The 56,447-nt window shown below is 75.3% G+C and carries 59 protein-coding genes (1 of these 59 only partly in view); 18 read left to right on the top strand and 41 right to left on the bottom strand.

Annotation, left to right across the window (positions count from 1 at the left end):
- From OF117_RS09085 to OF117_RS09075, 3 genes are all read left to right on the top strand, one after another.
- A protein-coding gene (locus OF117_RS09085; protein ID WP_263552509.1) for a thioredoxin domain-containing protein crosses the window boundary here: on the top strand, positions 1–233 show its 3' portion. 1,771 nt of this gene lie to the left of the window's left edge; the window shows 233 of its 2,004 coding nt (coding positions 1,772–2,004); its start codon lies off the left edge, out of view; the stop codon is at positions 231–233.
- Between the two features lie 49 nt (positions 234–282).
- On the top strand, positions 283–915 hold the full coding sequence (locus tag OF117_RS09080) for a hypothetical protein (protein WP_263552508.1): 633 nt from the start codon (positions 283–285) through the stop codon (positions 913–915).
- A gap of 111 nt (positions 916–1,026) precedes the next feature.
- Complete coding sequence (locus OF117_RS09075) at positions 1,027–2,277, top strand: geranylgeranyl reductase family protein (protein WP_263552507.1); 1,251 nt, start codon at positions 1,027–1,029, stop codon at positions 2,275–2,277.
- Positions 2,278–2,439: 162 nt separating this feature from the next.
- Here the strand turns inward: OF117_RS09075 and trhA are convergent, their stop codons facing one another.
- The gene (gene trhA / locus OF117_RS09070) at positions 2,440–3,252 is read right to left on the bottom strand and encodes a PAQR family membrane homeostasis protein TrhA (protein ID WP_263552506.1); all 813 of its coding nucleotides are present in this window, start codon (positions 3,250–3,252) and stop codon (positions 2,440–2,442) included.
- Positions 3,253–3,369: 117 nt separating this feature from the next.
- Here trhA and OF117_RS09065 point away from each other — a divergent pair, with 117 nt between their 5' ends.
- The 4 genes from OF117_RS09065 (at position 3,370) to OF117_RS09050 (ending at position 7,196) form a co-directional block, all read left to right on the top strand.
- The gene (locus OF117_RS09065; RefSeq protein WP_263552505.1) at positions 3,370–4,149 is read left to right on the top strand and encodes an isoprenyl transferase; all 780 of its coding nucleotides are present in this window, start codon (positions 3,370–3,372) and stop codon (positions 4,147–4,149) included.
- A 12-nt stretch (positions 4,150–4,161) separates the two neighbouring features.
- Positions 4,162–5,379, top strand: a complete 1,218-nt coding sequence (locus OF117_RS09060) for a DUF885 domain-containing protein (RefSeq protein ID WP_263552504.1) — start codon at positions 4,162–4,164, stop codon at positions 5,377–5,379.
- A gap of 3 nt (positions 5,380–5,382) precedes the next feature.
- A complete protein-coding gene (locus OF117_RS09055) occupies positions 5,383–5,553 on the top strand; it encodes a hypothetical protein (RefSeq protein WP_263552503.1) in 171 nt (56 codons plus the stop codon).
- Positions 5,554–5,900: 347 nt separating this feature from the next.
- The gene (locus OF117_RS09050; RefSeq protein WP_263552502.1) at positions 5,901–7,196 is read left to right on the top strand and encodes a PhoH family protein; all 1,296 of its coding nucleotides are present in this window, start codon (positions 5,901–5,903) and stop codon (positions 7,194–7,196) included.
- Positions 7,197–7,313: 117 nt separating this feature from the next.
- On the opposite strand, the gene OF117_RS09045 is transcribed toward OF117_RS09050, so the two are convergent.
- The 32 genes from OF117_RS09045 to OF117_RS08885 form a co-directional block, all read right to left on the bottom strand.
- On the bottom strand, positions 7,314–8,243 hold the full coding sequence (locus OF117_RS09045) for a hypothetical protein (RefSeq protein ID WP_263552501.1): 930 nt from the start codon (positions 8,241–8,243) through the stop codon (positions 7,314–7,316).
- 172 nt (positions 8,244–8,415) lie between these two features.
- Complete coding sequence (locus tag OF117_RS09040; protein WP_263552500.1) at positions 8,416–8,658, bottom strand: hypothetical protein; 243 nt, start codon at positions 8,656–8,658, stop codon at positions 8,416–8,418.
- Complete coding sequence (locus tag OF117_RS09035; protein ID WP_263552499.1) at positions 8,655–12,467, bottom strand: hypothetical protein; 3,813 nt, start codon at positions 12,465–12,467, stop codon at positions 8,655–8,657. The genes OF117_RS09040 and OF117_RS09035 overlap by 4 nt, the downstream gene beginning before the upstream one ends.
- Positions 12,448–14,493, bottom strand: a complete 2,046-nt coding sequence (gene flhA, locus OF117_RS09030) for a flagellar biosynthesis protein FlhA (protein ID WP_263552498.1) — start codon at positions 14,491–14,493, stop codon at positions 12,448–12,450. Before flhA ends, OF117_RS09035 begins: the two co-directional genes overlap by 20 nt.
- Positions 14,494–14,667: 174 nt before the next feature.
- Positions 14,668–15,813, bottom strand: a complete 1,146-nt coding sequence (locus OF117_RS09025; RefSeq protein WP_263552497.1) for a flagellar biosynthesis protein FlhB — start codon at positions 15,811–15,813, stop codon at positions 14,668–14,670.
- Positions 15,814–15,927: 114 nt separating this feature from the next.
- Complete coding sequence (gene fliR / locus OF117_RS09020; protein WP_263552496.1) at positions 15,928–16,692, bottom strand: flagellar biosynthetic protein FliR; 765 nt, start codon at positions 16,690–16,692, stop codon at positions 15,928–15,930.
- Positions 16,693–16,696: 4 nt separating this feature from the next.
- Positions 16,697–16,972 (bottom strand): flagellar biosynthesis protein FliQ, encoded by a 276-nt coding sequence (gene fliQ / locus OF117_RS09015; protein WP_263552495.1) that lies wholly within the window; start codon positions 16,970–16,972, stop codon positions 16,697–16,699.
- Positions 16,973–17,054: 82 nt separating this feature from the next.
- Positions 17,055–17,927 carry a flagellar type III secretion system pore protein FliP gene (fliP, locus tag OF117_RS09010; RefSeq protein ID WP_263552494.1) on the bottom strand — a complete coding sequence of 291 codons (873 nt, stop codon included), beginning with the start codon at positions 17,925–17,927 and terminating at the stop codon, positions 17,055–17,057.
- Positions 17,924–18,358: a FliO/MopB family protein gene (locus tag OF117_RS09005; protein ID WP_263552493.1), complete on the bottom strand. Its 435-nt coding sequence runs from the start codon at positions 18,356–18,358 to the stop codon at positions 17,924–17,926. The genes fliP and OF117_RS09005 overlap by 4 nt, the downstream gene beginning before the upstream one ends.
- Positions 18,355–19,110 (bottom strand): flagellar motor switch protein FliN, encoded by a 756-nt coding sequence (fliN, locus tag OF117_RS09000; protein WP_263552492.1) that lies wholly within the window; start codon positions 19,108–19,110, stop codon positions 18,355–18,357. Before fliN ends, OF117_RS09005 begins: the two co-directional genes overlap by 4 nt.
- On the bottom strand, positions 19,107–20,084 hold the full coding sequence (locus OF117_RS08995; RefSeq protein WP_263552491.1) for a flagellar motor switch protein FliM: 978 nt from the start codon (positions 20,082–20,084) through the stop codon (positions 19,107–19,109). The genes fliN and OF117_RS08995 overlap by 4 nt, the downstream gene beginning before the upstream one ends.
- 319 nt (positions 20,085–20,403) lie before the next feature.
- On the bottom strand, positions 20,404–20,862 hold the full coding sequence (locus OF117_RS08990; RefSeq protein WP_263552490.1) for a flagellar basal body-associated FliL family protein: 459 nt from the start codon (positions 20,860–20,862) through the stop codon (positions 20,404–20,406).
- On the bottom strand, positions 20,859–21,764 hold the full coding sequence (locus OF117_RS08985; protein WP_263552489.1) for a flagellar motor protein MotB: 906 nt from the start codon (positions 21,762–21,764) through the stop codon (positions 20,859–20,861). The genes OF117_RS08990 and OF117_RS08985 overlap by 4 nt, the downstream gene beginning before the upstream one ends.
- A complete protein-coding gene (locus OF117_RS08980; RefSeq protein ID WP_263552488.1) occupies positions 21,761–22,531 on the bottom strand; it encodes a motility protein A in 771 nt (256 codons plus the stop codon). Before OF117_RS08980 ends, OF117_RS08985 begins: the two co-directional genes overlap by 4 nt.
- A gap of 3 nt (positions 22,532–22,534) precedes the next feature.
- A complete protein-coding gene (locus OF117_RS08975; protein ID WP_263552487.1) occupies positions 22,535–22,819 on the bottom strand; it encodes a flagellar FlbD family protein in 285 nt (94 codons plus the stop codon).
- A gap of 321 nt (positions 22,820–23,140) precedes the next feature.
- Positions 23,141–24,424, bottom strand: coding sequence for a flagellar hook protein FlgE (locus tag OF117_RS08970; RefSeq protein ID WP_263552486.1), 1,284 nt, complete (start codon positions 24,422–24,424; stop codon positions 23,141–23,143).
- A gap of 44 nt (positions 24,425–24,468) precedes the next feature.
- Complete coding sequence (locus OF117_RS08965) at positions 24,469–24,900, bottom strand: flagellar hook assembly protein FlgD (protein WP_263552485.1); 432 nt, start codon at positions 24,898–24,900, stop codon at positions 24,469–24,471.
- 22 nt (positions 24,901–24,922) lie between these two features.
- Positions 24,923–26,395 carry a flagellar hook-length control protein FliK gene (locus tag OF117_RS08960; RefSeq protein ID WP_263552484.1) on the bottom strand — a complete coding sequence of 491 codons (1,473 nt, stop codon included), beginning with the start codon at positions 26,393–26,395 and terminating at the stop codon, positions 24,923–24,925.
- Positions 26,392–27,357 carry a transglycosylase SLT domain-containing protein gene (locus tag OF117_RS08955; RefSeq protein ID WP_263552483.1) on the bottom strand — a complete coding sequence of 322 codons (966 nt, stop codon included), beginning with the start codon at positions 27,355–27,357 and terminating at the stop codon, positions 26,392–26,394. The genes OF117_RS08960 and OF117_RS08955 overlap by 4 nt, the downstream gene beginning before the upstream one ends.
- Positions 27,345–27,803, bottom strand: coding sequence for a flagellar export protein FliJ (locus tag OF117_RS08950; protein ID WP_263552482.1), 459 nt, complete (start codon positions 27,801–27,803; stop codon positions 27,345–27,347). The genes OF117_RS08955 and OF117_RS08950 overlap by 13 nt, the downstream gene beginning before the upstream one ends.
- Positions 27,800–29,149: a FliI/YscN family ATPase gene (locus tag OF117_RS08945; protein WP_263552481.1), complete on the bottom strand. Its 1,350-nt coding sequence runs from the start codon at positions 29,147–29,149 to the stop codon at positions 27,800–27,802. The genes OF117_RS08950 and OF117_RS08945 overlap by 4 nt, the downstream gene beginning before the upstream one ends.
- The gene (locus OF117_RS08940) at positions 29,146–29,907 is read right to left on the bottom strand and encodes a FliH/SctL family protein (protein WP_263552480.1); all 762 of its coding nucleotides are present in this window, start codon (positions 29,905–29,907) and stop codon (positions 29,146–29,148) included. The genes OF117_RS08945 and OF117_RS08940 overlap by 4 nt, the downstream gene beginning before the upstream one ends.
- A 292-nt stretch (positions 29,908–30,199) precedes the next feature.
- On the bottom strand, positions 30,200–31,288 hold the full coding sequence (gene fliG / locus OF117_RS08935; RefSeq protein WP_263552479.1) for a flagellar motor switch protein FliG: 1,089 nt from the start codon (positions 31,286–31,288) through the stop codon (positions 30,200–30,202).
- Between the two features lie 22 nt (positions 31,289–31,310).
- On the bottom strand, positions 31,311–32,909 hold the full coding sequence (fliF, locus tag OF117_RS08930; protein WP_263552478.1) for a flagellar basal-body MS-ring/collar protein FliF: 1,599 nt from the start codon (positions 32,907–32,909) through the stop codon (positions 31,311–31,313).
- The gene (gene fliE / locus OF117_RS08925; RefSeq protein WP_263552477.1) at positions 32,909–33,232 is read right to left on the bottom strand and encodes a flagellar hook-basal body complex protein FliE; all 324 of its coding nucleotides are present in this window, start codon (positions 33,230–33,232) and stop codon (positions 32,909–32,911) included. Before fliE ends, fliF begins: the two co-directional genes overlap by 1 nt.
- Positions 33,232–33,639 carry a flagellar basal body rod protein FlgC gene (locus OF117_RS08920; protein ID WP_263552476.1) on the bottom strand — a complete coding sequence of 136 codons (408 nt, stop codon included), beginning with the start codon at positions 33,637–33,639 and terminating at the stop codon, positions 33,232–33,234. The genes fliE and OF117_RS08920 overlap by 1 nt, the downstream gene beginning before the upstream one ends.
- Positions 33,639–33,986 carry a flagellar basal body rod protein FlgB gene (locus tag OF117_RS08915; protein ID WP_263552475.1) on the bottom strand — a complete coding sequence of 116 codons (348 nt, stop codon included), beginning with the start codon at positions 33,984–33,986 and terminating at the stop codon, positions 33,639–33,641. Before OF117_RS08915 ends, OF117_RS08920 begins: the two co-directional genes overlap by 1 nt.
- Before the next feature lie 454 nt (positions 33,987–34,440).
- Positions 34,441–34,797, bottom strand: a complete 357-nt coding sequence (locus OF117_RS08910; protein ID WP_263552474.1) for a hypothetical protein — start codon at positions 34,795–34,797, stop codon at positions 34,441–34,443.
- Positions 34,794–35,180, bottom strand: coding sequence for a flagellar export chaperone FliS (gene fliS, locus OF117_RS08905; RefSeq protein WP_263552473.1), 387 nt, complete (start codon positions 35,178–35,180; stop codon positions 34,794–34,796). The genes OF117_RS08910 and fliS overlap by 4 nt, the downstream gene beginning before the upstream one ends.
- Before the next feature lie 56 nt (positions 35,181–35,236).
- Positions 35,237–36,625, bottom strand: coding sequence for a flagellar filament capping protein FliD (fliD, locus tag OF117_RS08900; RefSeq protein WP_263552707.1), 1,389 nt, complete (start codon positions 36,623–36,625; stop codon positions 35,237–35,239).
- A gap of 126 nt (positions 36,626–36,751) precedes the next feature.
- Positions 36,752–37,930, bottom strand: a complete 1,179-nt coding sequence (locus OF117_RS22125; RefSeq protein ID WP_318014231.1) for a flagellin — start codon at positions 37,928–37,930, stop codon at positions 36,752–36,754.
- 149 nt (positions 37,931–38,079) lie between these two features.
- Positions 38,080–39,087, bottom strand: a complete 1,008-nt coding sequence (locus OF117_RS08885) for a sigma-70 family RNA polymerase sigma factor (protein ID WP_263552472.1) — start codon at positions 39,085–39,087, stop codon at positions 38,080–38,082.
- Positions 39,088–39,269: 182 nt separating this feature from the next.
- Here OF117_RS08885 and OF117_RS08880 point away from each other — a divergent pair, with 182 nt between their 5' ends.
- The 9 genes from OF117_RS08880 (at position 39,270) to OF117_RS08840 (ending at position 46,371) form a co-directional block, all read left to right on the top strand.
- Positions 39,270–39,764 (top strand): flagellar protein FlgN, encoded by a 495-nt coding sequence (locus OF117_RS08880; RefSeq protein WP_263552471.1) that lies wholly within the window; start codon positions 39,270–39,272, stop codon positions 39,762–39,764.
- Positions 39,765–39,766: 2 nt separating this feature from the next.
- A complete protein-coding gene (flgK, locus tag OF117_RS08875; RefSeq protein ID WP_263552470.1) occupies positions 39,767–41,179 on the top strand; it encodes a flagellar hook-associated protein FlgK in 1,413 nt (470 codons plus the stop codon).
- A 5-nt stretch (positions 41,180–41,184) separates the two neighbouring features.
- Complete coding sequence (flgL, locus tag OF117_RS08870; protein WP_263552469.1) at positions 41,185–42,066, top strand: flagellar hook-associated protein FlgL; 882 nt, start codon at positions 41,185–41,187, stop codon at positions 42,064–42,066.
- A gap of 64 nt (positions 42,067–42,130) precedes the next feature.
- Positions 42,131–42,571, top strand: a complete 441-nt coding sequence (gene fliW / locus OF117_RS08865) for a flagellar assembly protein FliW (RefSeq protein WP_263552468.1) — start codon at positions 42,131–42,133, stop codon at positions 42,569–42,571.
- A gap of 95 nt (positions 42,572–42,666) precedes the next feature.
- Positions 42,667–43,026, top strand: a complete 360-nt coding sequence (csrA, locus tag OF117_RS08860; protein WP_263552467.1) for a carbon storage regulator CsrA — start codon at positions 42,667–42,669, stop codon at positions 43,024–43,026.
- A 200-nt stretch (positions 43,027–43,226) separates the two neighbouring features.
- Positions 43,227–43,781 carry a hypothetical protein gene (locus OF117_RS08855; protein WP_263552466.1) on the top strand — a complete coding sequence of 185 codons (555 nt, stop codon included), beginning with the start codon at positions 43,227–43,229 and terminating at the stop codon, positions 43,779–43,781.
- 250 nt (positions 43,782–44,031) lie between these two features.
- Positions 44,032–45,117, top strand: a complete 1,086-nt coding sequence (locus OF117_RS08850; RefSeq protein ID WP_263552465.1) for a flagellar biosynthesis protein FliA — start codon at positions 44,032–44,034, stop codon at positions 45,115–45,117.
- A 145-nt stretch (positions 45,118–45,262) separates the two neighbouring features.
- Positions 45,263–45,616, top strand: a complete 354-nt coding sequence (locus tag OF117_RS08845; protein ID WP_263552464.1) for a hypothetical protein — start codon at positions 45,263–45,265, stop codon at positions 45,614–45,616.
- A complete protein-coding gene (locus tag OF117_RS08840) occupies positions 45,613–46,371 on the top strand; it encodes a hypothetical protein (protein WP_263552463.1) in 759 nt (252 codons plus the stop codon). Before OF117_RS08845 ends, OF117_RS08840 begins: the two co-directional genes overlap by 4 nt.
- Before the next feature lie 22 nt (positions 46,372–46,393).
- On the opposite strand, the gene OF117_RS08835 is transcribed toward OF117_RS08840, so the two are convergent.
- The 4 genes from OF117_RS08835 to OF117_RS08820 form a co-directional block, all read right to left on the bottom strand.
- Positions 46,394–48,289: an NlpC/P60 family protein gene (locus tag OF117_RS08835; protein ID WP_263552462.1), complete on the bottom strand. Its 1,896-nt coding sequence runs from the start codon at positions 48,287–48,289 to the stop codon at positions 46,394–46,396.
- 241 nt (positions 48,290–48,530) lie between these two features.
- Complete coding sequence (locus OF117_RS08830) at positions 48,531–48,719, bottom strand: hypothetical protein (protein ID WP_263552461.1); 189 nt, start codon at positions 48,717–48,719, stop codon at positions 48,531–48,533.
- 125 nt (positions 48,720–48,844) lie between these two features.
- Positions 48,845–50,134: a citrate synthase gene (locus tag OF117_RS08825; protein WP_263552460.1), complete on the bottom strand. Its 1,290-nt coding sequence runs from the start codon at positions 50,132–50,134 to the stop codon at positions 48,845–48,847.
- Between the two features lie 103 nt (positions 50,135–50,237).
- Positions 50,238–51,653, bottom strand: a complete 1,416-nt coding sequence (locus OF117_RS08820; protein WP_263552459.1) for a class II fumarate hydratase — start codon at positions 51,651–51,653, stop codon at positions 50,238–50,240.
- A gap of 197 nt (positions 51,654–51,850) precedes the next feature.
- On the opposite strand from OF117_RS08820, the gene OF117_RS08815 reads away from it, so the two are divergent.
- Positions 51,851–52,546, top strand: coding sequence for a DUF1707 domain-containing protein (locus OF117_RS08815; protein WP_263552458.1), 696 nt, complete (start codon positions 51,851–51,853; stop codon positions 52,544–52,546).
- Between the two features lie 28 nt (positions 52,547–52,574).
- Here OF117_RS08815 and glpX read toward each other — a convergent pair whose 3' ends face one another.
- A complete protein-coding gene (glpX, locus tag OF117_RS08810; RefSeq protein WP_411969439.1) occupies positions 52,575–53,552 on the bottom strand; it encodes a class II fructose-bisphosphatase in 978 nt (325 codons plus the stop codon).
- A gap of 227 nt (positions 53,553–53,779) precedes the next feature.
- Between glpX and OF117_RS08805 the strand changes: the two genes are divergently transcribed.
- Positions 53,780–54,409 carry a DUF4245 domain-containing protein gene (locus tag OF117_RS08805; protein ID WP_263552456.1) on the top strand — a complete coding sequence of 210 codons (630 nt, stop codon included), beginning with the start codon at positions 53,780–53,782 and terminating at the stop codon, positions 54,407–54,409.
- Positions 54,410–54,420: 11 nt separating this feature from the next.
- Here the strand turns inward: OF117_RS08805 and OF117_RS08800 are convergent, their stop codons facing one another.
- From OF117_RS08800 to OF117_RS08790, 3 genes are all read right to left on the bottom strand, one after another.
- The gene (locus tag OF117_RS08800; RefSeq protein ID WP_263552455.1) at positions 54,421–54,663 is read right to left on the bottom strand and encodes an exodeoxyribonuclease VII small subunit; all 243 of its coding nucleotides are present in this window, start codon (positions 54,661–54,663) and stop codon (positions 54,421–54,423) included.
- A complete protein-coding gene (gene xseA / locus OF117_RS08795; protein WP_263552454.1) occupies positions 54,660–55,913 on the bottom strand; it encodes an exodeoxyribonuclease VII large subunit in 1,254 nt (417 codons plus the stop codon). The genes OF117_RS08800 and xseA overlap by 4 nt, the downstream gene beginning before the upstream one ends.
- A 163-nt stretch (positions 55,914–56,076) precedes the next feature.
- The coding region (locus tag OF117_RS08790) for a hypothetical protein (RefSeq protein ID WP_263552453.1) at positions 56,077–56,447 on the bottom strand (371 nt) is incomplete at its 5' end.

The following is a 56,447-nucleotide window of genomic DNA, read 5'->3' as shown; positions in this document are numbered from 1 at the left end:
GCGGGCCGGCCGGACCGGAGCGCGACGCCCTGGCGTTGGCGGCCCGTCGCTCGACGAGCCCCGGCGCCGTGGTGGTGGTCGGCGAGCCCGATGCCGCCGGCGTCCCGCTGCTGGCCTCCCGGCCGTCGGTCGACGGCCGCCCGGCGGCCTACGTGTGCCGGGGTTTCGTGTGCTCCGCGCCGGTGACCGACGTGTCCGCTCTCAGCGCAGCGATGGAGCCTTCCGCTCGGTGATGCGCGGGCTTACGGTGCAAGCGTGTAATCACGAGCACCGGAGGTCTCCGTGCACCGACACCGCTTCACCGAGCACCCCTTCGCCCGCGGCCGGGGCCGCGGCTTCGGTCCCGGCTTCGGCCGGGGCTTCGGCGGCCGTGGCCGCGCGTCCGACTCGCCCCCGGTCGACCGCAGCGAGGTGGCGGGCTGGTTCGCCGGCCGGCTGCCCGACGGCTGGTTCACCGGGCCCGTCGACCTGACCATCGACCGCGACGAGATCACCGTCGTCGGCACGCTGCCCGAGCCGGCCGCCGGCGAGGGCGATGCGGCCGCCGCCCGGGCCGGGCGGATCAGCCGCTTCCGCGAGGAGACCCGCGAGCAGCGGATGGCGATCGCCGACGCCGCGCAGGAGCGCTACGGCCGCTCCGTCGCCTGGGGAGCGGCCTGCGGCGACACCCGGGAGGTCTTCACCAACCTCTCGGTGCCGGTGATGACCCGGCTGCGCCAGCCCGAGCGGCTGGTGCTCGACACGCTCGTCGACGCCGGCGTCGCCCGGTCCCGCTCCGAGGCGCTGGTCTGGGCGGTCCGCCTGGTCGGCGAGCACGCGGACGACTGGCTGCGCGACCTGCGCGAAGCGATGGCCGCCGTGGAGGAGGTCCGCGCCCGCGGCCCCCGTGGGCGCGAGGACGACCAGGAGACCTGATCACCGGTCGTCCTCCCCGGCACGGCGGGTGCGGGTGGACGGGCGACGCCGGCGCCCGGCGTTTCCCGCTCCTCGGCTGACCAGGGGTGACGACCTGGGACACTGGGCGTCGTGCCTGCGCCCGACGTCCCCGCCGCCACCGACGTCCTCGTGGTCGGCGCCGGCCCGGCCGGGTCGGCGGCCGCCGCCTGGGCGGCCCGCGCCGGGCACGACGTGGTCCTCGCCGACGCAGCGGTCTTCCCCCGTGACAAGGCGTGCGGTGACGGCCTGACGCCCCGGGCGATCGCGGAGCTCGACCTGCTCGGCCTCGGCGACTGGGTGCGTGGGCGGGGACGCAACCGCGGCCTGCGTGCCGCCGGCTTCGGCCAGGAGCTGCTGCTGCCGTGGCCCGGCGGCTCGCTGCCCGACCACGGCGGCGCCGTCCCGCGCACCGAGCTCGACGCGCGGATCCGCGAGGTGGCCCTGGCGGCCGGGGCGCGTCCGGTGGAGGGCGCCCGGGCCGTGGACGTCGTCCGGGACGGCGACCGCGTGACCGGTGTGGTGTTCGCCGTGGCCGGGGAGCCGGTGACCGTGGGCTGCCGGCGGCTGGTCGTGGCCGACGGCGCGCGCTCGCCGCTGGGCCGCGTGCTGGGCCGGGTGTGGCACCGGGAGACCGCCTACGGGGTCGCCGCGCGCGGCTACCTGCGGTCGGGCCGCAGCGACGACGAGTGGATCTCCTCGCACCTGGAGCTGCGCGGTGTCGACGGGGAGCTGCTGTCGGGCTACGGGTGGGTCTTCCCGCTCGGCGCCGCCGCCGGGGAGATCAACATCGGCGTCGGGACGCTCGCGACCGCCCGCCGTCCGGCCGGGGTGCAGCTGCGCGCGCTGCTCGACGTGTACGCCGACGCCCGGCGCGAGGAGTGGCAGCTCGACGGTCCGGTGCGGGCCCCCGCGTCGGCCCTGCTGCCCATGGGCGGTGCCGTGTCCGGGGTGGCCGGGCGGAACTGGGCGCTGGTCGGCGATGCGGCCGGCTGCGTGAACCCGCTGAACGGCGAGGGCATCGACTACGGCCTGGAGACCGGGCGCGAGGTGGTCGGCCTGCTCGGGGAACCCGACTGGTCGGACGCGTGGCCGGCGCTGCTGCGGCACCACTACGGCGAGGCGTTCTCCATCGCCCGCCGGCTCGCCGGCCTGCTCACCGTGCCGGGGCTGCTGCCGGCCGCCGGGCCGGTGGGCATGCGGTCGCGCGTGCTCATGACCGTCGCGCTGCGGGTGATGGGCAACCTGGTCACCGAGGCCGACCGGGACGCCGTCGCCCGCGCCTGGCGCCTGGCCGGGCGGTGCTCCGTCCGTCTCGACGACCGCCCGCCCTTCGCGGCATAGGAAGCTATGCCCCTGCCTCGAACCCCCGGCGACGCGGGCATAGGAAGCTTTGCCCCGGCCGGACCGCCGGCGACGCGGGCATAGGAAGCTTTGCCCTCGCGCAGATCGGCCGGCGACCCGGGCATAGGAAGCTATGCCCCGGCCGGTCGATGGACGACCGCGTCAGAGGTACGGCGACCGGTAGACGGCGAAGTAGACAGCGATGTAGTGGCAGATCGCGGCCACGATCGTCATCGCGTGGAAGACCTCGTGGTAGCCGAAGACGCCCGGCCAGGGGTTGGGCCGCTTGAGCGCGTACGCCACGCCGCCGAACGTGTAGAGCAGGCCACCGGCGGCGAGCAGCACCAGCGCGGTGACGCCGCTGTTGCGCAGGATGTCGGTCAGCACGAAGACCGCGACCCAACCCAGCGCGATGTAGATCGGCACGCCGACCCAGCGCGGCGCGGTGGGCCACACGAGCTTCAGCGCCACCCCGGCCAGCGCGCCGGCCCACACCCCGGCGAGGACCCAGTAGCCCTTCGGCTCGTCGACGGCGAGCAGGGCGAACGGCGTGTACGTGCCCGCGATGAACAGGAAGATCATCGAGTGGTCGAGCCGCTTCATCAGCTTCCACGCCCGCGGTGACCACCGGCGGCGGTGGTACAGCGCGCTGGTGCCGAACAGCCCGCAGATGGTCAGGCAGTAGAGCGCGACCGGCCAGCCGGCCCGGGCGCCCTGGACGGCGGCCAGCGGGACCAGCGTCGCGCCCGCGGCGATCGAGGTGAAGAACGCGAACAGGTGGAGCCAGCCGCGCAGCCGGGGCCGGGTGTCGGGGTGCTCCCAGTCGCGGTCGGCGAAGTCGGCCGCGGTCCACGTGCGCTCGACGCGCTCGCCCTCGGCGGCCACGGCGGCGACGGCCGCACCGCGCGTGGCCTCCAGGACGGCGCCGTCGGCCTCGACCCGGACCGCCTCGCTGTCGTCGGACGCGCTGCTCATGCCGCGAGGCTACGGTCCCGTAGCTACGCGCGGCTGCCGTGCCGACCATGACGTCGGCGACCCTCCGCCGTCCCACCCGCGGGGCTGGACGACCGCACCCGGCCTAGGGTGACCCCCGTGGGGGCGCGCAAGAGGGTCCGCGAAGCGATCCTCCAGGTGTACGAACGACGGCTGGCCCGGGCGCTGGAGGGGGCCGACACACCTACCCACGTCGGCATCATCATCGACGGCAACCGCCGCTGGGCCCGGGCGATCGGCTTCGACGACCCGAATGCTGGGCACCGCCGGGGCGCCGACCGGATCGCCGACTTCCTCGGCTGGTGCGACGAGGCCGGCGTGTCGGTCGTCACGCTGTTCCTGCTCTCCACCGACAACCTGTCGCGGCCGGAGCCAGAGCTCACCCCGCTGCTGCGGATCATCGAGGGGGTCGCCGAGGACCTCGCCGGGCCCGACCGCCGCTGGCAGCTGCGCGCGGTCGGCGCCCTCGAGCTGCTGCCCGCCGAGACCGTCGCCGTCCTCAAACAGGCCGAGGAGGACACCCGGGACCGTCCGGGCGCGTCGGTGAACCTGGCCGTCGGCTACGGCGGACGGCGGGAGATCGCCGACGCCGTCCGCTCGCTGCTGGCCGAGCACGCCGCCCGGGGGACGACGCTCGACGAGCTGGTCGACGTCCTCGACGTCGACCACATCGCCGAGCACCTGTACACCCGCGGCCAGCCCGATCCCGACCTGGTCATCCGAACCAGCGGCGAGCAGCGGCTGTCGGGCTTCCTGCTCTGGCAGACCGCGCACGCGGAGTTCTACTTCACCGACGTCTACTGGCCCGACTTCCGCCGGGTCGACTTCCTGCGTGCGCTGCGTGACTACGCCGCGCGGCACCGGCGCTTCGGCAGCTGACAGACTGCGGTCGTGCCATCGCGCCCCGTCGACGTCCCGCTCGAGTACGTCCGCCTCGGCCTGCGCTTCGACCGGCTCGAGCCGGGCTTCGTCGACGCCTACACCGGTGACCCGCGGATCCGCGCGGAGGTGGCCGGCGAGCCGGCGCCGAGCCCGCACGAGCTCGGTCGGCAGGCGCGGGGCCTGCTGCGCGAGCTGGACGCCGCCGACCTGCCGGACGACCGCACCGGCTACCTGCGGGCGCAGCTCACCGCCCTGGAGTGCTCGGCACGGAAGATGGCCGGCGAGCCGGTCGGCTTCCTGGACGAGGTGCGCTGCTACTTCCAGGTCGACGCCGAGCTCGGCGACCCCGCCGACTACGCGGCTGCGCACGCCGAGCTCGACGCGCTGCTGCCCGGCACCGGCACACTCACCGAGCGCTACGCCGTCCACCGCCGGGACGAGGAGTGCCCGCCGGACCGGCTCGAGGAGGCGGTGCTCGCGCTGTCGAGCGCGCTGCGCGACCGGGTGCGCGACCGGTACGGCCTGCCCGAGGTGGAGACCGTGCGGTACGAGATCGTCACCGACAGGCCCTGGTCGGGGTTCAACTACTACGAGGGCGAGTACCGCTCCCGCGTGGCGATCAACGCCGACCTGCCGCACCGGCTGGGCCGTCTGCCGCACCTGGTGGCGCACGAGGCCTACCCCGGCCACCACACCGAGCACTGCCGCAAGGAGCGCGGCCTGGTGCGGCGCGCCGCGCAGCTGGAGCACACCGTCTTCCTGGTGAACACGCCCGAGTGCCTGATGGCCGAGGGGCTCGCCGACCTCGGCGTGGAGGCGTCCGTGGGTGCCGGGTGGGGGCCCTGGGCGGCGGAGATCCTCGGCGACCTGGGCCTGCGCCTGGACGGCGAGCTGACCGAGCGGGTGGCCGCCGCCGCGGCGCCGCTCAACCGGGTGCGGCAGGACGCGGCGATCCTGCTGCACGACCGGGGCGCCTCCGCCGACGAGGTGAGCGCCCACCTGCAGCGCTGGTCGCTGGTCGGCGCCGATCGGGCCGCCCAGCAGCTGCGGTTCCTCACCCACCCGCTCTGGCGCGCCTACATCACCACCTACGTGGCCGGCTACGAGCTGCTCTCCACGTGGCTGGCCGCCCGGCCGGAGGGCATCACCGCGGCCGACCGCTTCCTGCGGCTGCTCGACGAGCCGCTCACCCCGGCGGCCGCGGCGGCCGAGCTCCCGGGCACCTGACCGGTGGCCCGGCGCACTCCCGCGGAGGCGCGCGTCCTGGGCCTGTGGACGGCGGCCTGGCTCGCCGCGCTCCTGGTGGCGGGGCTGGTGCGGCTGGGCGACCCGGCGGTGCAGTGGCCGGTGCTGCTGGTGCCCCTGGTCTGGGCGCTGGCGGCGCTGGCCCGCGGCCGCTGAGCCGGAGCCGGAGCCGGTCCGTCGTCCGGCGGGCGGCTGCTGGTGGCGCCCTCGTCGTCCGCCGGTGTCGAAGGCGAGGTGCCGCCGCGGACGGGTCCCCTGGTTCGGCTGTGGCGGATGCTCCGTCCGAGTGACACGCCGGCTCCCTTTTGGGGTGGTGGACACGCTTCTGTCATCTGTCGGCCCTACCGTCCGCGGTGGAGGGCGAGCTCACCTCGCCGTCCGCGGGAGGCCCGGTTGGTGCGAACGAGTTCGTCGAACCAGGGGGGCCGGCGCCCGGCCCCTGTGCCGGGGCCCGGCCACCTTCGAGCCGGGGTGCAGCACGCGCACCCCAGGGGAGTCGGATCGTGAGCACTCGCCGTACGTACGTCCTCGACACCTCCGTCCTGCTGTCCGACCCCGGGGCGCTGCTGCGCTTCGGGGACGCCGACGTGGTGCTCCCGCTGGTCGTCATCGGTGAGCTGGAGGACAAGCGGCACCACCCGGAACTGGGCTGGTTCGCCCGGCAGTCGCTGCGGATGCTCGACGACCTGCGGGTGCGGCACGGGCGGCTCGACGCGCCGGTGCCGATCGGTGAGGACGGCGGCACGCTGCACGTGGAGCTCAACCACAGCGACCCGGGAGTGCTGCCGGCCGGCTTCCGCAACGACAGCAACGACAGCCGGATCATGGTGGTCGCGCTCAACCTGCGGTCCGAGGGCCGCGACGTCTGCCTGATCACCAAGGACGTGCCGTTGCGGGTCAAGGCCGCGGCGGTCGGGCTGGAGGCCGACGAGTACCGGGCGCACGACGCCGTCGACGCCGGGTGGACCGGCATGGCCGAGGTGCGGCTCGACGACGCGGAGCTGTCCGCGCTGTACGACACCGGCGAGGTCTTCGCCCCCGCGGCGGCGGAGCTGCCGACCCACACCGGGCTGGTGCTGCTCTCCTCGCGCGGCTCGGCGCTGGGCCGGGTCACGCCCGACAAGCAGGTCCGCCTGGTGCGCGGCGACCGGGAGGCCTTCGGGCTGCACGGCCGGTCGGCGGAGCAGCGGATCGCCCTCGACCTGCTGCTCGACCCGGAGATCGGCATCGTCTCGCTCGGCGGGCGGGCCGGCACCGGCAAGTCGGCGCTGGCGCTGTGCGCGGGGTTGGAGTCGGTGCTGGAGCGGCGGGCGCACAAGAAGGTCGTGATCTTCCGGCCGCTGTACGCCGTCGGCGGGCAGGAGCTGGGCTACCTGCCGGGCAGCGAGGGCGAGAAGATGTCGCCGTGGGCCCAGGCGGTCTACGACACCCTCGGCGCGCTGGTGTCGTCGGAGGTGCTCGACGAGATCGCCGCCCGCGACCTGATCGAGGTGCTGCCGCTGACCCACATCCGCGGCCGGTCGCTGCACGACTCGTTCGTGATCGTCGACGAGGCGCAGTCGCTCGAGCGCGGGGTGCTGCTCACGGTGCTGTCGCGGCTCGGCTCGGGCTCCCGCGTGGTGCTCACGCACGACGTCGCCCAGCGCGACAACCTGCGGGTCGGCCGGCACGACGGGATCACCGCGGTCGTCGACACGCTGAAGGGCCACCCGCTGTTCGCCCACGTGACCCTGACCCGCTCCGAGCGCTCGCCGATCGCGGCCCTGGTCACCGAGATGCTGGAGGACCTGCCGCTCTGACCCGCGGCGTGTCGGGCGGGCCCGGCTCCGCCAGCTCTTGCGGTGCTGCTCGAGCCGTTGCGGTCATGCAGGCCCGCAAGGCCGGCGGCACCACCGCGGGAGCGGGCCGCGGGGCGGTCAGTCATGTCGGCCGCGGCCGAAGGCCCGGCGCAACCGCTGCGCGACGAGGTCGGGAGCCGACAGGTCGGCCCAGGTCCAGCGGGCCACCTGCCAGCCGAGGTCGCGCACCTCGTCCTCGCGGCGCTTCTCCTCGAAGACGACGTCGCCGGGCTCCTGACCGGGGCGGAGGAGGCGGCCGTACTTCACCCGCCCGTCGAACTCGGCCACCGTCCGGCAGCTGCGCCAGCCGAAGTCGCAACGCGCGGCGACGGACCGGTCGGGCCGCAGCAGCCGGACCTGCAGGTCGGGAGCGGGCAGGCCCGATCGGTGCACCAGCACGCGGCTGCGGCTCTCACCCACGCTCTCGCTGAGGCCGTCGGCGAAGGCGAGCACACGGGCAGCGCGACGACATCCCGGCACCGCGCCCATGCCCGCGAGGCACGCGGTGAGCGCCGCGCGGGAGGTCCGGCGTGAGAACAGCGCCGCGTCGGCGACCACGACCGCCGGCTCGAACGGGACCGTCCGCGCGACGTCGACGACGGTCCGTGCCACGTCGGTGACCGGGATGCCATCGACCACGTCGAGGTGCTCGTCGTCCAGCCGCGCGATCCGCAGGTGCACCCGGGCACTGCCGCTGCCACTGGCCGGGGGACGTCGGAGGACGTGCACGCGATCGAGCGCTGCATCCCGGAGCGGGAGGCCGTGGAGGACGGCGGCCGACGTGTGGCTCACCACGGCCGGCAGGCGCAGCTCGGCAACCGTGGCCGCGACCACGAGCCGGTGACGGACGGCGGCGTCCGAAGGAACCGAGCGGGCATAGCTGCCGCGGCGGACCCGGGCCAGCTCGCGCCGACGCACCATGCGGGCGAGCTCGGCGTCCGACCAGCCGAGCCGCAGTGCCTCGTCGCGCCGCAGCAGCTCCGCGTCCGGTTCCGGGGGATCGAGCACCTGCCGAGCATCGTGGCGCGTCGGCGCCGGTGGGGGGCACGACGGCGATCTGTGGACGGACGACTCGCTCTTGCGGCGCCCGTGACACTCCTGCGGTGGTGCAGCACCGCTGGAGTGCGAACGGCACCGCAAGAGTCGGCCAGCACCGCTGCGGGATCAGGACCCGGCGGGATCAGGACGCGGGGGCGTCGTCCGCTCCGGGCGCCCCGGCCCGGGACGGCGGACGGCGGCGTGGCGCCGGCGGCGGCGTCCCGGCCCAGCGCAGCAGCGCGACCGCCGCCCACCCAGCGAGCAGGCACCACGGCAGCCGGCTGGTGACCTCCTCGAGGGTGAAGTCACCGCGCGCACCGAGCGCGAGCACCGGCAGGGCCAGCACGAACCCGACGGCGAGCACGTCCCAGCGCAGCGGACTCATGCCTGCGGCGTCTCCAGCCGCTCGCACAGCAGCGAGGCCCAGCGGTGCGGGGTCGCCCGGACGCCGTCCAGGAGGGCCACGGGCGTCGCCACCCGGCGCAGCACCGCGGCCGGGTCGGCCGACAGGTCGGTGTCCTGCACGACCAGGGCGTCGACCCGCGCCAGGCCGTCGAGCCAGGCCTCGAGGTCCTCGGGCTTGCGGGTGGCCTCGACGACGGCCCACACCGCGGCCGGCGTCCAGACGGCGGTCATCTGCGCCATCCAGTAGGCGTCGGTGCGCAGCGGGGCGTCGACCGCGACGATGGTCATGGTGCCCGCCGCGGCCGCCTCCTGACGGCGGTCGATCGCCGCGTCGATGGTCGTCATCCGGCTGCCCTCCGGCGCCAGGCCGGCCAGGTCGCCCCGGGTCGCCCACTGCACGCGGTCGGGGTCCAGCCGCAGCGATGCGGCCAGCGACCGCGCGGCCCGCAGCGTCTCGACGCCCGGGCCGACCACGAACAGCACCTCGCCGGGCCCGCTCGGCAGTTCCGGGGCCACCGGCAGCCGGCCGGCCAGCGCGCGGGTCAGTGCCGCGTAGGTGCCCGAGACCTCGGCGTCGGCCGCGAACGACCCGCCGAGCACCCGCTCCGGCAGGCCGAGGGCCACCAGCCGCTGCACCACGTCGGCGGCCGGGGTCGCGCCGGCGGGCGCCACGGCCGCACCGGTCGCGTGCCGGTTCTCGGTGGCCCGGGGACGGCGGACAGCGGGTGCGGCGGCTGCGACCACGGCGGGCGCTGCCACGGTGGGCGCCGCAGGAGCCGGGGCGGCCTCGGCGGGCTGCGCCGGGGTCGCGGCGACGGTCGGCTCCGTGGGGCGCGCCCCACCGGAGCGGGCCGGCTCGACCGGCGACGCAGCCGGTGCGGTGGCCCACCGCTCGGCGGGGGACGCCGTCGCGGCGGGCTCCGGGTCGGTGGTCGTCACCCGCGCGGCGTCGCCCGCCTGGGGTCGGGTCCGGGCGTCGGTGGCGTCCACCCGAGCGGCGGCCGCGACGCCGGCGTCGACGTCGGCCGGTCCGGGGCGGCCCTCCTCGGTCTCCTCAGCGGGGGCATCCGCCGGGAGGAGGGCGACGGGCAGGCGGGTCACGGTCGCCAGCGCCTCGAAGCGGCGCGTCGCGTCGGGTGCCGTGCCGTGGTCGTCACCCGGTGCGGGCGTCGACGGCGCAGGCGGAGCCACCGGGACGGCGGGTCGCGAGCCCGACGGTCGCGCCGGCGGCACCGGCGGCCGGCCACGGTGCGGGCGGCCGGGCAGCGGCGGCAGCAGGGACAGCGGCGGCATGACCGTGGTCGCGTCGAGCGACAGCGGTGCGGGGTCGCTCGCGGTCCGGGCCAGCAGCGGCGCCAGCACTCCGGCGCCCTCGTCGGATGCGGTGGCCGACTCGGCGGCCGGCGCGGCGGCCTGCTCGACCGTGCCGGCGGCGGCTTCCTCGGCCACAGGGACGACGGCCTCGGCCACAGGGACGACGGCCTCGGCCACAGCGACGACGGCCTCGTCGGCCGCTGCGCTGCCGGCCTCGGGGGCCGTGGTGCCCGGGGTGCTGAGCTCGGACCGGTCCGAGCAGCCAGCGTCGGCCGCGGTGTCGGTCACGGTGTCGGTCACGGTGTCGGTCACGGTGTCGGCCGCGGCCGCGTCCGTCGCGTGGAGCTCCACGTCGGCGCCCGTCGCCTCCTGCGCGCTTCCGCCGGCCGGCACCGGAGGCCGGGCGACCTCGGGGCGGGGCGTCGGCTCAGCCCACAGCGGCGCCGAGAGGGCGGCGTCGTCGTCGGTCGGGGGCGCGTCCGGGCCGAAGAGCAGCACGGACTGCGGCACGCCCGCCACCGGTGCTCCAGCGGCCGCGACCGCGATCGCCGGGGGCTCGACGACGGGGGCGTGCAGCACCGAGGGCTCGATGACCGGCGTCTCGACGACCGGGGACCAGCCAAGGGGTGCCTCGGTGACCGGGGTCTGCACGGCCGGGGCCTCCACGGCCGGGGTCTCCACCACGAGGGTCTCGGCGGCGGGAGACCAGGCGACAGGGGGCGCGACGACCGGAGCGGCGAGGGGTGCCTCGGCCACGGGGGCAGCGACCGGCACGGCCGGCGAGGACTCCCCGTCCGGGAGCCACATGCCGGAGGACGCCATCCCGGCAGCGAGCCGGTCGAGCTCGACGCCGCCCCGCAGTGGCTCGGCGAGGCCGGTCGGCGCCGCCCAGGCGGTCCCCGTCGGAGCCGGAGCCGCCGGAGCCGGCAGCTCCGCGGCGACCGGCGCCGGCACCTGCTCGTCAACCGGCGTCGAATCGACGACCGGCGCCGGCACCTCCGCGACGACCGAAGCCGGCACGGGCTCTACGACCGGCGTCCTCACCGGCTCGACCACCGGCTCGACGACCGGCGCCGCCACCGGCTCGGCGAGGGCCACCTGCGGCGGCGTGCCGTCGAGCACCCGGCGCAGGATGCCGGTCAGCGCCTCGTCCGAGTGCCCCTGCGCCAGGGCCGACCGGAGCACCTCGGCGATGGCCTCCTCCCGCGGTGACACGGGCGCGACCGGCGCCGGGACGACCCACCCGGCGACGTCCGGCGGGGTGTCTGCACCGAGCGTGTGCGCGCCGAGCGGGGCGTGGTCGTGCAGTTCCACCGGGACCTCTTCCTGGTGCGCCGTGCGCGACCACACCGAGCTGTCGTCTGTCTGGGGCGAGTCGCCGCCGGAGCGCGTCGCGCCGGCGGGAGCGGCCGTCGGCCGGACCCCGGCGGGCCGACCGGTCAGCGGCGACACGGGCTCGCCGAGCACCTGCTCGACGGCCTGCCGGACGTCGGGGTCACCGGCGACCATCCGCGCGAGCGCGGCGGTGAAGGGCGAGGGGGACGCGGGCAGGGCCGAGCCGGCCTCGTCGTCCTCGTCGTCCGCCGGGACGGTGGAGGCCGGCCAGGCGGAGGGAGTCCGGGCGGCCGGCGCCGGCCCGGCGGCCCGGGGCATCGCGGCGAAGCCGGCCCGGCTGTAGCCGGTGGGCTCCGCGGACGCCCCGCCCAGCAGTCCGGCGAGCTCGCTGACCCGGTCGTCGTCGGAGGCAGCAGGCCCCCGGGACGCACCGGTCGTCGACGCCCGGGCCGACGCCGGCGCGGTCACCGTCCGGGACGGCTCGGACGAGCGCAGCGGGGTCGCCGTCCATGACCGCTCGGACGCGCGCGACGTCGTGGTCGGTCGGGCCGAGGACCGGCTCGGGGCGGGCCGCGCGGCCGAAGCCGAGCGGTCCTCGACGTGCGCGTCCCAGCCGGCGGGGTCGGGCCGCCCGGCGGCCTCGGCCCAGGCCGCGGCGCCGTTGCGCGCCGGAGCGGTCCGGGCGCGGGTGGCGATGGCGGCGTCGTCCTCCGGCCACGAGGCGCGGGACGCCGGTCCGGACGCGACCGCGCGGGACGCCGTCGAGACCGGAGACGCCGGAGAGGCCGGAGAGGCCGGAGAGGCCGACGGCCGGGCAGCCGCCGTCCGGGAGGCCGCCGTCCGCCCGCCGGACCCGGACGAGTCGCGGGACGGCGCCCGGCCCGACCCCACCCGGCCGGCATTCTCGGCGCCGGACGACGGCTCGTCGGTCCCGCGCGACGGCGCCGGGACCGGGACGGCGGGGCGCAGCGCCGGTTCCGGGTCGACCTCGGCCACGTACCGCTCGGTGGCGAAGAAGCCCAGGACGCCGCCCGAGCGCACCCGGCGCACCCCCACCACGCGGGCGGAGGCCCCGAACTGCTCGCGCGCGGCGGCGATCGCGTCGTCGCGGGTCGCGGCCTCAACGGATCGCAACGGCACCGCTCACCACCCCCAGCGACTCGATCTGCGCCGTCCGGGACACCTCGGTGTAGGAGATGACCGGCAGGCGCGGGAGGATCTGGCGCATCAGGCGCGCGAGCGCCGCACGGACCTGCGGCGAGCACACCAGGACCGGCGAGAGACCGGACCGCTCGGCCTCCTCGAGCAGGCCGCTGCAGCCGGAGACGAGGGCGTCGACCGCACCGGCGTCGAGGGCGAGCACCAGGCCGGCGTCGCTCTGCCGGACCGACTCGAGCAGGCGCTGCTCGAAGCCCGGGTCGAGGGTGAGCACGTGCAGCCGCTCGTCCGGCGTGACGTAGGGCTGGCTGATCGCCGAGCCGAGTGCGGCGCGGGCGGCCTCGACCAGACCGTCGAGGTCGGTCGAGGTCTTGGCACGCACGGAGAGTGCCTCGAAGATGCGCACCAGGTCACGGATCGACACACCCTCGGCCAGCAACGCGTGCAACACCCGCTGCACCTCTCCCAGGGTGAGCAGCGCGGGGGTGAGTTCCTCGACCACGATCGGGTGCGTCCGGCGGACCATCTCGACCAGCAGCCGGACGTCCTCGCGGCCGAGCAGGTCGGCGGCGTTCTGCCGCACGACCTCGGCCAGGTGGGTGGTGATGACCGAGGAGCGGTCGACCACGGTGGCCCCGGCCATCTCCGCCTGCCGCTGCAGCTCGGCCGGCACCCACTTGGCGGCCAGGCCGAACACCGGCTCCCGGGTGGCCTTGCCGGGCAGGCCGTCGAGCGCGTCGCCGATCGCCAGCACCGTGCCGGCGGGGGAGATGCCCTTCGCGGCGGGCACGCCGTTGAGCCAGATGACGTACTGCGACGCCGGCAGGTCGAGGTTGTCGCGGGTGCGGACCAGCGGGATGACCAGTCCGGTCTCCATGGCGACCTTCCGGCGCAGCGCCTTGACCCGGTCCAGCAGGTCGCCGCCGCGGGCGGTGTCGACGAGGTCGACCAGGTCGAAGGCGACCTCGAGCTCCAGCGGGTCGACCCGCATCTTCTCGGCGATGGCCTCGGGGGAGTCGGGCTTGGGCTCGAGCTCGGCGGCGGCCGCCCGGGCCTCGGCCTCCTCGTCGACGACCGGCGCCTCCTTCATCCGCGCCGCCGTGACGAGGAAGACGGCGCCGACGAGCAGGAAGGGCAGCTTCGGCAGGCCGGGGATGAGGCACAGCGCCAGGGCCGCGCCGCCGGCGATGCGCACCGGTTGCTTGAACCGGCCGAGCTGGCCGATCAGGTCGCTGCCCATGTCGCCCTCGGTCGCCGACCGGGTCACGATGATGCCGGTCGCGGTGGAGAGCAGCAGGGCCGGGATCTGCGAGACCAGGCCGTCGCCGACGGTCAGCAGCGAGAAGGTGGAGACGGCGTCGGCGGGGGCCATGCCGCGCTGCATGACGCCGATCGCGAAGCCGCCGATCAGGTTGATCAGCGTGACGATGATGCCAGCGATGGCGTCGCCCTTGACGAACTTGCTGGCGCCGTCCATCGAGCCGTAGAAGTCGGCCTCGGCGGTGACCTCGGCACGGCGCTTGCGGGCCTGCGTCTCGTCGATCAGCCCGGCGTTGAGGTCGGCGTCGATGGCCATCTGCTTGCCGGGGAGGGCGTCGAGGGTGAAGCGGGCGCCGACCTCGGCCACGCGGCCGGCACCGTTGGTGATGACGACGAACTGGATGATCGTCAGGATCACGAAGATCACCAGGCCGACCACCAGCGAGCCGCCGATCACGAAGTGCCCGAACGCCTCGATGACCTTGCCGGCGTAGCCGTCGGTGAGCACCAGCCGGGTCGAGCTCACGTTGAGCGCCAGCCGGAACAGCGTCGCGATGAGGATCAGCGACGGGAAGACGGCGAAATCCAGCGGCCGCTTGATCTGCATCGAGACCAGCAGGATCAGCAGCGAGCAGGTGATGTTCAGCCCGAGCAGCAGGTCGAGCACCGCGGCCGGCAGCGGCACGACCAGCATGAGCACGATCGCGACGACGCCGATCGGGACGGCGGCCCGCCCGATGCCCTTCACGGCCGGCCGCCCTCTCCGCGCCTACGTCGGGGGCGCACGGCGGACGGCTGGCTCACCCCCGTCTCATCGGCAGCCCCGGCGCCCACCGGTACCGGGCCGACCGGGGGCGCCCGGAGCGCCGTCCGCCGTCCGCACCCCGCCGTCGCCGTCCGCGCCCCCGCCGTCCGGTCGAGCTCAGGCGGCCGGCGCGCGGCGGCGGCCGGCCTTCGGCAGGTCCGACACGTCGGGCGCCTCGAACCCCGGCCGGTGGAACCCGCCGCGCACCCCGCGCGCGCCCAGGTGCATGACGAACGCGAGCACCCGGGCCACCGCGGTGAACAGCTGCGGCGGCACCTCCTGCCCCAGCTCGCACGAGGCGTGCAGCGCCCGGGCCAGCGGGATGTCCTGCACCATCGGCACCCGGGCCTCCGCGGCGCGGGCGCGCAGCTTGGCCGCCACCTCGCCGGCGCCCTTGGCCACCACGCGCGGCGCGCCCCGCGACGCCTCGTACTTCAGCGCGACGGCCACGTGCGTCGGGTTGACCAGGAGGACGTCGGCCTCGGCGACCTCGGCCATCATCCGGTTGCGCGACATCGACAGCTGCACCGAGCGCCGGTGCGCCTTCATGTGCGGATCGCCCTCGGACTGCTTGTGCTCCTGCTGGATCTCGTACTTGCTCATCTTGAGCTTCTTCATCGTCTGCATGCGGACGACGAGGTAGTCGGCGATCGCGATGGCCAGGCCGGTCCCGGCGACGACGCGGAACATGAGGACGGCGGAGTCGGCGAAGGTGGCCGTGACGGCCGACAGCGGCAGCGCTCCGGACGCCGACACCAGCTCCTGCGCCCGGCTGCTGGTCACCAGCACGACCACGGCCAGGGCGGTCGTCTTGATCAGCGCCTTGACCGCCTCCCACAACCCGTGGCCGCCGAACATCCGCTTCATGCCGGGCAGCGGGTTGAGCTTCTTCAGCGTCGGCTTCATCGCCTTGGTGGCCAGCGCGACCCCGCCCTGGGACGCCGCCGCCGCGGTGCCGACCAGCATCATGCCCAGCGCCGTCGGCAGGATCGTCGTGAGGAACGCGGTCAGCGCCTCGCCGAACAGCGTGCCGAGGACCGCCGGCTCCGGCCGGGTGGCCGCCACCCTCACCTGCACGAACAGCCCCCGGCCCGCGGTGAACGCGTTCTCGACCAGCATCGGCAGCAGTACGCTGGCCGCCGCCACCCCGAGCCACGTGCCCAGCTCCTGGGTGCGTGGGATCTGCCCTTCCTTGCGCGCCTTCTTGAGGCGCTGGGGAGTGGGCTTCTCGGTCTTCTCACCACCCGGGCCGTCCTTAGCCACCCCGCACCGCCGTCAGGCGTCGCCGCCGCCGGAGCGGCAGCGTGTGCGCCGACGCCCCGTTCCGGGGGTCGGAAAGGGGCGTCGGCGCACACGCTCGGGCGGGACGGCGGCGCATCAGCCGCTCCGCAGCGCGACCATGGCCCGGGCGGCCTGCTCGAGCAGCGCGTCCAACGCCGGCGGCAGCAGCGGGAAGGTGAGGCCCAGCAACGCCAGCGTGAGCATGATCTTCACCGGGAAGCCGATGGCGAAGATGTTCAGCGCCGGGGCCGCGCGCGACAGCAGCGCCAGCGCGACGTCGGCCAGCAGCAGGACCGCGACCATCGGCCCGGCGATCTGCAGCGCCGCCAGGAACATCATCGAGAACGCGGTGACCATCACCTCGGCGAGCTGGTCGGTGGGCACCGGCGCGCCGACGGGCATCCCCTCGTAGGACGTCGCGAAGCCCTTGACGATCAGCAGGTGCCCGCCGCTGGTGAACAGCAGGGTGGTGGCCAGCAGGTAGTGCAGCCGGCCCACCGACGAGTTGGTCGTCATCGCCAGCGGGTCGTAGGCCGGCTGCAGCGAGAAGCCGCCGGTGACGTCGATGAGGTCGCCGGCCATCTGCACGGCGGTGAACAGCAGCTGGACGACGAAGCCGAGCCCGGCCCCGATGACCGCCTCGGTGACCGCGGCGACCACCAGGAACCCCGCGGTCGGCTCGGGCAGCGACGGGGCGATCCGGGTCAGCAGCGCCACCGACAGCGCCAGGGCCAGCGCGCCCTTCACCGGCACCGGGATGGTCCGCGAGTTGAACGGCGGGGCCAGCACGACGAACCCGGTCGCGCGGGCCGTGCCGAGCAGCAGCGCCGCCAGCGTGACGGTGGGGACCTGCAGGTCCATGGCGTCAGGTCCGGTCGAGCAGCCGGGGCAGCGAGCCGAACAGGTTCTCGGTGAAGCTGACCAGCTCCGCCAGCACCCAGTTGCCCGTCACCAGCAGCGCGATCGCGACCGCGATCATCTTCGGCACGAACGACAGCGTCGGCTCCTGGATCTGCGTCGCCGCCTGGAACAGCGAGATCAGGAAGCCGACCAGCAGCGCGGTCAGCAGCACGGGGGCGGCCACCTTCGCGGCGACCAGCATCGTCTGCGCCGCGATCTCGGTGACGTCCGCGTCGCTCATGGCTCGACTCCGGTCTCGTTACGCTCCTCGGTCGCTGGCGCTCCCTGCGATGCTCGCTCGACCGTCGTCGTCGCGTCGCTCATCACCCACCCCCGTACGAGCCGACGAGCGCGGTGGTGACCAGCGACCAGCCGTCGACCACGACGAACAGCAGCAGCTTGAACGGCAGCGACACGATGGTCGGCGGGACCATCATCATGCCCATCGCCATGAGCGAGGCGCTGACCAGCATGTCCAGCACCAGGAACGGGATGAACACGACCAGCCCGATGATGAACGCGCTCTTGAGCTCGGAGAGCACGAACGCCGGGATCAGCGTGGTCATGCTGACCGACTCCCGGTCGGCGGGGGCCTCCTCACCGGACAGCCCGACCATCAGGCCGAGCTCGTCCGTGCGGGTGTTGTCGAGCAGGAAGGCGCGCAACGGCACCACGCCCACGTCGTAGGCCTGGCCGACGGTGATCGCGCCGTCCAGGTAGGGCTGCACGGCGACCTCGTTGATGTCGCTGAACACCGGGCCCATCACGAACAGGGTCAGGAACAGCGCGATACCGGTGAGCACCTGGTTGGGCGGGGACGACGGCAGCCCGAGCGCGTTCCGGGTCAGCGCCAGCACCACGATGATCTTGGTGAAGGAGGTCGCCAGCAGCAGCACCGACGGCGCCACCGACAGCACGGTGATCGCCAGGATCAGCGTGATCGAGCTGCTCGGCGAGCCGTTCCCGATGGAGATGTCGACGACGCCGTCCCCGGCGGGTGCGGCGGGGGCCACGGGCGCGGTCGGCGCCACCGGGGCGGCCGGCGCCACGGGCGCGACCGGTGCGGCCGACGCCGGTCCGGCCAGCAGCACGGCCCCGGCGGTGACCAGCAGCGCGAGGAGCAGGACCACCGCCGTCCGGCGCGCGCCGGCCGTCCGGCGGGGCGTGCGCGCCGGACGGGGGACGGCGGCCGTCACGACCGCCGGACCGTTCGGTCGCGCAGCTGGTTGACCAGCGACCCCCACGCGCCGCGGTCGAGCACGGATCCGGCGAGCACGCCGGTGGAGGACCGCGCCGCGACCGTCGTCGGCGCGCCGGTCGACGTCCCCCCTGCCGCCGGCACGGCGCGGGGCTGCGGACGGAGCTCCTGCAGCGCGCTCTCCACGGCGTCCGCGTCGACCTCCGCGAGCAGGGTGACCTGCTCCTCGGTGGCGCCGACCACGAGGACGACGTCGGCGATGCGGACGACGTTGACCGTGCTCGACCGGCCCATCCGCTGCCGGGCGACGACCTCGATCAGCCCGTTGGCCGAGCCGAGGCCGCGCTGCCTGGCCACCCGCGCGGCGAACCACAGCACCGCCGCGACGAAGGCCAGCGACAGCAGCAGCCGGATGATCATCCACGTCATGCGCTCGCCGCTCCGAGCTCGGCGGCCGCGTCGGTGACGATCTCGCTGATCCGCAGGCCGAAGTCCTCGTCGACGACGACGACCTCGCCGCGCGCGATGAGCGTGCCGTTGACCAGCAGGTCGGCCGGGGCCGAGGCGGCGCGGTCGAGCTCGACCACCTCGCCGGGGTGCAGCGAGAGCAGCTCGCCGACGGTCATGCGGGTGCGGCCGATCTCGACGGTGACCTCCATCGCCACGTGCCGCAGCAGCTCGAGGCTGCCGCGCTGGGCGGAACGCGCCGTCGGCAGGGTGACCTGCAGGGCGACGGTGGCCTCCACCGAGCCGACCGCACCGCCCGCCAGCAGCGGGACGGCGACGAACATGCCCTTGTCCCGCAGCCCGTCGAGGGCGGCGACCGGCTCCTCGATCCGCTCCGACGAGACCGAGACCCGGCCCAGGGTCGCCGCGGCCGCCTCGAGTGCCGGCTTCAGCGCGGCGGCGACGTCCATCCGGCCCACAGGAGAGCCCTCGAGGGCGTCGACGACGTCGGCCGACACGACCAGGACGACGTCACCGCTCACCTCGCCGGACAGCCGGGCGGTGACCGCGGAGGCGGCGTCCGGCGGCAGGGGAACGCTGTCGGGGTCGCTGACGGGGGAGCCGGGGACCAGTGCGGCCGTGGCCGGCACTAGCGCGGCGGCGGCCCGGGCCGCCGCCGAGACGACCGCGGAGACGGTCTCGGAGTCCTGGTTCGCGGTGCGCGGGGCGGTCATGCGGTGTCCTTCACGGCGATCGGGGTGGGCACGATGGCGGCGGCCAGCCGGCGACGGTGGTTGCTCGCGATGGCGTAGGCGAAGGTGACGTCGTTGGTGGTCACCTCGAGCGGGCTGTCCCGCGGGTGGCGCAGCAGCAGGACGTCGCCGACGGCGAGGGAGAGCAGGTCCTCGGAGGACACCGTCAGCGGCGCGAACCGGACGCTGACGTCGACCGGCACGAGGTTCAGCCGCTCGGCCAGCGCCTCGGCGGCCCGCTGCCGCTTGCGCAGCGCCGACTCCGACAGCTGCGGCGAGGCGGCGTTGTTCAACGCCGACGCGAAGGAGGCGAACGGCAGGACGAGGGTCGCCTCGCCCTCCCGCCGGCCGACCGACATCGTGAAGCTGGCGACCATGACGGTGTCCGAGCCGGCGGCGGCCTGGGCCAGCTGCGGGTTGTACTCGATGGAGTGCAGGTCCGGCTGGACGTCGGTGATCGGCGCGAACGAGGCGGAGAACTCGTCGAGCAGCCGGGCGAGCAGGTGGTTGTGCACCGTGCTCTCCATGCCGGTCATCGGCCGGTTGGGCTGCTCGGCGGCGCCGGAGCCGCCGAGCATGTGGTCGACGGTGGCCATGGCCATGTCCAGCGGGTAGGCCAGCAGCCCCTTGCCGGCCAGCGGCTCGATGGTGAACGTCGCGATGAAGGCCGGGCTGGGCAGCGTGACCACGTAGTCGTCGTAGGAGAACTGCTCGATGCCGACCAGCTCCATCCGCGCGCCGGCGCGGAGCAGGGTGGTGAGCACCGTGGTGGCCTGCCGGGCGAAGGCCTCCTGCGCGATCTGCAGGACCCGGACGTGCTCGCGGGAGAGCTTCGTCGGGCGGCGGAAGTCGTAGGTGCGCGGCTCGCCGCGGCGGCTCCGGGAGCCGGAGCCCGCCGGCGCCGGGGGCGCGGGCGCCGCTGCGCGCGGGGCCGGTCCGGCGGCGGGCGAAGTCACGCTTCCCCTCATCGGCGGGGGAGCGGGCGACCCTGACGGCACCGCGGAGGCTGCGGGAGGCGGCCGGGGTGCCTGGTGCGGGTGTGACGAGGGGCGGGCGGGACGACGCGGGGACGAGCTGGCCGACGCCGGGGCGGGCGGCGGCGGGGCCCGGCGGGGTCGACGCGACGGTGTGCGCTGGTGGGCAGTTCCGGGGCCCGGAACTGCTCATTGGCGCACGCCGTCGGCCGGCTACGCCGGAGTGGGGCTCCGGACGACGTGCGCGGAGGTGCGGTTCACGACCCGGAACCGCACCTCCGCGCACACCGTTCGATCCGCGTCACTGCGTGACGTACTCCGTGTAGTAGATCTCCATGACGTCGCCGTGGTAGGCCTCGACGATCTTCTGCTCGAGCGCCTCCTTGAGCGCCTCGCGGGCGCCGGTCACGTCGGCCGGCTGGGCCTGCGAGAACGTGGAGATCACCAGGTCGGTCGCCTTGGCGCCGTCGACACCGCCGCCGCCGTGCCCGCCGCCGCCGGCGCCCTCCACCAGCTCGAGGGCCACGCCGATCTTCAGGTAGCCGCCGCCGGCGAGGTTGACCGCGACCGGCTCGAGGTGCACGACCTCACCGGCCACCGGCTCCTCCGCCTCGGCCTCGCCGCCGGCGAAGAGGAAGAAGTACGCCGCACCCGCGGCGGCCAGCAGCACGACCGCCAGGATCATGATCAGCTTCTTCTTGCCTCCGCCGCCGCCCTCGGTCTCCTCCGCGGCGTCGGCGTTCTTCTGCTTGGTGCTCATGACGGGTCCTCCGGGTTGGCGCCGGCGTCGAGGCCGGGGAGCAGGGCGTTCGCCTCGGCCGAGGCGGGGGACAGCACGACGACGTCCACGCGGCGGTTGGTGCTGATCGACGTCGGGTCGGTCACGGGCACCAGCGGCTGGGTCGAGGAGTAGCCGGCGGCCGAGATGCGCGGCTCGGGCACGCCGCGGCCGGTCAGGTGCCGCAGCACGGTGGTGGCGCGGTAGGCCGACAGCTCCCAGTTGGAGGGCCACGGCCCGCCCGGCGTGACCGCCAGGTGGTTGGCGTGCCCCTCCACCCGCAGCACGTTCGGCAGCTGGCCCAGCGTCGGGGCGACGGCGTCCAGGATCCGGGCGCCCTCGGGGCGCAGGAACGCCGACTCGGCGTCGAAGAGGACGGCGTCGGCGACGATGTGCACCACGAGGCCGCGCTCGTCGATCTCGTACCGGGCGGCATCGGGGAAGCCGGCGGCCTCGAGCGCGGCGTCGATGCGGGCGCGGGCCTCCGAGAGGTCGTCGTAGGCGGCCTGCGCCTCGGCGGCGACGCGCTCGGCCCGTTCGAGTGCGGCCTGCGCGGCGGCCGCGTCGACCTCGGCCTGCTGGACGGTCGGCTCCGGCGGGATGGCCGATGCGATGTCGATGACGCCGGGCAGGTCGTCGAGCACCGAGCCCTCGGGCGTGGTGGAGGCGGCGACGGAGACCGGTGCGCCGAAGGTCTCGGCGAGACCGCTGGCCAGCGCGGCGAACTTGGCCTTGTCGACCTGGCTCATCGCGAACAGCACGACGAAGAGCACGAGGAGCAGCGTCATCATGTCGGCGTAGGACACCAGCCACCGCTCGTGGTTCTCGTGCTCCTCCTCCTCGTGCTTCTTCGCCCGCCGCCCGCCGTGGGGCTTGGAACTCACGCCGCCTCCCGGGCGACCTCGCTCGGGGGCACGAGGCTGATCAGCTTCTGGCGGACCGCGCGCGGGCTCGTGCCGGCCTGGATCTCGGCGATGCCCTCGACCAGCAGCTCCATCTGGGCCGCCTGCAGCTCGCTGACCCGCAGGATCTTGGCGCCCATGGGCAGGAACCAGAAGTTGGCGGCCATGACGCCCCAGAGGGTGGCGACGAAGGCGGCGGCGATCATCGGTCCCAGCGACTCCGGGTCGCTGAGGTTCCCCATCACGTTGATGAGGCCGACGATGCAGCCGACGATGCCGATCGTCGGCGCGTAACCGCCCATGGCGTTGAAGAACTTGGCGGCGACCTTGTCCTCGGCCTTCTTGGCCGAGATCTCGCCCTCGAGGACGGCGCGCAACTCCTCCGGGTCGGTCCCGTCGATGCCCATCTGCAGGCCGCGCTTGAGGAACGGGTCCTCGATGGTCTTGACCGAGGCCTCGAGGGCGAGCAGCCCCTCCTTGCGCGCCTTCTCGGCCAGGCTCACGAGGGTCTGGATCTGGTCGGTGGCCGGCGGGACCTTGGCCGGCAGGGCGCCCATCTTGAACCAGACGGGCATCTTCTTGAGGTCGTCCATCGTCTGGCTGGACATCGCCGCGCCGAAGGTCGCGACGATCACGAGCACGATGGCGGGGAGGAAGAGCAGCGACATCGGGTCGGCGCCCTCGAGGACCATGAACAGGATGAGCGCGCCGAGCGAGACGACGAACCCGATCAGGGTGGCCGGATCCACGGGTCAGCGCTCCTCACGGATCGGGAAGGGGACCACCGACGACGAGCCGTCGTCCTCGCTGTCGTGCAGCATGCCGCGGTACTCGCCGCGGTCCATCTCGTAGGAGGTCGCGAGGATGCTCGCGCGGTACTCGCGGATCTCCTGCAACACCTCGTCGACGGTCTCCTTGACGACGTACCGGGTGCCGTCGACGAGGAAGGCGACGGTGTCCGGGTGGGCCTCGACCCGCTCGATCAGGTCGGGGTTGAGCGCGAACCGCTCACCGTTCAGACGGGTCACACGGATCACGGGTCGTCCTCATGCTCGGTGGGGGCCGGCACATCCGTGCGCACGGCCGTGAACTGCACTGTTTGCATCGGCGGGAGCCGCGTCCGGCTTGAGCCGAACGCCGACCCCCGGGGGCTCGCCCGCCTCACCCGTCCGGGCGACCCGCAGGGGCAGCAGCGGCATAGGAAGCTATGCCCCCGGTTCGAGCACCCGGGATGCAGGCATCGCTTCCTATGCCCGGGCGGGGCGGACCCGGATGTCCGGCCCCGCGTTCGGGAGCGGCGGCGGACGGCGGACGGCCCGGTCACCGCGGGGTGACCGGGCCGTCGGCGGAGGTCAGGGTCAGCGCTTGAGGTTCACCAGGTCCTGGAGGATCTCGTCGGAGCTGGTGATCACGCGGCTGTTCGCCTGGAAGCCGCGCTGGGCGACGATCAGGCCGGTGAACTCCTCGGCCAGGTCGACGTTGGACATCTCCAGCGCGCCGGAGGCGAGCACACCGCGGCCGCCGATGCCGGCCACGCCCACCATGGCCACGCCGGAGTTGTCCCCGACCCGGAACGAGGAGCTGCCCGCCTTCTCCAGGCCGTTCGGGTTGTTGAACGAGGCCAGGGCCAACTGGCCGATCGCCTGGCGCAGCCCGTTGGAGTAGACGCCGGTGATCGTGCCGTCGTTGCCGAGGGTGAACGACTGCAGCGAGCCGAGCTCGAAGCCGTCCTGCTCCGGCGCGGTGACGGTGTTCGCGCCGCTGAACTGGGTCACGCCGTTCAGGTCGATCGTCACCGGAGCGGTCCACGCCGGGAAATTCGCGGCGGGTGGCGTGAAGGAGATGCCGTAGGACGGCGGCGGCCCGGGGTCGACCACCGGTCCGGTCAGCTCGGAGGTCACGTCGTCGAAGGTCACCGTGGTGGTCGCCAGGGTCAGGGTGGCGATCGGGTCGGTGGTGTCGGTCGGGTCGGGGGTGGTGATCACGAGGTCCCAGTCGTTCGTCGCGGGCGCGGCCCTCTTGGTGAAGGCGTACGAGACCGGGATGGCGTTGCCCTGGTCGTCGTACATGGTGATCGCCGTCTGCACGAGCGTGCCGTCCGCGGCGTCCGCGGGGAGGTTGCCGGCGAGGACGCCGCTGGTCGTGGCGCGCGGGTCGACGATTTGGCCGTAGGGCACCCGCAGGTCGACGATCGGGCCGTTCGAGTTGATCCCGCCGTTGGCGTCGGCCAGCCAGCCCTGCAGCAGCGCGCCGTTCGGCGTCACCAGGTTGCCGGCGGCGTCGAAGCTGAACGAGCCGGCGCGGGTGTAGAGCTGCTCGGTGCCGGCGCGGGTCACGAAGAAGCCGTCGCCCTCGATCATGAAGTCGGTGGACCGGCCGGTCGTCTGGGTGGCGCCCTGGCCGAAGTTGGTGACGATGCCGGCGGTCTTCACGCCGAGGCCGACCTGTGCGGGGTTGGTGCCACCGCGGCCCTCGGCCGGGGCGCCGCCGGTGCGCAGCACCTGCGACAGCGTGTCCTCGAAGACGGTCTGGCTGCCCTTGAAGCCGACGGTGTTGACGTTGGCGATGTTGTTGCCGGTGACGTCCATCTTCGTCTGGTGCGCCCGGAGGCCGGAGATGGCGGAAAACATCGAACGGAGCACGGGAGGAACCTCTCGCGGGAAGGGTGGGTCGGTCGGGGTCTGGGTCAGGACGCGGGCTGGGCGACCTCGGTGATGCGGCCCATCGGCACCTCGGTGTCGCCGACCTTGGCCACAGCCTCGTCGGAGGCGGTGCCGAGGCGGACCGAGGTGACGACGCCGGTCTGCGAGGCGCCGCTCTCGTCGGTCCAGGTGACGGTGCGCCCGACGAGGACGCCGGCGCTCGAGGAGCGCTGCAGCGCGAGCAGGGCGGCGTTCTGGGCGGCGATCTCCTCGAGCTTCTCCACCTGCGAGAAGGTCGCGGTCTGCGCCATGAACTCGCTGCTGCTGGTCGGGTTCGCCGGGTCCTGGTAGCGCATCTGCGCGACCAGCAGCTTGAGGAAGGTGTCCTTGCCCATCTGGTCGGGGCGGTCGATCGAGGTGGTCGCGGGCGTGTAGGTCGCCCCGGCCGCGCTGGTGGCGCTCATGGCGTCCGGCATGACGGTCGGCTCCTTCTCTCGGTCAGACGCGCACGTCCACGCCGGACGACGTGGAGCGGGTGGAGGTGGGGGCGGGACGGCCCTCTGGGGTATCGGCAGCCCGCAGCCAGGACCGGGCCTCCGGCCGGTCCTGCGAGCGGCCGCGACCGCCGGGGTCGGCGGGGGCCTGCTGGGAGGCCGAGCGGGGATCGCTCCCGGTCTCGCGGTCGACGTCCAGGCGCGAGCAGGAGAGCCCGGCCGCCTCCAGGTCGCGGCGCAGGTCGGGCAGCGCGTCGAGCAGCGCGGCCCGGCCGAGCTCGGAGGCACCGCGCAGGGTCAGCTCCACCGAGCCCTGGCTGAGGGTCACCGACACCTCGACCGTGCCGAGCGTCTCCGGCGTCAGCACGACCGTCATCGAGGAGGTGCCGTCCGGCCCGCCGCGGAGCGTCGCGACCTGGGTCGCGATCTGGCCGCCGACGGGGAGGGCCGCCGAGGTTCCGGTCGCGCCGGCCTGGGCGGGGGCGGGGGACGCCGCAGCGGTCGGGCCCGCCGACCCGGACGCCGGGACCGCGCCGACCGTCACCGGGTCGCCGCCCGGCCGGCCGGACGGGTCGCCGTCCGGACCGGGGTGGCCGGCACCCGCGGGCGTCGCCTCCCCGGCCGCGGGCACCGGCGCGGCCGCCGGACCGCCGGCGCTCTGCGCCGCGGTGTCCGCCGCGTTCCCGGCGGGAGGGGCGGCGACCGCGGCGGCCGGGTGAGGGGGCACCGGGCCGGCCACCACGGCCGACGAGGAGGACGGCGGCACGGTGCCCGGCGGCACCGTGCCCGGCGCGGTGCCGACCAGCGCGCCGATCGGGGCCTGCGACGCGACGGTGACCGCGGTGACGACCGCCCCGGCGGGCAACCCGGGGGCCGCCGACGACGAGGTGGAGCCGGCGACGCCGGCCGGCGCGGGGCCACCCACCGCACCGCCGACCACGACCTCGGCGCCCGCGACACCACCGGCCGCGCCGACGGCCGCCGCTCCGGAGCCCGGGCCGGCGCCGAGCCCGGCAGCCGGGGCACCGCCGAGCGCGGACGCGGCGAGCGGCATCCCGCCATCCGCGACCGCCGCCGCGGCCACCGATCCGGCACCGGTCGGCACCGCGGCGGCGTTCGCGGCATCGGTCACCGCCGGCCCGCTCGCGGTGACCGCGGCGGAGGCGTGCGCGGCCGCGCCGGCCAGCAGCGCCCACAGCACCGCGACCGGTCCTGCGGGCGCCGGGTCACCGGCCGGCCGGGCGGCGCCGGCCTCCTCGGGAGCGGTCGTCTCGCCCGCCGGGTCGTCGGTACCCGGACGGCGCGAGCCGCCCTCGCCCCGCCCGCCGGCGGTCGCGTCGTCGACCGGGCCGCGGCCGGCCGCGAGGGCGCCGTCCAGCGCGGACGCGAACGGCGCGCCGCCGTCGCTCGCGGCGGCCGCGCCGGCGGCCGGCGCGGGGCGGGCCGCGGGGGCGGCCGGCGTCACGGGCATCGTCATCGGTAGGCCTCCGCTGTGCGGGTGACGGCGCGGACGTAGTTCTGCGTCTCGGCGTAGGGCGGGATGCCGCCGTGGCGGCTCACCGTCCCCGGCCCGGCGTTGTAGGCGGCCAGCGCCAGGTCGGTGGAGCCGAAGCGGCGGGTCAGGTCGCCCAGGTAGCGGGCGGCGCCGTCGACGGCCGAGGCCGGGTCGAGCGGGTCGACGCCCAGCCCGCGGGCGGTGGCCGGCATGAACTGCATGAGGCCCTGCGCACCCGCCGGGGAGACGGCACGGGAGTCGAAGCCGGACTCCCGCTGCGCGACCGCGGCCAGCAGCGACGGGTCGACGCCGTGCCGGGTGCCGGCCTGCACGAACAGGTCCGCGTACGGCACCCCGGCCAGCCCACCGGCCGCAGCCGTCGCGGTCGCCGTCGCCGACGCCGCAGCGCCGGTCGGCAGCACGCGGCGGATGACCGCTGGGTTGCCGACGGCCTGCTCCTTGACCGCCTCGCCGGGCTGCGGCGCGGCGATCATCCGGCCGCCGCCGAGGTAGATGCCGACGTGGTCGATGCCCGGCCGCTCCTTCGAGTTGTCGAAGAACACCAGGTCGCCGGGGCGGGCGGCGGTCAGCGAGGGCACCGCCGTCCCGGCCGTGGCCTGCTGGGCCGACACCCGGGGCAGCTCGATGCCGAGGTTGCCGAAGACCAGCTGGGTGAAGCCGGAGCAGTCCAGCCCGCGGGACGGGTCGGTGCCGCCCCACAGGTAGGGCACGCCCAGGTACTTCTGGGCCTCGGCCACCACGGCCGCCTCCGAGGCGGTGCCGGCCGACGGGTACCGGCCGCCCACCGACGCCGGCCCGGTGAGGCCGGCCGCCGAGGCGGCCGTCGTCCAGTCGGCGGACGCCGCGCGGGCCGGCCGCGGCGCGGTCATGAAGCGGGCCTGGATCTCGCCGATCCGGGCTTGCACCTGGCTCAGGCCGTCCACGGCGCCTCCCCGGTCGGGACGTCGCGGTCGCGGCCGGCACGGCCGGTGACGAGGTCGTCGGCGGCACGGGCCTCGGCCGCCTCCGCCGCGCGGCGGAGGGCGAGCTCGTGCCGCTCGCGGAGCCGCTCGAGCGCCTTGGTGCGCTGCGCTGCCGCGGTCCACTCCGCGCGGACGGCCTCGGCCTGCTCGGCCGACGCGGTCGCCAGGGCCCGCGCGGCCGACGCGTCGGTCGCGGCGGTGCGCAGCAGGCTCATCGCGGCGACGAAGGTGCCGGCCGACGCCGAGGCCGGCGGCGCGGCGCCGGTCAGCGCGGCCTCCTGCTCGCTCGCCCGCCGGTCGGCGTCGGCGGCGGCGGCGGCCGCCTGCGCGGCGGCGGCCGCCGCCGCGCGCTCCTCGGTGCGGCGCAGCTCGAGCACCGGCTGCAGCCGGAACGGGGCGCGCTTCACGCGACGGCCCCGCGGACGATGCGCTGCAGCCAGGCCCACGCCTCGGGCGGGGGAGTGCTCTCCTCGACCGGCTGCCGGAGGAAGGCGTCGATGGCCGGCACGACCGCCCGCGCGCGGTCGACCAGCGGGTCGCTGCCGGGCTGGTAGGCGCCGATCTCGATCAGCTCCCGGACGTCGCGCAGCGCGCCCATCAGCCGGCGCAGCTCGCGGGCGTCGGCCATCTGCTGCGGCGGCACCACCGCGGAGGCGACCCGGGAGATCGACTCGAGCACGTCGATCGCGGGGAAGTGCCCGGTGGTGGCGAGCTTGCGGGTCAGCACCACGTGCCCGTCGAGGATGGAGCGGGCGGTGTCGGCGATCGGCTCGTTGTGGTCGTCGCCCTCCACCAGCACGGTGTAGAGCCCGGTGATCGACCCGGCGGCGCCGGTGCCGGCCTTTTCGAGCAGGGTCGGCATCATCGCGAAGACGCTCGGCGGGTAGCCGCGGGTGGCCGGCGGTTCGCCGGCCGAGAGGCCGACCTCGCGCTGCGCCATGGCGGTGCGGGTGATCGAGTCCATGAGCAGCAGCACGTCGCGGCCCTCGTCGCGGAAGGCCTCGGCGATGCGGGTGGCCACGAACGCGGCCTTGAGCCGGACCAGCGGCGGCTCGTCGGAGGTCGCGACGACGACCACGGTGCGGGCCATGCCCTCGGCGCCCAGGTTCTCCTCGAGGAATTCCCGGACCTCGCGGCCGCGCTCGCCGATCAGGCCGATGACCCGCACGTCGGCGTCCGTGCCGCGGGTGATCTGGGCCAGCAGGGTCGACTTGCCGACGCCGGAGCCGGCGAAGATCCCCAGCCGCTGCCCCTTGCCGCAGGGCACCAGGGTGTCCAGCGCGCGGACGCCGAAGGTGAGCGGCTCGGCGACCCGCGTGCGGGACAGCGCGTGCGGCGTCTCGCTGGCCAGGTCGACCCAGGCGACGCCGGCGTCCAGCGGCGGGCCGCCGTCCACCGGCCGGCCGAGCCCGTCGAGCACCCGGCCGAGCAGCGCCGCACCGACCGGCACCTGCAGCGGCCGGCCAGTCGGACGCACCGGCGCGCCGGCGTGCACGCCGGCCAGGCTGCCCAGCGGCATGCAGGTGAGCCGATCGCGGCCGACCGCCACGACCTCGGCCAGCAGGTCGCGCTCACCGGTGGCGACCTCGACGAGGTCGCCGACGGCCGCGGCCACGCCGTCCACGCTGAGGGTGAGCCCCATGGCGCCGGTGACCACGCCGGTGACCTGCGGTCGGGCGGCCGCGCGGGCGCGGGCGAGCAGCGCTGGCGGGAACAGCCCGCTGGGCCCGCTCGCGGGCAGGATGGCGGTCACGGGGCGAGCACCGCCCGGACCCGCTCGAGCGCCGCGCCGAGCTGGGCGTCGATCCGCCGGGCGCCGGACCCGGCGACCGCGCCGGCCCGCTCCACGGTGGCGTCGGCGACCACCCGCACCGTCGTCGGCAACGCGGCGAGGGCGTCGGCCGGGACGTCGGCCAGGTCGTCGGGGTGGATCCGGACGACGGCCGGCGCGTCGGCGGGCAGGAGCGTCAGCGCGCGGCGGACGGCGTCCAGGACCGGGGAGGACGACAGCGCCAGCTCGCGCCCGAAGAGGTCCTCGAGCAGGGTGCGCGTCGCGTCCAGCACCGAGTCGCGCAGCTCGTCGGCGGTGGGAGCGAGGGTCTCGTCGAGCCGGCTGGCGGCCGCGGTCAGCGCCGCGGTGGCCGAGGCCAGCCGGCGTTCCCAGCGGGCCTGCACCTCGGCCAGCCGCTGGGCGGCCTCGCGCTCGACCTCGGCGACCACGGCCGCGGCGGCGGTCAAGCCCTCGGCGTGGCCGGCCGCGTAGCCCTCGGCGCGGGCCTGCTCGCGCAGCCGGGCCAACTCCTCGGCGTAGACGTCGCCGAGCCGGTAGGGGTTCTTGGCGGCGACGTCGGCAGCCCGGCGGATCGTCGTCCGGCGCTCCGGCCGGTGCTCGGCGCCGGGCTGCGCGGCGGGGGGCGCCTCCGGGCCGGACTGCTCGCCTGTGCCCGCCCGGGCGTCGGGCCGGTCCGCGGGCGGCCGCCCGGGGCGGGTCGGCCGGGAGGCCGGGGACACCTGGGGAACCCCCGGACGCGGTGCCGGAGGCGCCACCGGAGCCGGAGCCACCGGAGCTGGGGCCACGGGAGCCGCGGCCACCGGCGCCGCCTGCCGGTAGGGCGTGGCGGCGACCGCCGCGGCCCCGCGCAGCAGCGCCCCGGTCCTGGGGCCTCCGCCCTCACGCGAAGTCCACCGGGCCGACTCCGCGCGCCGGTCCGCTCCTCGCTCGTTCCTCGCTTCGACGCGCCCGCCGGCCCCGTCCAGGGGCCCGCCCCGAGCTCGCGAGGGGTGGGGAGGACGGGGTCGTTCCTCAGGCCACGAACTCATCGTCGCCTCCGCGCGAGATGGTCAGCACGCCCTGCTCCTCGAGCGTGCGGATGGCCGCGACGACCTTGGCCTGGGCCTCCTCGACGGTGCGCGTGCGCACCGGGCCGAGCAGCTCGATCTCCTCGGCGAGGTTCTCGGCGGCCCGCTCGGAGAGGTTGCGGACCACCTTGTCCCGGACGTCCTGGCGCACACCCTTGAGCGCGGTCGCCAGGTCGTTGGACTCGACCTCGCGCAGCACCAGCTGCAGCGAGCGGTCGTCGATCGTGACGATGTCCTCGAACACGAACATCTGCGAGCGGACCTGCTCGGCCAGCTCGGGGTCGCTGTTGTCCAGCCACTCGAGGATCGAGCGCTCGGTGGGCCGCGGCGAGCGGTTGATGATCTCGACGAGCGTCTCGACACCGCCGACGGTGGTCATGTCCTGGTGGGCCAGGATCGAGCCCATCCGCCGACCGAGCTCCTCCTCGACCAGGCGCACCATCTCCGGCGAGGTGCGGTCCATCGTGGCGATCCGGTGGGCGACCTCGGCCTGCTGGTCGGGCGGGAAGCCGGAGAGCACCTCCGCCGACTGCGCGGCGGTGAGGTGGGCCAGCACCAGCGCGATGATCTGCGGGTGCTCGTCCTTGAGGAAGGTGACGAGCTGGCGGACGTCGGCGTTGCGCAGCGAGGCGAACGGCACCTCGGTGTAGACGACGTTGAGCCGCGACAGGATGTTCTCCGCCTTGTCCTCACCGAGGCCGGCGGCCAGGATCTCCCGGGCGAAGTCGACGCCGCCGCGGCCGATGAAGTGCTGGGCGGTCATCAGGCCGTGGAACTCGTTCATGACGCCGTCGACGTCCTCGGGCTCCACCGAGCCCAGGCGCATCAGCTCGCGGGTCAGCGACTCGACCTCGCGCGGCCGCAGCTTGGCCAGCAGCAGGCCGGCCTCCTCCTTCGACATCTGGGCGAGGAAGACGGCCGCCTTGCGCAGCCCGGGCAGCTCCGGCCGCGCCGGCTTGGCCTGCGCCGTCGTGGCGGGCACCCCGCCGGGCGGCGTCAGCCCGACCAGCTGCTCGACGCTGGCGATGCTCACGGCTGTTCCCTCCGCACGGCGGTCACGACTTGTTCTCGCTCAACCAGCCGCGCAGCATCGCGGCCACCTCGTCGGGCCGGTCGGCGACCATGGCGGAGATCTCGCCGCGCACCCGCTGCCGCTCGGCGGCCTCCAGCTCGCGCTGCTGCGCGTCGACGGAGGAGACCTCCTCGCGGCTGCTGGACACCCGCAGCCGGTCGAGCTCGGCGAGCATGTCGTCGGTCAGCTCGAGCGGCTCGTACTCCTCCTCGACCTCGCCGCGCCGGCGCGAGCGGAGCCACACCAGCAGCACGACCAGCGCGATGCCGGCGGCGATGCCGCCCTGGCGGATCATCGACCACATGGCCGCGCTCGCCTCGGCCTCGCGGGCGGCCTCCATGTCGGCCGCGGCCTGGTCGGCGGCGGTGGTGTCGAACGGCATGGCGGCCACGGTGATGTCGTCGCCGCGGGCCTCGTCGAGGCCGACGGCGTTGCCGACGAGGTCGCGCACCTGCCCCTGGTTGAGCGCGCCGGCGGCGGTGGCGTCCATGACCACCGAGACGGTCAGCCGGTTGAGCCCGCCGGGCGCGCCCTGCACGGTCTCCACCGTCTTGCCGACGGCGTTGTTCGCGGTCGTCGACTCCTTGTCGTAGGTCGACTCGCCGCCGCCCCCGGCGTTGCCCACCGCGTCGGCGGTGTTCTCCGGGCCGAGGACGCCGCCGACGACGGCGCCGTCGCCGGCGTAGCTCTCGGTCGTGGTGCTCTCCGAGATCGGCGGGGTGCCGCCGTCGTAGTTGTAGGTCTCCGACGTCGTCTCCCGCTCGTCGAGGTCGACGTCGGCGCGCACGGAGACGACGGCCCGGCCCGGGCCGACCAGCCGGTCGAGGATCTGCTGGGCGTTCTCCCGCAGCCGCGTCTCGTAGTCGCGTTCGACCTGCGACCGGGCGTCGCCGGCCGCGGCGGTGACCCCCGATCCGGCCGCCGACAGCACCTGGCCGGTGGCGTCGGCGACGGTGACCTGGTCGGGGTCCATGTCCTGGATGCTCGAGGAGACCAGGTTGGTGACCGCCTGGATCTGCTCGCCGGAGAGCTCCGTCCCCGCCGTCAGGTCGAGCAGCACCGACGCCGTCGGCTCGGTCTGGTCGGTGGCGAAGACCTCGTCCTTCGGCAGCGCCACGTGCACGACCGCCGACCGGACGCCGGCCAGCGACTCCAGCGTCTTGGACAGTTCGCCCTCCAGCGCCCGCTGGTAGGACACCTGCTGCTGGAACTCGCTGGTGGTGATGCCCTGCTCGTCGAGCAGCGCGTACCCGGTGTCGGAGCCGGCGGGCAGGCCCTTGCCGCTCATCGACAGCCGCAGGTCGTAGACCTGGTCCTTGGCGACCATGATCGTCTGGCCGCCGTCGGCGAGCTCGTAGGCGACCCCGGCCGCGTTGAGCTCGTCGACGATGGCCGCGGCGTCGGCGGAGGCCAGGTTGGAGAACAGCGGTGCCTGGGTGGGCGCGGTGACCCAGCGGAAGAAGGCGAACCCGCCGACGAGCAGCCCGACGAGCAGGAGGCCGATGACGACCTTCTGCCCCAGGCTGACCGCGGAGAAGGTCGAGCGGGCGCGCTCGACCGTCCCGGCGAGTACGGACTTCATCAGACGGGCATCCTCATGATCTCGTTGAAGGCCTCGACGGCCTTGTTCTTCACGGTCACGACCATCTCGGTCGCCAGCGACGCCTCGGCGCTGGCGATCATGTAGTCGTGCACGTCACGCAGGTCGCCGGTCGCGGCCTGGACGGCGAGGCCGTCGGCGGTCCGCTGGGCGCCCTGCAGGCGGTCGAAGGTGGCGGCGAGCACGGCCGCGAAGCCGTCGCCGCCCTCCGCCGCGGTCGCGACCGGCACCGGCCCGGACGCTCCGGTGGCCGCGCCCAGCGCGCCCACGCCGACCGGCACGATGCCGCCGAGGGGGCTGGTCATCAGCGCTTCCCGAGCTGCAGGGCCGCCTGGTAGGCGTTGGTCGCCCGCTCCACCACGGCGAGGTTCGCCTGGTAGCCGCGTTGCGCCGCCAGGAGCTGCACCATCTGGTCGCCCATGTCGATGTCGGGGTAGCGGACGTACCCCTCCGCGTTGGCCAGCGGGTGGTCGGGCTCGTACACGATCCGGCCCTCGGGATCGCCGCCGAACTCCGCCCGCGCGGCGCGGACGCCGCCCTCGCCGGAGCCGTAGTCGACGGCCTGCGCCACGATGAGCCGCTCGCGGAAGGGCTCCGCGTCGAAGCCCTTGACCGTGTTGATGTTGGCCATGTTGTCCGAGACGGCGTCCAGCCACTTGCGGTGTACGAGCAGGCCGGAGCCGCTGATGCCCAGCGTGTCGAAGACGGCCATCAGGCGGTCCGGAGCGCCGTGCGCATGACGTCGTACTTGCCGTCGAGCGCGTTGAGGGCCAGCTGGTAGCGCAGGCCGGTCTCGGTGGCGATGACCGTCTCGGCGTCCAGGTTGACGTTGTTGCCGTCTGTGCGCGTCGGCTCCAGCGACCGGGTGACGGTGCCGCCGGAGCGGGTCGGGGCCTCCCCGCCGGCCAGCGCACCGCGCAGCGAGGACTCGAAGTCGGTGCGGCCGGCGAGGAACCCCGGCGTCTGCAGGTTGGCGATGTTGTCGGCGGTGACGCGCTGTCGCTGCGAGAGGCCGGTCAGGGCCGCGTGCAGCGTCGTCGAGGTGACGTCGCCGATCATCGGACCGGCCGGCGGGCAGGCAAGGGCACGATCGTCCTCCAGGTACGCGGAAGGCACTCGCGAGCGAGTGCGGGGTCCGCCGATCCGTGGCGAGGTGGTGCTCTCCGTGCTCCTGTCTCATCGGCAGAAAGGGCGTCGTGCCTTACCCCCACCACCCGAACGGGCGGGGGAGGAGTTGCCGCCCGGGGCGCCGGCGACCCGTGTGGCGAGCGGTGACCTGGCCGTGCCCCGCGCCGGGTGCGTCAGCTGAGTTGGCACATCTCGTGCCGGAGTGGCCGTTCCCGCGGCTCGGCGCCGCAGTTGTGGCCGACAGGGCGGGACAGGCCGCGACGCCGTCCGTCGGTCCCGCCGGGCCCCGGACGCGCGTCGTCCCCCGTGCCGGAGATGGCCATGTCCGGGACGGGGGACGACGGTCGAGCGGGGGGCGGCGGGTGCTGCGGGGCGCCGCGCCGGGTCAGAGGGCGCGGTCGATGTAGGAGGCGGGCCGTTCGGGGCCGTAGGACATCCGGGCGGCGAGGTCGCGCTGCTTCTGGGAGCGCAGGATCCGCTCGGCCAGGGCCTCGGCGACGGCGAGCTGGTGCTGCAGCAGCCGGGCGGCGCGCTCGCGCAGGTCGTCGGGCAGCGGCCCGAGCGCCGAGGGCGGCACCCAGTCGGAGGTGCGCCGGCCCCAGGCGGCGATCTCCTCGGCGCGGCCCTGCGCCATGGTCTCCTCGGCGGCGAGCACCTCGCCCTCGAGGTCGGTGAGCACGGTCTGCCAGTCGACGCGGGACCCCGCGCCCGGCGTGCGCCTCGCGGACCGGTCGGCGGTCACGACGGACTGCCGGCCAGCGAGGCGGCGGCCTGCCGCCACGCGTCGCGGAGGGGCTCGACCACCTGGCGGCAGGCCGAGATGCGGTTGGGATCGAGCTTCACGTTGGCCTGCACCAGCTCGCCGATCAGCCAGTTGTAGAGCGCCGCCAGCCGCGGGCCGCCCTCCCACGCGTCGACGTCGAGGCTGGCCAGCAGCTCCAGGACGATCGCCTGCGCGTGCTGCAGCTGCTCCGACGCCTCCGCCCGCTCCCCGCCGCGCACCGCGGTCTGCGCCCGCTCCAGGTCCAGGGCCAACCGGTCGTACAGCATCACCAGCACCTGCTGCGGCGAGGAGGTGGCGACGGCGTCACCGAGGTAGCGGGCGCGGAGGGAGGCGGCACTCATCGAGGGGTTCTCCTGGGGAAGGGGTGCGGCGGTGCGGTTCAGGAGGGGGCAGCCGGTCAGCTGATCCTGGGCAGCGAGCTGATCTGCCCGGCCAGCCAGGTCGACTGGTTCTGCAGCGAGCTCAGCGCCGTCTCCATGGCGGTGAACTGCCGGGTGAGCATCTCCTTGCGGGCGGCGAGCCGGAGGTCCCAGGCGTCGATCCGGTCCTGGAGGTCCTCGGCGACGGAGTCCTTGCCGGCGGCGAGCTTGACCAGCGAGCCGGTGGTGCTGTCGGAGGCGGTCCTGGCCACCGAGAGCAGCCGTTCGGCGATGCCGGTGACGGCGGGGACGGCCGTGCCGTCGGGCGCCGTGGTCGCTGCGGCGCCGCCGATCATGCGCTGCGCGAGCTCGGGCGTGGCCTCCAGCGCGGCGGTGAACTTCGCCTTGTCGAAGGAGATCTTCCCGTCCCTGGTCAGTTGGAGGCCGACCTGGGCGGGCGAGCCGTCGGAGCCGACGGCGTAGGACACGGCGTCGAGCAGCCGGCCGGCGAGCTGGGTGACGGGGAAGTCGCCCTTGAGGGCCGCCGTGCTGCCTTTGGCGTTGGAGGTGTAGGTCTTCACGGTGTTGAGCGCGGAGTTGACCGCGTCGACGAGGGTCTGCACCTTGCCGGCGACGCCGGCGCTGTCGCTGCCGACCGTCACGGTGACCGAGGTGGTGGGGTCGACCTTCGACACGGTGACCGACACACCGGCGATGAGGTCGGCGAAGGTGTTGCTGGACGAGGTGGTCCGCAGGTTGTCGCCGAGGTCGATCTCGGCGTCCACCGCGTCGGCGAGGGTGCGCATCGCGGCGCCGGCGGTGCCGGCGGTCTCGTTCGCGGCGCGGACGGTGAAGCCGTTCTCCGTGCCGGTCTCCTCGCTGGTGAACTGCAGCCGGTAGCTGCCGTCGATCTTGACCACGGAGGCGCGGACGCCGAGGTCGTCGGTGTCGTTGATCGCCGCGGCGGCCTGCGCCAGCGTCATCCCCGGCTTGATCTCGACCGTGCCCTTGGAGGTGACGCCGTCGGCGGCGAGGATCTCGATCGTGCCGGCGAGCTCGGGGTTGTCGTGGGCGAGGTCGGTCGCCGCGCCCCAGCCGACGTGGGTGACGGAGACCTGGGCCTTGGCCAGCGACCGGACGGAGAAGGTGATGGTGCTGCCGTTCACCGCGCTGGCGGCGGCGCTGGCGGTGACGTCCTTGGAGCTGGGCGTCGCGGTGCGCGCGGACGCGAGCGACGAGGCGGTGAGCGCCTCGGCCGCGGCGCGGACGGCGGCGAAGGTGGTGTTGACGGTCCGGTAGGCGGAGGCGGCGGTCTCGGCCGTGGCCAGCCGCTTCTTCAGCGCGGTCTGCGGGGCGGCCTCGGCCTGCACGAGCTGGCTGACCAGGGTGGTGGTGTCGAGCCCGGAGACCAGGCCGCCGACGCTCATCGTCACGGTGCGCTACCTCCGGGTCGTTCGGTCACGGACGGAATGGGGGTGGGAGCGAGCGAGGGGGGAGGCCCGAGGGCCTCCCCCCTCACCCGGGGTGCTACGCGTCGGGCTGGACCGCCGGGATCAGCGGAGCAGCGACAGGACGCCCTGCGAGGCCTGGTTGGCCTGCGCGAGCATCGCGGTGCCGGCCTGCGACAGGATCTGGTTCCGGGTGAACTGGACCATCTCCTGCGCCATGTCGGCGTCGCGGATGCGGCTCTCCGACGCGGTCAGGTTCTCGACCGCGACGTTGAGGTTGTTGATGGTGTGGTCGAACCGGTTCTGGTAGGCACCGAGTTCGGCCCGCAGCGTCGAGACGTTGCCGATCGCCGTGTCCAGAGCGCCGATCGCCGCGGTGGCGCCGGCGGCGCCGGAGGCCACGGCGAAGCTGTCGGCCGCGCCGCCGCCCAGGCCGGCGATCGTCAGGTCGCCGACGACGGTCGCGATGCCATCGGTCTTGGAGGGACCGGTGATGGTCACGTCGCCGTAGTCGCCGAACTTGACGCTCAGGCCGCTGCCGCCGAAGGCCTCGTCAGCGGCCCGCTGCAGCAGCTGCTGGTTGGCCTTGGCGGCTGCAGCGGTGCCCGCGTTGTCCCAGTCCGCCGTCAGCGTGGCGGTGTCCAGCGTCCGGGCCGACCCACCGTTGTAGGTGAGGACGATGTCCGCCGCCGGCTCGGTTGCCGCCGCGTAGTCGATCTCGCCGGCGTCGAACGTCCAGGTCGCCGAGCTCGTCACGTCGATGTTGTCGACGTTCAGGTCCGCGGCGCTGACGCCCTGGCTGACGGTGATGCCGATCTTCTCGCTGGCGTTGGCGCCGACCTGGAAGTCGCCCGAGAAGTCGCCGTCGAGCAGCTTCTTCCCGTTGAACTTGGTGGTGTCGGCGATCCGGGTCAGCTCCTCCTTGAGCTGGCTCAGCTCGGACTGGATGTTGCCGCGGGCCGAGTCGTTCAGACCGCCGTCGTTGGCGGCCTGCACCGACAGGTCGCGCATGCGCTGGAGGATCGAGTGCGTCTCGGTGAGCGCACCCTCAGCGGTCTGCACGACCGAGATGCCGTCCTGGGCGTTGCGGACGGCGACCTTCAGGCCACCGATCTGCGAGCGCAGGCCCTCCGAGATGGCGAGCCCGGCCGCGTCGTCGGCGGCGCGGTTGATGCGCAGGCCGGAGGAGAGCTTCTCCAGCGACTTGCTCATCTGGCCGTCGGTGACCGACAGGTTGCGGTACGCGTTGATTGCCGCGATGTTGTTGTTGACGCGCAGACCCATTGTTTCCTCCTTGGACTGGGGTCTTCCTTGTTGATCCCGCTGCATCCGTGCTGCGGGCCGTGCACATGCAAATACGGCGAGTAGTCACCGGGTCTTGAGGCGAACCGCGAACTTTTCGCCGCTTCGCCCGGTCGGGCGAAGGGAACCGCTCAGGCCGGCCGCGAGGCCGGCCCGCGGCCCGGCGTGATCCAGCCCGATCGCGCGGGCGGCCGGACGCCGGCGTAGGCGCCGGGGGAGGGAGCGGTCGGCCGGCGGGCGGGTGCCGCCGTCCGGCCGGCGACCCGGTCGACGTAGGCCTTCTGCTGGTTGCGCGCGCGCACCCCGCCGTCGGCCGGCACCGCCTTGCCCACCCACACCTCGCTCATCGCGGCGTGCAGCAGGGTCAGCGCCCGGGCGCGCATCTGCGAGACCCGCGACAGCGTCACCCCGAGGTCCTCGGCGATGTCGGTCAGCGACTCCCCGCCGAAGAAGTTGCGCTCGACGACCTCGTCGAGCCGGTCGGGCAGCTTCCGGATCGCGTCGTGCAGGTAGCGGGCGCGCTCGCCGCGCAGCACCGCCCGCTCCGGTGTCTCCCCGCCGTCGGGCAGGTCGAGCGAGCCGCCGTCCGGACCGGTCTCGGCGTCGATGCTGACCATGACCGCCCGGTGCACGTCGACCTGCAGGGCGTCGAGCTCACCGCGGTCCATGCCGAGGCTCTCGGCCAGCTCCTCACGCGTCGGCGGGCGGCCCAGCCTCATCGCCAGGGCGTCGGCCGCCGCGTCGGTCCGGCGTGCCGCCGCGCGCACCGACCGGCTCGCCCAGTCGCCGGAGCGCAGCTCGTCGAGCACCGCGCCCTGCAGCCGGGCGAGGGCGTAGGTGGCGAAGGAGGCGCCCGCGTCGGGGTCGAAGCGGCGCGCCACCTCGACCAGCGCCACGTGCGCGCAGGAGACCAGGTCGTCGCGGCTCACGTGCGCGGGCAGCGCGATCCGCGACGCCACGGCGTTGACCGCGAACGCGGCCAGCGGCAGGTGCTCGGTCACCAGCGCGTCGACCTCCCGCTGGGAGCGGGTGCCGGCGGCGGCCGGCCGGCCGGAGGGAGTCCGGTCACGGGCCGGGCGCTCGCGGCCGGTCGCGGGCCGGGCGGGGGGCTCGGTCCCCAGGTGGCGGGCTGCTGTCACGCCGTCCTTCTCGGCTGACCGCGGGCCGAACCGCACCCCCGGACGGCGGGTGTCCCCCGATCGTGCGCAGGCCGCCCGGTTTCGGCTTGAGTGCCGCTCGGCCGGTGCCGATGGCAGCTGCGAGACACCGGGAGCGCGGCCCACGGCCGGACCGGGCAGGCCCCGAGGACGACGGAGAGGCGGTGGGGGACGTGGACTACCAGCACCTGTCGACGTTGCTGTGGCGGGAGCAGGAGCTGCTCGACCTGCTGCTGTTCAAGGCCGAGGAGAAGCAGTACCTGATCCTGACCGGCAAGACCCGCTGGCTGCCGCGCATCGCCCACGAGATCGAGGTCGTCCTCGACCAGCTGCGCACCCTCGAGGTCGAGCGGGCCGCGGCCACCGAGGCGATCGCCGGCCGCCTCGGCCTGGGGCACAACCCGTCGCTGCGCCAGCTCGCCGAGGCCGCGCCCGCGCCGTGGAACGACCTGTACGCCAAGCACCACGAGGCGCTGCTCGTCCTGGTGACCGGTCTGCGCGGCCTCTCCGAGACCAACCGCGACCTGATCGAGGGCGGCCTGGCCGCCATCGGCGACGCCCTCAACTCGGTGCGCGCCCCGTCGGCGGGCACCTACGGGGCCACCGGCCGCACCGACGACCGCGCCCACCGCGCCGTCACCCTGGACGGGGCCCTGTAGTCGTGGGCAGCACCTTCTCCGGCCTCAACGCGGCCACCACCGCGCTGTGGGCGCAGCGCCGCGGGCTCGACGTCACCGGGCAGAACATCGCCAACGTCAACACCGAGGGCTACTCCCGCCAGCGCGCCGACCTCCAGGCCATGGGCGGCAGCCCCGTGCCGGCGTTCTACTCGGTCAGCGACGGCATCGGCGCCGGGGTCCGGGCCGACCAGGTCGTCCGCATCCGCGACGCCTTCCTCGAGGGCCGCGGGCACACCGAGCACGCCAACAGCGCCCGGCTCACCGCCGAGGCGGAGGCGTACGAGCTGGTCGAGCAGGCCTTCCGCGAGCCGGGGGACACCGGCATCCAGAGCCTGCTGTCGGAGATGTGGGCCGGCTTCAGCGACCTGGCGAACACCCCGCAGGAGCTCGGCGCCCGCGAGCAGGTGCTGGAGCGGCTGGAGACCCTGGCCGGCGGCCTCCGGTTCAGCGCGTCGTCCCTCGGCGCCCAGTGGGACCAGGCGCACGAGAACCTGCAGGTGCTCGTCGACGACGTCAACGCCGCGGCGAGGTCGGTGGCCGAGCTCAACCAGGCCATCCAGCGGGCCACCCAGAGCGGCCGGCCGTCCAACGACCTGGCCGACAAGCGAGACGTGCTGGTGATGAAGCTCGCCGAGCAGGTCGGGGCCACCGTGCGGCCGGGGGAGGACGGCGTCCTCGACGTCCTGGTCGGCGGCATCACCCTGGTCGCCGGCAGCACCGCGACGGCCCTCGCCGTCGCCGGCCCGACGAGTCCCGACGCGATCACCGCGTCGGACAAGCCGCGGGTGGTCACGGCTGCCGGCGGTCACGCCGTCCGCACGGGGGGGACGGCGGAGGGCCGGCTGACCGCGCTGACCACGATCCTCCCGGGCTACCGCACGCAGCTCGACGACCTGGCCGCCGGCCTGGCCGCGACGCTGAACGGCGCGCACGACGACGGCTTCGACCTCGACGGCCTGGTGGGCGGCGCACTGCTCGGCTCGACGTCCGGCCCGGTCACCGCGTCGTCCATCACCGTCCTGGTCACCGACCCGCGGAAGCTCGCCGCGTCGGGCGTCGCCCCGACGGCGGGCGTGCCGGCGCTGGACAACGGCAACGCCGACGCGATCGCCCAGCTGCGGCTGGCCGCCGGCAGCGCCGACGAGACCTACCGCTCCATGATCGTGCAGCTGGGGGTCCAGGCGTCGGTGGCGACCCGCGACCTGGGCATCCAGTCGGTGATCACCACCCAGGTCGACGCGGCCCGCGAGTCGGTCGCCGGCGTGAACCTCGACGAGGAGATGACCAACATGCTCGCCTTCCAGCACGCCTACGCGGCGGCGGGCCGCCTGGTCACCGCCATCGACGAGACCCTCGACGTGCTGATCAACCGCACCGGGATCGTGGGGCGCTGAGGTAGATGCGGATCACCCAGCGCGCCGTCGCGCTCACCAGCCTGCAGGGCCTCAACCGCAACCTCGACGCCGTCGGCCGCCTGCAGGAGCAGCTCTCCTCCGGCCGGCTCGTCAGCGCGCCGTCGGACTCGCCGACCGCCGCCAACCGCGCGATGCAGACGCGGTCGGACCAGGCCGCCGTCGCGCAGTTCGACCGCAACATCACCGACGCGTCGAGCTGGCTCGAGCGGACCGACACCGTCCTCCAGACCATGCTCGACACCACGCGTCGCGTCCGCGACCTCACCGTGCAGGGCCTGAACACCGGCGCCACCTCCGCGGCCAGCCAGGAGGCCCTCGCCACCGAGGTCGCCTCGCTGCGGGAGGGGCTCGTCGCGCTGGCCAACACGCGTCTGCAGGGGCGCCCGATCTTCGGCGGCATCACCTCCGGCGACCGGGCCTACACCGACGCGGGCACCTGGACCGGCGAGGCGGGCGGGGACGTGCTCCGGCGGATCTCCGACGACGAGGTGCTCGCGGTCGACGTCGACGGCCTGACGGCGTTCGGCTCGGCGCCGGCCGACCTCTTCACCGTGGTCGGCGACATCGTCGCCGACCTGACCGGCGACCCGGCCGGGCTCGAGGCCGACCTCGCCGCCCTGGACGAGGTGATGAAGGGCATGTCGTCGGCCCTTGCCGACGTCGGCGCCCGCGCCTCCCGCCTGGAGCGGGCCGCGCAGGTCAACAGCGACCGCGCGCTCACCCTCGGCTCGCAGCTCGCCGAGGTCGAGAACATCGACCTGCCGGAGACGGTCATGCGGCTGCAGATGCAGCAGGTGGGCTACGAGGCCGCGCTCGCCGCCACCGCCAAGGCGCTGCAGCCCACCCTGCTCGACTTCCTCCGCTGATGCCCCGCCCTCGCGCTGCGCGACCCGCCCGCTCCCGCTCCACCCGGCCCTGGAGGCTGCCCGCATGACGCCGTCCCCGGCCGCGACCCTGCCCGCACCCCCGCGGGTGCGCGAGCCGCTGCCGCTGCAGCCGGTGACCCTCGCCGATCCGGTCCCTGGCTTCCCGGGGCACCGGGACTACGTGCTCGTGCCGGCCGACACCGGCGGGCTGCTGTACTGGCTGCAGTCGGTGGCGGCCGAAGGACCGCGCTTCCTGGTCGTCCCGCCGGCGCCGTACGTGCCGGGGTACGCCCCGGCGCTGCCGGCCGCCGTGTGCGCCGAGCTGGGGCTGGCCGACCGGGCCGACGCCCGGCTGCTGTGCCTGGTCACGGTGCCGGACGGCGACGTGCGGTCGGCCACCGCCAACCTGCGCGCGCCGCTGGTGCTCAACCCGGCGACGGGGCGGGCGCGGCAGGTGGTGCTGGCCGACAGCAGCCATGCGATCCGGCACCCGCTCCGCCGATAACGTCGGAGGGTCCCCGCGCGACGCGGACACCCTCGATCCCGCCCGCCCGACGGGCACCGCCACGGACGGCCACCCACACCCACGGAGGGGTACACGTGCTCACACTCACCCGCAGCGTCGGCGAGACGATCCGCATCGGTGACGACATCGAGGTCCACGTCGTCGAGGTGCGCGGCGGCACCGTCCGGCTCGGCTTCAAGGCGCCCCGCGAGGTCGCCATCCACCGCGAGGAGGTCTACCGCCAGATCGCCGAGGCCAACCTGCTCGCCGCCCAGGTGACCGCCGACAGCCTCGGCGCGCTGGCCGCCTTCGCCCCCGCCGCGGCCGCCGCTCCTGCCGTGCAGGCCGACGCCGGGGGCGGCGGCGCGGTGACCGGGGACGACGCGGCGCTCGGTGCCGGTGGCGGGACCGGGCAGCCGGCCGAGGGCACCGCGCCGGAGCGGCCTCGGAACTGACAGGTCCCCATCGTCGGCGCCGGGCGATCTGGCAGAAGTCGCCCGCGCGTCCGCGTCCTGGGTCTCCACCTCCGCCGACACGGGCAAGACCTGCCGAAGCTCATCGGTGACAACTGCGTAGGCGACGGCGAGTCTTGTGGCTCGCCAGCGCCGGTCGTACGGCAGATTTCCCCCCAAGCACGTCACAGGGGGCGATCACCATGCAACGCAACGCACACACCGCACGGGCGGCAGCCGAGCGGGGCGGCGAGACCGGGTCCGTGGTCGTGCACGTCCAGCTGCGGCCGCGCCGCGGGTCGACCCGCCGGTGCCTGGCCGCGCTCGCGGCGCTGGCCGCCGGGCACGATGGCGTCGGCGTCACGGTCACCGGCCTGAGCAAGGACGACCGCGTCGTCCGCGTCACCGTCGGCGTCGACCTGGGGCCGCGGGCCGGCGTCGCCAAGTTCTCGCCGCAGGCGCAGGCGGCCTACGCCTTCGTCAGCGAGCTGTTCACGACGCTGTACGACTTCATGCCGGTGTACACGGCCGAGCCCGGTGCCGCCGAGCGTGCCGCCGCCGCGACGCTGATCGAGCGCGCGGCCGGGGGGTCGAGCGCCCTGGACGCGCTCGACGCGGTCCCGACCACGCCGGTGGTCGCGGCGTCCCCGGTCCCGGCGTCGACGGTCCCGTCGTCCGCGGTCGCGGCGTCGGCGGTTCCGGCGTCCCGGGTGCCGCTGCCGCGGGCCGCCGGCCCCGGCGAGCGCATCCCCGCCTGAGAGGTCGGCTCCCGCCGTCCGGTCCGCGAGGGCCGGGCGGCGGTGCCGTCCCGTCCCGTGGCCGCCCGTCGGCCCCGCCCGTGCGGCGCCCTCGGCCGAGGGCGCCCCCCGGGGCCGCCCCGCCCGGGGGCGCCGGCCCCGCCGGTGGGGCGCCCTCGGCGGTGGGCGCCGCACGGGGACGCCCCTCCCGGTGGCTCCGGCCGCCGGCTCGTCCGGCCTTCCTCTTCCCCGTAGTGCCCCAGGAGTCCCGGTGTCCGACAGCGCTCCCGTCCTGACGTCCCCCGCCGGCCGCCCGCCGCTGGTCTTCGGTGGCATCCCCGAGGCCGACGGGTGGCGGCTGGCGCCCATCACGCCCCGCGACCGGGTGCACTTCCGCGTCGACCGGGAGCTCTCCCTGGTCCGCTTCCGGGAGGACCTGCCGCTCGGCGTGACGGTGACCTACGACGCCGGCGAGGGCCTGTACCGGGTCGACGGCTCGCCCGGCTCGGCAGCGGTGCTGGCCGACTGGGTGCGGGCGTGGTGCACCCGGCACGGGATCGGCACGGTGGGCCTGCGGGCCGAGACCGGCGTCCGGCGGCGCGCGCCGCGCGACCTGCCCCCGGCCTTCCTCGACGACCTGTGCCGGCACTACGGCCCGGTCAGCCTCAAGCGGCTGCAGCGGAACATGAGCACGATCCGGCTGCACCTGCCCGACCCCGACGACCTGGGGCAGCAGGTGTACGAGTGGATCCTCAAGGCGGTCGCCCAGTACGACGAGGGCAAGGGCGTGCCGTTCGGCGCGTTCCTGGCCACCCAGCTGTCCAAGTGGGTGCACGACCTGGGCCGCAACGCGCACGGCCGCACCGCCGCCGACACCGAGCACAAGCAGCAGAAGGCGATCGCCGCCTTCACCGCCGAGCACCAGCGCCGTCCCTCGGAGAAGGAACTGGCCGCGTTCATGGGGCAGAGCGTGGAGACGCTGCGCCGCAACTCGCAGACGGTCGCGACGCTCAACGGGCTGCGCAACCTGCAGTCGCTCGACGGCGGACCGGACGCCGCCGAGATCCTGCTGCCCGACGCGTCGGAGGCGCCCGACGAGATCATGGGCGAGGCGGAGCAGACGCTGCTCTCGCACGCCCTGACCGCGGCGTGCGCGCCCGATCCGACCGCCCGGCGCGACCAGCGGGCCGGCCAGCCCAACGTCCTCGGCTGGGCCACCTGGTACCTGACCACGTGGGGCGGCTCGACCAAGACGCAGCTGTCGGCCGACCTGTCGACGTCGGTGCGCAACATGAACGTGCACGCCGACCGCGTGCAGCGGGCGCTGCGCGACCGGCTGGCCGAGCTGGTCGACTGACCACGCCGCCGCGGTCACGGGTGGGTAACACGGCCCGCACGGGTCGAGCCGCGGCCCGGCCTGCCGATATCCAGAGCGTGACCCGCTCCCCCCGCTCCCGCCGCCCGGCCGGGGTGGGGACCGGCAGCACCTCCGGGGTGGTCCGGTGACGGCCGCCCTCCCGGACGGCGCCGCGCAGCCGGCCGCCCTGGTCCCGCACTGGCTGGCGGCCGCCGAGCGCGCCGAGCTGGCCGCGGGCGTCCGGACGGCGCTGGGCGCCGCCGACGTGCACCCGGTCACGGCCGTCCACCTGGCAGACGTGCTCACCGAGCTGCACGTGGCGGCGGCCCGCGACCTCGTCTGGCCGGCCTCCGCGGCCCGCGTCCGGCTCGCCGCCGGCTGGGCCGACGACGTGCTCCCCGTCCGGCTCAGCGCGGCCGAGCTGGCCAGCGTGCTCGCCCTGCCGGCGCTGCCCGGTCGGTTGCGCGCCCGGCTCGACGGCCGCGCGGGCGCGCGATGAGCGGCGCCTCCCCCGGCCGCTCGGGGATCGCCCTGCTGCTGCGCCGACCGCAACCGGTCGACGTGGCCGACCTGCGGGCGGTCGCCGCGGCGGTGCTGCCCGCGCTGTCCGGCCCGCGGTTGCGTTCCCGGCTGGTGGAGCGGCGGGGCGCCGGCTCGCTGGTCGAGCTGCGCGAGGACGAGCGGTCGGTGCGCGTGCACCTCGACGAGCTCGCCGACGACATGACCCGCGCCGGCGTCCCGCCGACCGAGGAGGGCATCGCCGGCGCCCTGCGCTCGTGGGTGGCCGCCCGGCCGGCGACCGACGCCGCCGCGGCGACCACCGGGATCGCCGTCCTCGACTGGACCGGTCCGGCTCGGACCGCGGTGGGCTGGCGAGTCGTCGTCCGGCGGGGCGCGGCCGTGGTGCCGTGGACGCCGTCGCCGGCTGCCCGGGCCGCCGTGCAGCGCACGCGGTCGGCGGCGCTCGACCGCGCCGCCGCGCTGCCGCTCGACCTGCGGATCGAGGGGCCGGTCGCGCTGTGGTCGCACCGGGCGGCGCCGCTGCTCGCCGGCGCGGTGCTCGCCGATCCCGGGCGGGCCCGTGGCCGGCTCGCCGCCGCAGGCCTGCCGCTGGCCGACATCCACGCGGTCGTGACCCCGCACCGGCCGGTGGCCTGCGCGGAGCCGGCCGTCGCCGCCCGGTTGGCCGGGCAGACCGTCGAGGACTGCGTCACGCTGCCGTGGCGGCGGCTCAGCACGCTGCCCTGGAGCTGACGGACCGTCGCAGCGGGTCGGGTCAGGAGATCGCGCCGAACTCCCAGTGCCACGGCTCGGGCTTCTCGCCGCGCGGCCCCGCCCAGTCCGGCTGCACCCAGCCGAAGCGGCCCGCATTGGCGGCCATCCACTGCCACTGCGGGCTGCCGCCGCGGTGCACGCCGCCGCACAGGTCGACGGCCAGCGCCCATCCGTGGTTCGACGTCCCCGGGACCGCGGCCAGCGCGGGCTTGCGCGCGAACGCGCTGACCTGCGCGGCGTAGGACCGGTAGGAGTCGGTGAGGCACAGCGGGCCGCCGAAGGCCGCCTCGTACGCCTGCGACATCGCCGCGAAGGCGGCCGCGGCGTCGCAGCGCAGCGCGTGGCTGCCCACCCCGAGCCGGCACAGCGCCTCCGCCGGGATCCGGCCGTTGGCCCAGCCGCCCCACGCCGGGTCCACCGTCGCCCGGCCGTCGGTCGAGGGCGGGGGCAGCGGCGCGCCGCAGGCGCCGACGGAGGCGTCCGGCGGCAGGGGCGCGTTGGGCTGCGCCGGCGCCGGCAGCGTGACCCGGACGGCGACGGCGTCGGCGGGCAGGCTCCGGACGCCGACCTGGTAGGTCGCCCCCGAGGCGCCGAGCACCTCGCCGGCGCCCAGGTACAGCGCGGCGTCCTGCCCGCCGGAGAGGACGACGACGTCGCCCACCTGCAGGTCGGCGACCGGCACCGGTGCGCCATCGGCCCACTGCTCGGCCGGCGAGGCCGGCAGCGCGTGACCGGCCAGCAGCCAGGCGGCGGCGGTGAAGCCACCGCAGTCGAAGGTGTCGGGGCCCGCGGTGCCCGGCACGAACGGCCGGCCCAGCCAGGCCAGCGCGCCGCTCACCGCGGTCGCGGTCTCCGCCGGCACCACGGTGACCGGCGAGCTGCCGATCACGGCCCACGCGACTCCCGGCACCGGCTGCCCGGCCGCGTCGAGAGCGGGGGAGAGGCCGGCGGGCAGCCGCGCCGGGTCGGCCAGGTCGGCGGCCCTGGGCAGCTCGATGCCCGCTGCGGCCAGCCCGGCGAGGTAGCCCTGCCAGCGGGCGACGGCCTGCTGGTTGCGCTCCTGCTGCGCCCCGGCGGCGGGCACCGTGCCCAACCCGGCCAGGCGGCCGGACACCTCGGCGTCCAGCCCGCCGGCCTCGAGCCGGGCGGCGGCGAGCACGTCGGCGGCCTCGCGCTCGGCGACGGCCACCGCCTGCTCGGCGCGGTCCACCCGACCGGTCGCCTCGGCCAGCGCGACGCCGGCCCGCTCGGCGCGGACCAGCGCACCCTCGAGCGCCCGGTCGGCGCGGTCGGCCACCGCCTGCTGGAACAACACCCCGGCCGTGCCGGCCGGGTCGTGGACGTCGAGCGCGAGCACCGGCAGCCGCCCCTCCGGCGCGCTGCGGTAGAGCGTGGCGGCGGTGGCCCCGAGGACCTGTCGCTCGGCCGCCGCCTGGTGGCGTGCGGCCTCGGCCGCGTCGCGGGCCGACCGCAGCTCCGCGCGGCGGGCCTGCACCTCGTGCTCCAGCCGCCGGTAGGCGTCGGCGTGCTGCAGCAGCGTGCCCTGCGCGGCGAGGGCGAGCGCGGTCGGGTCGAGCGGGCCCGCGCCCTGCTGCGGCGCGGACGGGCCGGGGAGGGCGAGGGCGGCCACGGCGGGCAGCAGCAGCGCGCCGGCGCCGACGACCTTGAGGCGGGTGGCCCAGCGCAGCCCGGTGCGGGCCGGGCCGGTGCGGCGGGCGGGGTGGCGGGCGGTGCGCGGCCGGCCGGCCGGGGTGCGGGCGGGGGCGCGCCGCGGAGCAGCACCGGCGGCGCGGGTCGCCGGCCCGGGGCGGTCGGCGGTCCCTCCGGCACGGGCGGCGGCGTCCTGGCGGGCGGCGAGCGCCTCGCGCAGGGCCTGCGCCTCCCGGGCGCTGAGCACCGGCCGCACCTGCGGACCGCGGCGGCCGGTAGCGGGCCGGCCGGTGGCCGTCCGAGGACGCGCGGTCGTGCGAGGTGCGGGCACGGCGGCGTCCCCCGGCGGTCTCGTCGTCGTCCGGCGGCCTGTTCGGCCGGACCTGTCGACGAGGCATCGACGCGCCCGCGACGGTGCTGGACGGGATGCGGGGAGGACTCACCCCATGGGGTGGGTCAGGGGTGAGGTGCGGGTGCCTCCGATGGGGTCAGGGCGCCCACCAGGCGCCGTGCCGGTGGACCAGGGGGATGCGCAGCTCCCCGCCGTCCTCGGTGCTGACGACGAACTCGACCTTGCTGATCAGCACCGGCTCGCCGTCGCCCTCGGGCTCGAGCAGCCGGCCGGTGGCCAGCGGGATGGGCGGCAGGACCAGCACGTCCTCGTCGGGCTCGGCCATGGACGGTCCTCCTGGTGTACGGGCGCACCCACCGTAGGACCCGGGGCCGGGGTGCAGCACGGGCCGGGGACCCGCCCTGTCGGGGCGGGCCGCCCGGCCCGGGGTGCGGAGGGGACGCCGCGGCGTCAGCGGTTCCCGATCGGCACGAACTCCCGCTCGGTCGGACCGGTGTACAGCTGCCGCGGACGGCCGATCTTGGTGCTCGGGTCGGCGATCATCTCGCGCCACTGGGCGATCCACCCGGGCAGCCGGCCCAGCGCGAAGAGCACCGTGAACATCCGCGTCGGGAAGCCCATCGCCCGGTAGATCAGCCCGGTGTAGAAGTCGACGTTCGGGTAGAGCTTGCGCTCGACGAAGTAGTCGTCCTTGAGCGCGATCTCCTCGAGCTGCTGGGCGAGGTCGAGCAGCTGGTTGTTGCCGCCCAGCTTGTTCAGGATCGTGTCGGCGGTCTTCTTGATGATCGCCGCGCGCGGGTCGTAGTTCTTGTAGACCCGGTGCCCGAAGCCCATGAGCTTGACGCCGGGCTCGCGCTTCTTGACCCGCTCGACGAAGGCGGGGATGTCGCCGCCCTCGCGCTGGATGCTCTCGAGCATCTCCAGCACCGACTGGTTGGCGCCGCCGTGCAGCGGCCCGAACAGGGCGTTGATGCCGGCCGACACCGACGCGAACAGGTTGGCGTGCGAGGAGCCGACCAGCCGCACGGTCGACGTCGAGCAGTTCTGCTCGTGGTCGGCGTGCAGGATGAACAGCATGTCCAGGGCCTGCACGAAGTCCGGGTCGACCTCGTAGGGCTCGGCCGGGAAGCCGAAGGTCATCCGCAGGAAGTTCTCGACCAGCCCGCAGGAGTTGTCCGGGTACAGCTGCGGCTGGCCGACCGACTTCTTGAACGCGTAGGCGGCGATCGTCGGCAGCTTGGCCAGCAGCCGGATCGTCGAGATCTCGACCTGCTCCTCGTCGAACGGGTCCAGCGAGTCCTGGTAGAAGGTCGAGAGCGCGCTGACCGCCGACGAGAGCACCGGCATCGGGTGCGCGTCGCGCGGGAAGCCCTGGAAGAACTGCTTGAGGTCCTCGTGCAGCAGCGTGTGCCGGCGCAGCTTGCTGTCGAAGTCGGCCAGCTGGTCGGCCGTGGGCAGCTCGCCGTAGATCAGCAGGTAGCAGACCTCGATGAAGTTCGACTTCTCGGCCAGCTGGTCGATGGGGTAGCCGCGGTAGCGCAGGATGCCCGCGTCGCCGTCGATGTAGGTGATGGCCGAGGTGCACGAGGCCGTGTTGACGAACCCGATGTCGAGCGCGACGTTGCCGGTCGTGGCCAGCAACTTGCTCGTGTCGAGGCCGTCGGCCCCCTCCGTCGCCGGGACGACGGGCAGGGGCAGTTCTCCACCGGGGTAGCGCAGGGCTACGTCTGTCTCGCTCATCAGGCAGGACGCTACTGCCCCCGGGGCCCGACTGTCCCGGGGGGTCCCCGTTGGAGTGCGAGGGGCGTCACGTCCGGGCCCCGGCACTCCGCCGCCGGACGGGTCAGGGACGGGTCATCGAGAGGACGTCGAGGGCGTCGTCCAGCTGCTGCTCGGTCAGCTTGCCCTGCTCGACGTAGCCGCGCTCGACCACCACCTGGCGGATCGTCTTGCGCTCGGCCAGCGACTGCTTGGCGACCTTGGCCGCCTCCTCGTAGCCGATGTACTTGTTCAGCGGCGTGACGATCGACGGCGAGGACTCGGCCAGCTCCCGGCAGCGCTCGACGTTGGCGGTGATGCCGTCGACGCAGCGGTCGGCCAGCAGCCGGCTGACGTTGGCCAGCAGCCGGATCGACTCCAGCACGTTGCGCGCCATCAGCGGCAGGGTCACGTTCAGCTCGAAGCTGCCCGTGGTGCCGGCGAAGGCGACCGCCGCGTCGTTGCCGATCACCTGGGCGGCCACCTGGACGGTGGCCTCGGGGATCACCGGGTTGACCTTGCCGGGCATGATCGAGCTCCCCGGCTGCAGGTCGGGCAGGTAGATCTCGCCGAGGCCGGTGCGCGGCCCCGAGCCCATCCAGCGCAGGTCGTTGGCGATCTTCACCAGGCCGACGGCGATGGTGCGCAACTGGCCGGAGGCCTCGACCAGCCCGTCGCGGGAGCTCTGCGCCTCGAAGTGGTCGCGGGCCTCGGTCAGCGGGAGGTCCAGGTCGCGGGCCAGCTTCTCGATGATCGCGGCGGCGAACCCGGGCGGGGTGTTGATGCCGGTGCCCACCGCGGTGCCGCCCAGCGGCAGCTCGCCGATCCGCGGAAGCGAGGCCTCCAGCCGCTCGACGCCGTAGCGGACGGCGGCGGCGTACCCGCCGAACTCCTGGCCGAGGGTCACCGGCGTCGCGTCCATCAGGTGCGTGCGGCCGCTCTTCACCACCTCGGCGAACTCCTCGGCCTTGCGGGTCAGCGAGGCCTCCAGGTGCCGCAGCGCCGGGACGAGGTCGCGCACGATCGCGCGGGTGGCGGCGACGTGGATCGCCGAGGGGAAGACGTCGTTGGACGACTGCGAGGCGTTGACGTGGTCGTTGGGGTGCACCGGCGAGCCGAGCGCCTCGGTGGCCAGCGTGGCCAGCACCTCGTTGGTGTTCATGTTGCTCGACGTGCCGGAGCCGGTCTGGAAGACGTCGATGGGGAAGTGGTCGTCCCACTCTCCGCGGGCCACGCTCGCCGCGGCGTCGACGACCGCCTTCGCGACGTCGCCGTCGAGCACGCCGAGGTCGGCGTTCACCGTGGCCGCCGCCCCCTTGATCGCGGCCAGGGCGGCGACCAGCTCCCGCTCGATGGGCGTGCCGGAGATGGGGAAGTTCTCGACGGCGCGCTGCGTCTGCGCCCGCCACTTGGCCCACGCGGGCACGCGGACCTCGCCCATCGAGTCGTGCTCGACGCGGAACTCCCCGTCCTTGCCGGTGCCGTCCTGCTGAGGGGCCACGCTGCGCTCCCGTGTCGTCTCGGTGGTGACTCTGCTCCGGGTGGACCCTAGTTTCCCGGGCCGCTGCCGCGGCCGCGGCTCCGGACCCGGGGCTCGGGGCTCGGGGGCTCGGGGGCCCGGGGGCCTGGGACTGCTGGCAAGCTCCGGGCAACGGGGAGCCGCCCCTCGCGGAGGCGGCGGAGCGGGAGAGGGGACCGATGACGACCGACGAGCCGCAGCCGCCCGCCGTCCGGGCCTCCGACGCCGAGCGGAACGCGGTGATCGCCCGGCTGCAGGACGCCGTCGGGGAGGGACGGCTGGACCTCGACGACTTCGCGCAGCGGGCCGACGCCGCCTACGCGGCGGTCACCACCGCCGAGCTGGAGGCGCTGGTCGCCGACCTGCCCACGACGCCGGTGGAGATCGTCGGCACGCGGACGCCGGAGGAGGTCACCAGCGTCTTCGGCGACATCAAGCTGGCCGCCTCCGCCGCGCCGACGCGGCTGCGCACCGTCTTCGGCGACGTCCGGCTGGACCTGCGCAACCTGCGCACCGACGCGGATCGTGTGGAGATCACCATCTCCGCGACGTTCGGCAACGTCGACGTGGTCGTCAGCGAGGGCGTCGACGCCGAGCTGATCGGCAGCACGGCGCTGGGCAACCGCGTCGTCGACCTGGCGCCGGTGCCGCGGCTGGCCGGCACGCCGCGGATCGTCGTCCGGGCCCGGACGGTCTTCGGGGACCTCCGGCTGCGCAGCCTGCCGCCGGGGGAGTCGGCCAGCCGGTGGCGGGCACTGCTCGACCGGCTCTCCGGCCGCAGCCCGTCGTCCCCGCCCCCGCCGTCGTCCCCGCCGCCGCTGCCCCCGAGCCCGCCGTCCCCGCCGCCGCCCCCGGCGCCGCCGCCGCGACCCTGATCCCGGTGGCCAGGGTCGTCGGTGGGCGTCAGGCCTGGTCGGGGGCGCCGTCGAAGGGCACCGCCGAGTAGGCGCGCAGCTTCTCCAGCGAGTGCAGGCTGTCGATGAGCCGGATCGTGCCCGACCGCGAGCGCATGACCAGCGACTGCGTCGTGCAGCCGCCCGACCGGTACTGGACGCCGCGCAGCAGCTCGCCGTCGGTGATGCCGGTGGCGACGAAGAAGCTGTCGCCGCGCACGAGGTCGTCGATGCCGAGCACCCGGTCGAGGTCGTGGCCGGCGTCGATGGCCTTCTGCCGCTCCTCGTCGTGGCGGGGCCACAGCCGGCCCTGCAGGGTGCCGCCCATGCACTTGAGCGCGCAGGCCGCGATGATGCCCTCCGGCGTCCCGCCGATGCCCATCAGCAGGTCGACGCCGGTGCCCTCGCGGGCGGCGGCGATCGCGCCGGCGACGTCGCCGTCGGTGATGAACTTGATCCGGGCGCCGGCCTCGCGGACCTCCTTGACCAGCTGCTCGTGCCGGGGGCGGTCGAGGATGCAGACCGTGACGTCGCCCGGGGAGCTGTGCTTGGCCTTGGCCACCCGGCGGATGTTCTCGCCGACCGGCGCGGTGATGTCGACGACGTCGGCGGCGGCCGGTCCAGTGGCGATCTTCTCCATGTAGAACACCGCTGACGGGTCGTACATCGCGCCCCGGTCGGCGACCGCCATCACCGCGATGGCGTTGGGCATGCCCTTGGCCATGAGCGTGGTGCCGTCGACGGGGTCGACGGCGACGTCGCACTCGGGGCCCTGCCCGTCGCCGACCTCCTCGCCGTTGAAGAGCATCGGCGCCTCGTCCTTCTCGCCCTCGCCGATGACGACGACGCCCTTCATGCGCACCGTGCCGATGAGCGCCCGCATCGCGTCGACCGCGGCGCCGTCGCCGCCGTTCTTGTCGCCCCGGCCCACCCACCGGCCGGCGGCCATGGCCCCGGCCTCGGTGACCCGGACCAGCTCGAGCGCCAGGTTGCGGTCGGGCCTGGGCCGGTCGGGCCGGAAGGCCTGGGATCCGCGGGTGTGCTGGGCAGCGCCTTCGGGGACGGGAAGCGTCGTCACGGAACCTCCAGGGTCGATCACCGCGGTGCTCGCACGGGGACCGGCGACCGGCGCTCCCCGGGATCGCCGGGGCGGGCAGGAGGCCGCACGGGGCGCTGGGCGGCGGTTCGGGTCGGCTGTGCTGCGATCCTAGGGGCATGACCGGTTCCGGCCCGCCGAGCGCGTCCCCGCCCCGTCCGCCGGAGGACACGCGTCCCCCGGACGGGGCGTCCGCGCCGTCGCCGGCCGCGGTGCGGGCCGCGAAGCTCAGCGCGGGCAACATGCTGCGCTCGCTGCTCCCGCTGGTGCTGATCTGCCTCGCCATCGTCGGCTGGGTGACGTTCAAGCAGGGACCGACCGATCCGGTCACCGAGGTCGACCCGACCGCCAGCGTGCGGGCCGCCGCCGAGCAGGCCGGCTACCCGCTCGTCGCGCCGTCCGGGCTGCCCGACGGCTACCGGCCGACCAGCGCCCGCACCGACGCGGGACAGGCCGCCGCCGGCGACCCGGTGACGCTGGAGATCGGCTATCTCACGCCCTCGGAGGAGTTCGCCGGTTTCGTGATCGGCGACGACCGCCGGGCCCGGCCGCTGGCGACCGTCCTGGACGACGCCCGGCGGGAGGGCACCGTCGAACTCGGCGGGGAGACGTGGACCCGGCTGACCAGCGCCCGGGGCGAGACCGTGTACGCCCGGCCGGTCGGCGACGCGACCGCGCTGGTCACCGGCTCGGCCGGCGACCAGGAGCTGGTCACCGTCGTCGAGTCGCTGGAGCCGTACGGGGGCTGAGCCCGGCGGGTCTACGCCGGGCGGCCGTCCCCGTCGCCGCCGTCGGCGCCGCCGCCGTCGGCCGCGGCCAGCCGCTGCCGTGCCGCGTCGAGCCAGTGCTGGCAGACGTCGGCCAGCTCCTCGCCGCGCTCCCACAGGCTCAGCGACTCCTCCAGGGTCAGCCCGCCGGCCTCGAGGCGGCGGACCACGTCGGCCAGCTCCTCGCGCGCCTGCTCGTAGGTCTGGGTGGGCCGGATCGGCTCGCCGGTGGTCACGGGGCGTCCTCCTCCCGGTCGGGGTGGTCACTGGCGTGGGCGCTCCGGTCGACGCGGACGGGCAGCCGGCCACCGGCGACGCGCACCGACAGGCGCTCGCGGTCGGCGACCTCGGCGGGGTCGCGGACCAGCGACCCGTCGGCCCGCTGCACGACGGCGTAGCCGCGCTCCAGCGTCGCCGCGGGGGAGAGCGCGGCGACCCGGGCGCGGGCGTGCTCGAGGTCGCGCTCGGCGCTCTCGACCCGGTGGACGACGGTGCGCCGCGCCCGCGAGCGCAGGCCGAGCACGTCCTCCTCCCGGCCGTGCAGCAGCCGCTCGGGCGCGGCGAGCACCGGCCGGGTGCGCACCGACTCCAGCCAGCGCTGCTGCTGCTCCAGCCGCCCGGTGAGGACGGCGCGGGCGCGGGCGCGCAGCGTGTCGACCATCCGGCGCTGCTCGCCGATCTCGGGCACCACCCGGTGGGCGGCGTCGGTCGGGGTGGCGGCCCGGACGTCGGCCACGTGGTCGACCAGCGTGGTGTCGGTCTCGTGCCCGACCGCGGAGACCACCGGCGTCCGGCAGGCGGCCACGGCGCGCACCAGCCCCTCGTCGGAGAAGGGCAGCAGGTCTTCCACCGAGCCGCCGCCGCGGGCGATGACGATCACCTCGACGTCGGGGTCGGCGTCGAGCCGCCGCAGCCCCTCGATGACCGAGGCCGCGGCGTTCACCCCCTGCACCGCGCAGTGGTGGACGGCGAAGCGGACCGCCGGCCAGCGTCGCCGCGCGGTCACCAGGACGTCGCGCTCGGCGGCGCTCTCCCGCCCGGTGACGACCCCGACGACGGACGGCGCGAAGGGCAGCGGCCGCTTCCGGGCGGCGTCGAACAGGCCCTCGGCGGCCAGCAGCCGGCGGATGCGTTCGATGCGGGCGAGCAGCTCGCCGAGGCCGACGGCGCGGATCTCGGTGGCCCGCAGCGAGAACGACCCCCGGGCGATGTAGTAGTCGGGCCGGGCGCGGACGACCACCCGCGCGCCCTCGGTGAGCTCCAGCCCGGGCCGGTCGGCGACCTCGCGCGCGCAGGTCACCGGCACCGACAGGTCGGCGGCGGGATCGCGCAGGGTGAGGAACACCGTGGCCGCGCCGCCGCGCCGGGACAGCTGCGCGACCTGCCCCTCCACCCACACCTCGCCGAGCCGGCCGATCCACTCGGCGACCTTGCGGGCCACCGTGCGGACCGGCCACGGTGCCTCCGGCGTCGAGGGCGCCGTCATGCGCCGAGCCGGTCCGCCGTCATGCCCCCAGCCTGCCGGAGGGCTCCGACGCTCCCGCCGGGAGGGCGGCCGCGCGAGTGCTCGGTCCGGCGTCGCGGGTGTGGCAGCGCCCGCCGGGGGTGGACGTGTCCGCGTCCGTCGCGGGCCACGCCGGGTCTGCGGGTCAGGCGGTGCCGTCGAGCCGCTCCAGGCGGTTGCGCAGCATGCGCACGTAGGGCTCCCGCGCCCGGGTGGACTCCTCGTAGGCGAGCAGGCCCTCCACGGTCCCGCGGTCGTAGCCGCGGAGCCGGCCGCGCAACTGGGCGATCGACCAGCCGTCGTAGCCGTCGACCGGCGCGGTGCCGGCCGCCTGCGAGCCGGCGAGCTCGCTGCCACCCTCCGGGTCGTCGGTGGGCGCGGCGGATTCCCCACCCACGGCGTCGACGTCGGCGCCCTCGCGGATGGCGGCGTCCTCCTCGCGGGCCTCGCCCTCGGGCGCCGCAGCGCCACCGCCCTCGGGCGCCGCAGCGCCACCGCCCTCGGGCGCCGCAGCGC

This window comes from Geodermatophilus sp. YIM 151500 (assembly GCF_025716945.1).
In the GTDB taxonomy this organism is placed as follows: Bacteria; Actinomycetota; Actinomycetes; order Mycobacteriales; family Geodermatophilaceae; genus YIM-151500.
The sequence above is the reverse complement of the archived record's forward strand: the minus strand, read 5'-3'. Positions and strand labels throughout refer to the sequence as shown.

What these genes read in the sequence shown, in the direction of transcription:
- trhA (WP_263552506.1), bottom strand. Translation starts at nt 3,252, where the DNA reads ATGAGCAGCGCGTCCGACGACAGCGAGGCGGTCCGGGTCGAGGCCGAC.
- OF117_RS09040 (WP_263552500.1), bottom strand. Translation starts at nt 8,658, where the DNA reads ATGAGTCCGCTGCGCTGGGACGTGCTCGCCGTCGGGTTCGTGCTGGCC.
- fliR (WP_263552496.1), bottom strand. Translation starts at nt 16,692, where the DNA reads ATGGACCTGCAGGTCCCCACCGTCACGCTGGCGGCGCTGCTGCTCGGC.
- fliQ (WP_263552495.1), bottom strand. Translation starts at nt 16,972, where the DNA reads ATGAGCGACGCGGACGTCACCGAGATCGCGGCGCAGACGATGCTGGTC.
- OF117_RS09005 (WP_263552493.1), bottom strand. Translation starts at nt 18,358, where the DNA reads ATGACGTGGATGATCATCCGGCTGCTGCTGTCGCTGGCCTTCGTCGCG.
- fliN (WP_263552492.1), bottom strand. Translation starts at nt 19,110, where the DNA reads ATGACCGCCCCGCGCACCGCGAACCAGGACTCCGAGACCGTCTCCGCG.
- OF117_RS08990 (WP_263552490.1), bottom strand. Translation starts at nt 20,862, where the DNA reads ATGAGCACCAAGCAGAAGAACGCCGACGCCGCGGAGGAGACCGAGGGC.
- OF117_RS08965 (WP_263552485.1), bottom strand. Translation starts at nt 24,900, where the DNA reads ATGCCGGACGCCATGAGCGCCACCAGCGCGGCCGGGGCGACCTACACG.
- OF117_RS08960 (WP_263552484.1), bottom strand. Translation starts at nt 26,395, where the DNA reads ATGACGATGCCCGTGACGCCGGCCGCCCCCGCGGCCCGCCCCGCGCCG.
- fliF (WP_263552478.1), bottom strand. Translation starts at nt 32,909, where the DNA reads ATGAAGTCCGTACTCGCCGGGACGGTCGAGCGCGCCCGCTCGACCTTC.
- fliE (WP_263552477.1), bottom strand. Translation starts at nt 33,232, where the DNA reads ATGACCAGCCCCCTCGGCGGCATCGTGCCGGTCGGCGTGGGCGCGCTG.
- OF117_RS08920 (WP_263552476.1), bottom strand. Translation starts at nt 33,639, where the DNA reads ATGGCCGTCTTCGACACGCTGGGCATCAGCGGCTCCGGCCTGCTCGTA.
- OF117_RS08915 (WP_263552475.1), bottom strand. Translation starts at nt 33,986, where the DNA reads ATGATCGGCGACGTCACCTCGACGACGCTGCACGCGGCCCTGACCGGC.
- fliS (WP_263552473.1), bottom strand. Translation starts at nt 35,180, where the DNA reads ATGAGTGCCGCCTCCCTCCGCGCCCGCTACCTCGGTGACGCCGTCGCC.
- fliD (WP_263552707.1), bottom strand. Translation starts at nt 36,625, where the DNA reads ATGAGCGTCGGCGGCCTGGTCTCCGGGCTCGACACCACCACCCTGGTC.
- OF117_RS22125 (WP_318014231.1), bottom strand. Translation starts at nt 37,930, where the DNA reads ATGGGTCTGCGCGTCAACAACAACATCGCGGCAATCAACGCGTACCGC.
- flgL (WP_263552469.1), top strand. Translation starts at nt 41,185, where the DNA reads ATGCGGATCACCCAGCGCGCCGTCGCGCTCACCAGCCTGCAGGGCCTC.
- fliW (WP_263552468.1), top strand. Translation starts at nt 42,131, where the DNA reads ATGACGCCGTCCCCGGCCGCGACCCTGCCCGCACCCCCGCGGGTGCGC.
- OF117_RS08855 (WP_263552466.1), top strand. Translation starts at nt 43,227, where the DNA reads ATGCAACGCAACGCACACACCGCACGGGCGGCAGCCGAGCGGGGCGGC.
- OF117_RS08840 (WP_263552463.1), top strand. Translation starts at nt 45,613, where the DNA reads ATGAGCGGCGCCTCCCCCGGCCGCTCGGGGATCGCCCTGCTGCTGCGC.
- OF117_RS08830 (WP_263552461.1), bottom strand. Translation starts at nt 48,719, where the DNA reads ATGGCCGAGCCCGACGAGGACGTGCTGGTCCTGCCGCCCATCCCGCTG.
- OF117_RS08825 (WP_263552460.1), bottom strand. Translation starts at nt 50,134, where the DNA reads ATGAGCGAGACAGACGTAGCCCTGCGCTACCCCGGTGGAGAACTGCCC.
- OF117_RS08815 (WP_263552458.1), top strand. Translation starts at nt 51,851, where the DNA reads ATGACGACCGACGAGCCGCAGCCGCCCGCCGTCCGGGCCTCCGACGCC.
- OF117_RS08805 (WP_263552456.1), top strand. Translation starts at nt 53,780, where the DNA reads ATGACCGGTTCCGGCCCGCCGAGCGCGTCCCCGCCCCGTCCGCCGGAG.
- xseA (WP_263552454.1), bottom strand. Translation starts at nt 55,913, where the DNA reads ATGACGGCGCCCTCGACGCCGGAGGCACCGTGGCCGGTCCGCACGGTG.